Annotated in this window: 48 protein-coding genes, 1 rRNA gene and 5 pseudogenes (1 of these 54 running past the window's edge); 22 read left to right on the top strand and 32 right to left on the bottom strand. The window is 62.6% G+C overall.

Annotated elements, in window-relative coordinates:
• From wrbA to AC1DS6_RS31040, 3 genes and pseudogenes are all read right to left on the bottom strand, one after another.
• A protein-coding gene (gene wrbA, locus AC1DS6_RS31050; RefSeq protein ID WP_441629671.1) for an NAD(P)H:quinone oxidoreductase crosses the window boundary here: on the bottom strand, window positions 1-7 show its 5' portion. 620 nt of this gene lie to the left of the window's left edge; 7 of the gene's 627 nt are visible here — the first part of the coding sequence; the start codon lies at window positions 5-7; its stop codon lies beyond the left edge, outside the window.
• Between the two features lie 17 nt (window positions 8-24).
• Window positions 25-975, bottom strand: a complete 951-nt coding sequence (locus tag AC1DS6_RS31045) for a ring-cleaving dioxygenase (RefSeq protein ID WP_441629681.1) — start codon at window positions 973-975, stop codon at window positions 25-27.
• A 427-nt stretch (window positions 976-1,402) separates the two neighbouring features.
• Window positions 1,403-1,984: pseudogene (locus tag AC1DS6_RS31040) on the bottom strand (carboxyl transferase domain-containing protein); the annotation flags it as partial.
• Between the two features lie 332 nt (window positions 1,985-2,316).
• Here AC1DS6_RS31040 and AC1DS6_RS31035 point away from each other — a divergent pair.
• Together AC1DS6_RS31035 and AC1DS6_RS31030 are read left to right on the top strand one after the other, a co-directional pair.
• A pseudogene (locus AC1DS6_RS31035) lies at window positions 2,317-2,559 on the top strand (Tn3 family transposase); the annotation flags it as partial.
• Window positions 2,560-2,752: 193 nt separating this feature from the next.
• Window positions 2,753-3,145: a hypothetical protein gene (locus AC1DS6_RS31030; RefSeq protein ID WP_477103859.1), complete on the top strand. Its 393-nt coding sequence runs from the start codon at window positions 2,753-2,755 to the stop codon at window positions 3,143-3,145.
• Window positions 3,146-3,239: 94 nt separating this feature from the next.
• On the opposite strand, the gene AC1DS6_RS31025 is transcribed toward AC1DS6_RS31030, so the two are convergent.
• Complete coding sequence (locus AC1DS6_RS31025; RefSeq protein ID WP_477103858.1) at window positions 3,240-4,619, bottom strand: amidohydrolase; 1,380 nt, start codon at window positions 4,617-4,619, stop codon at window positions 3,240-3,242.
• Window positions 4,620-5,184: 565 nt separating this feature from the next.
• On the opposite strand from AC1DS6_RS31025, the gene AC1DS6_RS31020 reads away from it, so the two are divergent.
• The gene (locus tag AC1DS6_RS31020; protein WP_441629668.1) at window positions 5,185-5,736 is read left to right on the top strand and encodes a TetR/AcrR family transcriptional regulator; all 552 of its coding nucleotides are present in this window, start codon (window positions 5,185-5,187) and stop codon (window positions 5,734-5,736) included.
• Between the two features lie 124 nt (window positions 5,737-5,860).
• Window positions 5,861-6,589 carry a TetR/AcrR family transcriptional regulator gene (locus AC1DS6_RS31015; RefSeq protein WP_477103857.1) on the top strand — a complete coding sequence of 243 codons (729 nt, stop codon included), beginning with the start codon at window positions 5,861-5,863 and terminating at the stop codon, window positions 6,587-6,589.
• Window positions 6,590-6,610: 21 nt separating this feature from the next.
• Here AC1DS6_RS31015 and AC1DS6_RS31010 read toward each other — a convergent pair whose 3' ends face one another.
• The 4 genes from AC1DS6_RS31010 to AC1DS6_RS30995 form a co-directional block, all read right to left on the bottom strand.
• Window positions 6,611-7,471 (bottom strand): FAD binding domain-containing protein, encoded by an 861-nt coding sequence (locus AC1DS6_RS31010; RefSeq protein ID WP_477103856.1) that lies wholly within the window; start codon window positions 7,469-7,471, stop codon window positions 6,611-6,613.
• On the bottom strand, window positions 7,468-9,843 hold the full coding sequence (locus AC1DS6_RS31005) for a xanthine dehydrogenase family protein molybdopterin-binding subunit (protein WP_441629665.1): 2,376 nt from the start codon (window positions 9,841-9,843) through the stop codon (window positions 7,468-7,470). Before AC1DS6_RS31005 ends, AC1DS6_RS31010 begins: the two co-directional genes overlap by 4 nt.
• A 1-nt stretch (window position 9,844) precedes the next feature.
• Window positions 9,845-10,384, bottom strand: coding sequence for a 2Fe-2S iron-sulfur cluster-binding protein (locus AC1DS6_RS31000; protein ID WP_441629664.1), 540 nt, complete (start codon window positions 10,382-10,384; stop codon window positions 9,845-9,847).
• Window positions 10,385-10,446: 62 nt separating this feature from the next.
• A complete protein-coding gene (locus tag AC1DS6_RS30995; RefSeq protein ID WP_441629663.1) occupies window positions 10,447-10,926 on the bottom strand; it encodes an SRPBCC family protein in 480 nt (159 codons plus the stop codon).
• Between the two features lie 354 nt (window positions 10,927-11,280).
• On the opposite strand from AC1DS6_RS30995, the gene AC1DS6_RS30990 reads away from it, so the two are divergent.
• The 4 genes from AC1DS6_RS30990 (at window position 11,281) to AC1DS6_RS30975 (ending at window position 16,325) form a co-directional block, all read left to right on the top strand.
• Window positions 11,281-12,465, top strand: a complete 1,185-nt coding sequence (locus AC1DS6_RS30990) for an acetyl-CoA C-acyltransferase (RefSeq protein ID WP_441629662.1) — start codon at window positions 11,281-11,283, stop codon at window positions 12,463-12,465.
• 28 nt (window positions 12,466-12,493) lie between these two features.
• Complete coding sequence (locus AC1DS6_RS30985) at window positions 12,494-13,285, top strand: enoyl-CoA hydratase/isomerase family protein (RefSeq protein ID WP_441629661.1); 792 nt, start codon at window positions 12,494-12,496, stop codon at window positions 13,283-13,285.
• A 2-nt stretch (window positions 13,286-13,287) separates the two neighbouring features.
• Window positions 13,288-15,219 (top strand): acyl-CoA synthetase, encoded by a 1,932-nt coding sequence (locus AC1DS6_RS30980; protein WP_441629660.1) that lies wholly within the window; start codon window positions 13,288-13,290, stop codon window positions 15,217-15,219.
• Window positions 15,220-15,323: 104 nt separating this feature from the next.
• On the top strand, window positions 15,324-16,325 hold the full coding sequence (locus tag AC1DS6_RS30975) for a Bug family tripartite tricarboxylate transporter substrate binding protein (RefSeq protein WP_477103855.1): 1,002 nt from the start codon (window positions 15,324-15,326) through the stop codon (window positions 16,323-16,325).
• A gap of 82 nt (window positions 16,326-16,407) precedes the next feature.
• Here AC1DS6_RS30975 and AC1DS6_RS30970 read toward each other — a convergent pair whose 3' ends face one another.
• The 4 genes and pseudogenes from AC1DS6_RS30970 to AC1DS6_RS30955 all read right to left on the bottom strand — a co-directional run.
• Complete coding sequence (locus AC1DS6_RS30970; RefSeq protein ID WP_477103854.1) at window positions 16,408-17,217, bottom strand: oxepin-CoA hydrolase, alternative type; 810 nt, start codon at window positions 17,215-17,217, stop codon at window positions 16,408-16,410.
• 231 nt (window positions 17,218-17,448) lie between these two features.
• A pseudogene (locus AC1DS6_RS30965) lies at window positions 17,449-17,550 on the bottom strand (2-dehydropantoate 2-reductase N-terminal domain-containing protein); the annotation flags it as partial.
• Between the two features lie 11 nt (window positions 17,551-17,561).
• Complete coding sequence (locus AC1DS6_RS30960) at window positions 17,562-18,020, bottom strand: MaoC family dehydratase (protein ID WP_477103853.1); 459 nt, start codon at window positions 18,018-18,020, stop codon at window positions 17,562-17,564.
• A 181-nt stretch (window positions 18,021-18,201) separates the two neighbouring features.
• Window positions 18,202-18,383 (bottom strand): annotated as a pseudogene (locus AC1DS6_RS30955) (thiolase family protein); the annotation flags it as partial.
• Between the two features lie 294 nt (window positions 18,384-18,677).
• On the opposite strand from AC1DS6_RS30955, the gene AC1DS6_RS30950 reads away from it, so the two are divergent.
• Window positions 18,678-18,845, top strand: coding sequence for a hypothetical protein (locus tag AC1DS6_RS30950; RefSeq protein ID WP_441629656.1), 168 nt, complete (start codon window positions 18,678-18,680; stop codon window positions 18,843-18,845).
• Window positions 18,846-18,923: 78 nt separating this feature from the next.
• Here AC1DS6_RS30950 and AC1DS6_RS30945 read toward each other — a convergent pair whose 3' ends face one another.
• The 5 genes from AC1DS6_RS30945 to AC1DS6_RS30925 all read right to left on the bottom strand — a co-directional run bounded on the left by AC1DS6_RS30945 (window position 18,924) and on the right by AC1DS6_RS30925 (window position 23,314).
• Window positions 18,924-19,400: a hypothetical protein gene (locus AC1DS6_RS30945; protein ID WP_441629655.1), complete on the bottom strand. Its 477-nt coding sequence runs from the start codon at window positions 19,398-19,400 to the stop codon at window positions 18,924-18,926.
• Between the two features lie 64 nt (window positions 19,401-19,464).
• On the bottom strand, window positions 19,465-20,811 hold the full coding sequence (locus tag AC1DS6_RS30940) for an epoxide hydrolase family protein (protein WP_477103852.1): 1,347 nt from the start codon (window positions 20,809-20,811) through the stop codon (window positions 19,465-19,467).
• Window positions 20,812-21,029: 218 nt separating this feature from the next.
• On the bottom strand, window positions 21,030-21,431 hold the full coding sequence (locus AC1DS6_RS30935; RefSeq protein ID WP_441629653.1) for a tautomerase family protein: 402 nt from the start codon (window positions 21,429-21,431) through the stop codon (window positions 21,030-21,032).
• A 153-nt stretch (window positions 21,432-21,584) separates the two neighbouring features.
• Window positions 21,585-22,478 carry an alpha/beta hydrolase gene (locus AC1DS6_RS30930; RefSeq protein ID WP_477103851.1) on the bottom strand — a complete coding sequence of 298 codons (894 nt, stop codon included), beginning with the start codon at window positions 22,476-22,478 and terminating at the stop codon, window positions 21,585-21,587.
• A 17-nt stretch (window positions 22,479-22,495) separates the two neighbouring features.
• A complete protein-coding gene (locus AC1DS6_RS30925; protein ID WP_441629651.1) occupies window positions 22,496-23,314 on the bottom strand; it encodes an enoyl-CoA hydratase/isomerase family protein in 819 nt (272 codons plus the stop codon).
• Between the two features lie 174 nt (window positions 23,315-23,488).
• Between AC1DS6_RS30925 and AC1DS6_RS30920 the strand changes: the two genes are divergently transcribed.
• Window positions 23,489-24,442, top strand: a complete 954-nt coding sequence (locus AC1DS6_RS30920; RefSeq protein ID WP_441629650.1) for a LysR family transcriptional regulator — start codon at window positions 23,489-23,491, stop codon at window positions 24,440-24,442.
• A 642-nt stretch (window positions 24,443-25,084) separates the two neighbouring features.
• Window positions 25,085-28,498, top strand: coding sequence for an adenylate/guanylate cyclase domain-containing protein (locus AC1DS6_RS30915; RefSeq protein ID WP_477103850.1), 3,414 nt, complete (start codon window positions 25,085-25,087; stop codon window positions 28,496-28,498).
• A 66-nt stretch (window positions 28,499-28,564) separates the two neighbouring features.
• Here AC1DS6_RS30915 and AC1DS6_RS30910 read toward each other — a convergent pair.
• The 4 genes and pseudogenes from AC1DS6_RS30910 to AC1DS6_RS30895 all read right to left on the bottom strand — a co-directional run.
• Window positions 28,565-29,057, bottom strand: a pseudogene (locus AC1DS6_RS30910) (IS6 family transposase); the annotation flags it as partial.
• A gap of 925 nt (window positions 29,058-29,982) precedes the next feature.
• Complete coding sequence (locus AC1DS6_RS30905; RefSeq protein ID WP_441629648.1) at window positions 29,983-31,026, bottom strand: rod shape-determining protein; 1,044 nt, start codon at window positions 31,024-31,026, stop codon at window positions 29,983-29,985.
• A gap of 1,224 nt (window positions 31,027-32,250) precedes the next feature.
• A complete protein-coding gene (locus tag AC1DS6_RS30900) occupies window positions 32,251-33,354 on the bottom strand; it encodes a porin (protein ID WP_441629647.1) in 1,104 nt (367 codons plus the stop codon).
• A 188-nt stretch (window positions 33,355-33,542) separates the two neighbouring features.
• Window positions 33,543-34,337 (bottom strand): AraC family transcriptional regulator, encoded by a 795-nt coding sequence (locus AC1DS6_RS30895; RefSeq protein WP_441629646.1) that lies wholly within the window; start codon window positions 34,335-34,337, stop codon window positions 33,543-33,545.
• A gap of 129 nt (window positions 34,338-34,466) precedes the next feature.
• On the opposite strand from AC1DS6_RS30895, the gene AC1DS6_RS30890 reads away from it, so the two are divergent.
• Window positions 34,467-35,360 carry a DMT family transporter gene (locus AC1DS6_RS30890; protein ID WP_035866562.1) on the top strand — a complete coding sequence of 298 codons (894 nt, stop codon included), beginning with the start codon at window positions 34,467-34,469 and terminating at the stop codon, window positions 35,358-35,360.
• Window positions 35,361-35,375: 15 nt separating this feature from the next.
• Here AC1DS6_RS30890 and AC1DS6_RS30885 read toward each other — a convergent pair whose 3' ends face one another.
• Window positions 35,376-36,311 carry an NAD(P)H-dependent flavin oxidoreductase gene (locus tag AC1DS6_RS30885; RefSeq protein ID WP_441629680.1) on the bottom strand — a complete coding sequence of 312 codons (936 nt, stop codon included), beginning with the start codon at window positions 36,309-36,311 and terminating at the stop codon, window positions 35,376-35,378.
• Window positions 36,312-36,694: 383 nt separating this feature from the next.
• Between AC1DS6_RS30885 and AC1DS6_RS30880 the strand changes: the two genes are divergently transcribed.
• Window positions 36,695-37,774 carry an HAD family hydrolase gene (locus AC1DS6_RS30880; RefSeq protein WP_477103849.1) on the top strand — a complete coding sequence of 360 codons (1,080 nt, stop codon included), beginning with the start codon at window positions 36,695-36,697 and terminating at the stop codon, window positions 37,772-37,774.
• Between the two features lie 10 nt (window positions 37,775-37,784).
• On the opposite strand, the gene AC1DS6_RS30875 is transcribed toward AC1DS6_RS30880, so the two are convergent.
• On the bottom strand, window positions 37,785-38,501 hold the full coding sequence (locus tag AC1DS6_RS30875) for a glutathione S-transferase C-terminal domain-containing protein (protein WP_441629643.1): 717 nt from the start codon (window positions 38,499-38,501) through the stop codon (window positions 37,785-37,787).
• Window positions 38,502-38,620: 119 nt separating this feature from the next.
• Window positions 38,621-39,706: a ferritin-like domain-containing protein gene (locus AC1DS6_RS30870; protein WP_477103848.1), complete on the bottom strand. Its 1,086-nt coding sequence runs from the start codon at window positions 39,704-39,706 to the stop codon at window positions 38,621-38,623.
• A 168-nt stretch (window positions 39,707-39,874) separates the two neighbouring features.
• Here AC1DS6_RS30870 and AC1DS6_RS30865 point away from each other — a divergent pair, with 168 nt between their 5' ends.
• On the top strand, window positions 39,875-40,912 hold the full coding sequence (locus AC1DS6_RS30865; protein ID WP_441629641.1) for a 2Fe-2S iron-sulfur cluster-binding protein: 1,038 nt from the start codon (window positions 39,875-39,877) through the stop codon (window positions 40,910-40,912).
• Window positions 40,909-41,595 carry a TetR/AcrR family transcriptional regulator gene (locus tag AC1DS6_RS30860; RefSeq protein WP_441629640.1) on the top strand — a complete coding sequence of 229 codons (687 nt, stop codon included), beginning with the start codon at window positions 40,909-40,911 and terminating at the stop codon, window positions 41,593-41,595. The genes AC1DS6_RS30865 and AC1DS6_RS30860 overlap by 4 nt, the downstream gene beginning before the upstream one ends.
• Before the next feature lie 5 nt (window positions 41,596-41,600).
• On the opposite strand, the gene AC1DS6_RS30855 is transcribed toward AC1DS6_RS30860, so the two are convergent.
• The 3 genes from AC1DS6_RS30855 to AC1DS6_RS30845 form a co-directional block, all read right to left on the bottom strand.
• Window positions 41,601-42,344 (bottom strand): TetR/AcrR family transcriptional regulator, encoded by a 744-nt coding sequence (locus tag AC1DS6_RS30855; RefSeq protein ID WP_441629639.1) that lies wholly within the window; start codon window positions 42,342-42,344, stop codon window positions 41,601-41,603.
• Between the two features lie 113 nt (window positions 42,345-42,457).
• Window positions 42,458-43,312, bottom strand: coding sequence for a DUF2950 family protein (locus AC1DS6_RS30850; RefSeq protein WP_477103847.1), 855 nt, complete (start codon window positions 43,310-43,312; stop codon window positions 42,458-42,460).
• Window positions 43,313-43,314: 2 nt separating this feature from the next.
• Window positions 43,315-44,643, bottom strand: a complete 1,329-nt coding sequence (locus AC1DS6_RS30845; RefSeq protein ID WP_441629637.1) for a DUF3300 domain-containing protein — start codon at window positions 44,641-44,643, stop codon at window positions 43,315-43,317.
• Window positions 44,644-45,052: 409 nt separating this feature from the next.
• Between AC1DS6_RS30845 and AC1DS6_RS30840 the strand changes: the two genes are divergently transcribed.
• The 4 genes from AC1DS6_RS30840 to AC1DS6_RS30825 all read left to right on the top strand — a co-directional run bounded on the left by AC1DS6_RS30840 (window position 45,053) and on the right by AC1DS6_RS30825 (window position 47,858).
• Window positions 45,053-46,039: a hypothetical protein gene (locus AC1DS6_RS30840; protein WP_441629679.1), complete on the top strand. Its 987-nt coding sequence runs from the start codon at window positions 45,053-45,055 to the stop codon at window positions 46,037-46,039.
• Between the two features lie 210 nt (window positions 46,040-46,249).
• Window positions 46,250-46,600: a hypothetical protein gene (locus AC1DS6_RS30835; protein WP_441629636.1), complete on the top strand. Its 351-nt coding sequence runs from the start codon at window positions 46,250-46,252 to the stop codon at window positions 46,598-46,600.
• On the top strand, window positions 46,566-46,760 hold the full coding sequence (locus AC1DS6_RS30830; RefSeq protein ID WP_441629635.1) for a hypothetical protein: 195 nt from the start codon (window positions 46,566-46,568) through the stop codon (window positions 46,758-46,760). Before AC1DS6_RS30835 ends, AC1DS6_RS30830 begins: the two co-directional genes overlap by 35 nt.
• Before the next feature lie 12 nt (window positions 46,761-46,772).
• Window positions 46,773-47,858, top strand: coding sequence for a mechanosensitive ion channel family protein (locus tag AC1DS6_RS30825; RefSeq protein WP_441629634.1), 1,086 nt, complete (start codon window positions 46,773-46,775; stop codon window positions 47,856-47,858).
• Window positions 47,859-47,925: 67 nt separating this feature from the next.
• Here AC1DS6_RS30825 and AC1DS6_RS30820 read toward each other — a convergent pair whose 3' ends face one another.
• Window positions 47,926-48,834, bottom strand: coding sequence for a LysR family transcriptional regulator (locus AC1DS6_RS30820; RefSeq protein WP_441629633.1), 909 nt, complete (start codon window positions 48,832-48,834; stop codon window positions 47,926-47,928).
• Between the two features lie 142 nt (window positions 48,835-48,976).
• Here AC1DS6_RS30820 and AC1DS6_RS30815 point away from each other — a divergent pair, with 142 nt between their 5' ends.
• Window positions 48,977-49,885 (top strand): sterol desaturase family protein, encoded by a 909-nt coding sequence (locus AC1DS6_RS30815; RefSeq protein WP_441629632.1) that lies wholly within the window; start codon window positions 48,977-48,979, stop codon window positions 49,883-49,885.
• A complete protein-coding gene (locus AC1DS6_RS30810; RefSeq protein ID WP_441629631.1) occupies window positions 49,882-51,351 on the top strand; it encodes a coniferyl aldehyde dehydrogenase in 1,470 nt (489 codons plus the stop codon). The genes AC1DS6_RS30815 and AC1DS6_RS30810 overlap by 4 nt, the downstream gene beginning before the upstream one ends.
• Before the next feature lie 131 nt (window positions 51,352-51,482).
• Here the strand turns inward: AC1DS6_RS30810 and AC1DS6_RS30805 are convergent, their stop codons facing one another.
• Window positions 51,483-52,604, bottom strand: coding sequence for a patatin-like phospholipase family protein (locus AC1DS6_RS30805; protein WP_441629630.1), 1,122 nt, complete (start codon window positions 52,602-52,604; stop codon window positions 51,483-51,485).
• 31 nt (window positions 52,605-52,635) lie between these two features.
• Window positions 52,636-53,250 carry an HD domain-containing protein gene (locus tag AC1DS6_RS30800; RefSeq protein ID WP_441629629.1) on the bottom strand — a complete coding sequence of 205 codons (615 nt, stop codon included), beginning with the start codon at window positions 53,248-53,250 and terminating at the stop codon, window positions 52,636-52,638.
• A gap of 282 nt (window positions 53,251-53,532) precedes the next feature.
• Between AC1DS6_RS30800 and AC1DS6_RS30795 the strand changes: the two genes are divergently transcribed.
• Window positions 53,533-54,447, top strand: a complete 915-nt coding sequence (locus AC1DS6_RS30795) for an adenylate/guanylate cyclase domain-containing protein (RefSeq protein ID WP_477103846.1) — start codon at window positions 53,533-53,535, stop codon at window positions 54,445-54,447.
• A 59-nt stretch (window positions 54,448-54,506) separates the two neighbouring features.
• Here the strand turns inward: AC1DS6_RS30795 and AC1DS6_RS30790 are convergent, their stop codons facing one another.
• Both AC1DS6_RS30790 and rrf read right to left on the bottom strand, forming a co-directional pair.
• Window positions 54,507-55,859, bottom strand: coding sequence for an XAC2610-related protein (locus AC1DS6_RS30790; protein WP_441629627.1), 1,353 nt, complete (start codon window positions 55,857-55,859; stop codon window positions 54,507-54,509).
• Between the two features lie 122 nt (window positions 55,860-55,981).
• Window positions 55,982-56,069 (bottom strand): 5S ribosomal RNA (gene rrf / locus AC1DS6_RS30785); the annotation flags it as partial.

Raw genomic sequence — 56,069 nt, 5'->3', positions numbered from 1 at the left:
TTTGCATGGTGATCCCCGGCAACGTCATACAGAGATGGGCTCGAGCCGGCCCAGCAGCTCGTCCTTGCGATCCGCCAGCCAGGGCGGGAGCTGAAATTCCTCGCCAAAATGGCCTGGCTCTTCATCGATCGCGAAGCCGATGTCGGTGGTGGTCGCCTCGAACATCACGCCGCCGGGCATCTTGAAGTACATCGAGCGGAAGTAGTTGCGGTGCACCGATTCGGACGTATCGATGTAACCCAGGGCAAACATTCTCTCCTTCAGGATCGCCTGCTGCTCCACGTTGTCCACCGCGAAGGCCACATGGTGGACCGTGCCTTCGCCGTAGATCGACGAACCCTGGTGCCGGTCCGGCTCATGCAGGAACTCGACGATCATGCCCGGGCCGCCGTTGTACGTCTCGAAGCGGTAGTAGGATCCCGCCTGGCCTGCGTACCGGAAACCGATCGCTTCGCTCATGAAGCGGATCGATTCGGCGACTTCCCGCAGCGACAGCGTGATGCTGTGGACGCCGCGGATGGCATGGGCTTCGGGGATATCGCTGGCCACGCAAGCCGGACGCGAATCGAGATCCGTTTCGACGAGATCGAACTCGATGCCGCACGGATGTTGGAACCGCTGGCGGCGCTCTCCGAAGCGCTCGACGATCTCGCTGTCATACGGCACATCCATGGCATCGAAGCGGCGGCGCCAGAATTCGAGCGAGCCCTTGGGAACCGAGTAGTTGATGACCCGCACCTGGCCCGATCCCGGACGCGCCATGACGCCCCGCTGCCGGAACGGGAACGACGTCACAAGGGTCCCTGGATCGCCATTCGCGTTGCCATAGTAAAGGTGGTAGATGGGATCCTCGCCGTCGAGAAGCACGGTCTTCTTCACGAGGCTCTGCCCGAGCAGCTTGACGTAGAAGTCCACATCCTCCTGTGCGTGCCTCACGCCGAGGGTCAGATGATGAAATCCCTTGAGCATTAACATTGTCCTCTCCAGTTTGAAATAGGCATGTAGAAACAGCGCATAGCCGCTCCTGTGCAACAGCTTATGACGGCAGATACCGATTGGGCAGCCGTCACGGGTTGTACGCAGGGTTCTGCAAACTTGGACAATGCCGCCCTGTGAGGCGCGGTGCTCGAGGTGGCGCGGGATGCAATTCCCGACGCTGTCGGGACGCAGACGCGGCAGGGCACCAAGGTTTTCCCGGGTGTCGGTGTGCGCCAGCGTTGGAGTATGATCGGGCGTCACCCACTTACCCCCGCAAAAGTCGCCGGCACCGGAATGGCCGGCGAGTCCCCATGCCATGCTCGATCTGAAGGATCTAGTGAGCCCGTCAAGATCCCTCCTAGCTTGCTTGAGTAGCGTCGCGGTCGCACGGTTGCATGAAGCTGGTGGCCTTCTGCGCAGCCTAGCTGAACAGCACGCCATTGTTGGCGAGGATGCCAATCTTGTAGCCCCACAGATAAGCGTAGCCGCATACCAGCGTGGTGCCGTAGTCGGGCTTGTATTCATGGAACAAACTTCCGTCGACCAGGCGCGCGATCACCTCACGCATGTCGAACTGCTTCTTGATGTCGTCGGGAATGATCCCTTATAGCTCCTCTGATTTCGCGTGCCAGCGCGATGCGGTTTCTGAGTCAACGGCGTAGTCGGCCGTACCCGAGATGCGCGTGTGCACATCCGCGCCGCCCAGTTCGGCCGCGCTGATGTATTCGCCGGTGGCGGCCTTTACCAGCGGCGGGCCATCCAGTGCGATCTTGAGCGCGCGGATGGATTTTTTTGCGCCGAGCAGATAGACAGCACCACCCTTGATGGTGCTGTCGTTGGCCAGCACCATGACTTCGCGGCCGTTGACCACGCCGATGCCGGAGACCACGCCGGTGCCCTTGATGTGCGCGTCATACTTGGCATGATTGGCAGCGAGCGGTGACAACTCCAGGAACGGGGTGCCGGGATCCAGCAGCAAGTCCAAGCGCTCGCGCACCAGCAGCTTGCCCTGGTCGCGTAGGCGCTTGATGTCGCGCTCCGGCCGGTGATGGCGGACGTCCTGCATCATCCCCAGGAATTCCGCGCGCACGCGCAGGTTGTGCGCACGGTTGGCCTGGAAACTCTCTGAACGCGTGTTGATACGGGATTCGATGCGGCGCATGCTTACTCCTTCCCTGCTTCGAGCCGCACCAGCAACGCGTCCGGTCGAACAAGTCACCCTTTGCACAGGGAATTTCCGCGACCATGCCATCGCCGGCCGCTTCCAGCGGTGAGTTGCATTTTCATACTCTCGATCACGATCATGGTTTGCCCCGCGCTCACGCGCTCGCCGACGGCTTTGCGTTCCGGGAACTGGGCCGCGTCATCCGCACGCTGTTCTTGCTGAAGTACCTGAACGAGCCGGAGCTCCGGCGTACCATTCATGCCACGACGAACAAGAGTGAGCAGTTCAATGACTTCGCGCAGTGGTTGATGTTTGGTGGCGACGGGATCATCGCCGAAAATCTGCGGCACGAACAGCGCAAGGTGATCAAGTACAACCAACTGGTCGCCAACATGGTCATCCTCCACAACGTTCAGTGCCTCCATGCTCACCGCGGCCTACCATATGCTCCACGATGGCGTTGAGTACGCCGCCTTGGTTCCGTTACTTCGACCGCCATCATGTCGACAAGACCACCCGTCGCCTGCTCAAACGCCTCGCCGATCTCGGCTGTCAAGTGGATCCGATGCCTCATGCTGTTTAGCGCTTCTTACTAGTGAGATTCACTCGTTGAGCCAACCGCGCGCGGCGCTGCTGGCCTTCGGCGTGGCGGCGCTCGCGTATAACGTACTGAGCGTGATTGCGAGTGCGGTGAGAATCCGGCATGAACTGGATACCAGCGACATCGAGCTCTCACCGTATTACCTAGCCAGCGAAATCCGGGCAACTTTTGCTGGCATGATGATCGCGGTGCCGCCCGAGGTGTGGCAGGCGTATGACCTCCTCACCCCAGCTCAGGTCGGTCGCGAGTTGATCAAGATCGCGGCGCACGTTGATCCCCGCGCGATGCGCAAACATACGCGGGGACCGAAAGCGCCGAAGAAGAAAGGCTATGTGGCCGGATGCGTAGCACTGCGGCATGTTTCTACCGCCCGTGTCATCAAGACTGGACGTGTCGTTTAATCACCTTGAGAGGGGTGGCTCCAAGAGGGCGGCAACGCGGAAGAACCGCCGTTGTAGCCGCCACGACCGCCTTGCAGCGCACGGCCCCGGGCGCTCAGCGTTGCGCCATCAGCATGTAGTCTACCGTCAGGTTGGACAGCGCGCGCACGCCGTTGATCAGGGCCGGCTCATCCACATGGAACTCGGGTGAGTGGTTGGAGGCCGCCTTGCTCACATCCTGGCCCTTGGGCGTCACGCCGAGGTAGAAGAACAACCCCGGCACCTTCTCCTGGTAGAACGAGAAGTCCTCCGATTCGCTCCGCTTGGGCGCGATCATCCAATTGCCTTCGCCAGCCACCCGCTGCAAAGTGGCCGCCATCTTCTCGGTGAGGGCCGGCTGGTTGATGGTGGCGTTGTACAGCTCCACCACGCGGAAGTTGGCCTCGGCGCCAGCGCTGGTTGCCATGGCCTCGGTGGTGCGCTTCATGCGGGCATGGATGTCTTTCTTCATGCCTTCGTCATAGGTGCGGATGGTGCCCATCATCTCGACCTTCTCCGGCACGATATTCATGCGGTTGCCGCCGTGGATGGTACCCACGGTGATCACCGACGGCTCCAGCATGGCATCGACCTGGCGGCTCTGGATGGTCTGCAGGCCCATCACGATCTGCGACGCCACCACGATCGGGTCGATTCCGCCCCACGGACGCCCACCGTGCGCCTGACGGCCCTTGACGTCGATCCAGAACTGGTCGGCCGCCGCCATCGACGCACCGCTGCGCCAGCCGAGCTTGCCGGATTCCATGCCGCTGGTAACGTGCAGGCCGAAGATGGCATCGACCTTCGGGTTATCCAGCACGCCTTCGGACACCATTTGCTTGGCGCCCCACATATTGGAGCCGTTGGGTTCGAAGTCTGCCGGACTTTCCTCGGCCGGCTGGAAGATGAATTTGACCGTGCCCGGGAGCTGATCCTTCATGCCGGCGAGCACCTCGGCTGCCGCCATCAGTATCGCCACGTGGGTGTCATGGCCGCAGGCGTGCATCACGTCGACTTCCTTGCCCAAGTACAGACCCTTGGCCTTGGACGCGAACGACACATCGCCCCGTTCCTTGATCGGCAGTGCATCCATGTCGGCGCGCAGCGCCACCACCGGGCCAGGCTTGCCGCCCTTGAGCACGCCCACCACACCGGTCTTGGCTACGCCCGTCTCCACTTCCATGCCCAGCTTGCGCAGGTGGTCGGCGACAAGCTCCGCGGTGCGGGTCTCGTAGTTGCCGAGTTCCGGATGCTGGTGGATGTCGCGGCGCCAGGCGATGAGCTGGGTTTCGACGGCCTTGGCGCGCGTTTCGATCTGTACGTGCAGGGTGTCGGCGCTGGCAGGGGCCGGCGCGGTCTGCGCCAGCGCGGCGTTGCAGAGCAGGCCGGCGGCGAGTGCGACGCTGGCGAGAGCAATGAGGGTGGTGGAACGGGATGCGGTGTGACGGACAGCCATGCGGGATCTCCTTCGTTGTTGTTGGGTTGATGCAGGCAGTGTTGCGGGATGCAGGTGCAGTCTGCCGCGAGAAAAGCTGCTGGCTTTCTTCCCTCCTTGCTGCGTTTTCATGCGAATACCTCCATATCGTTATCTGAGCCTTTTCTGTCGTGTGCCGTCCATTCCTCCTCCTGTGCACTACCTTGGCCAATCCGAATCAGCGCCCTCGACAGGCCCGCGCCGGCGGGAAGTGGCACCCGGGTCCCGCAAAATGATGATCGTCATATCGCGAAGCGAAGAAACAGCGATATCGCAAGAAGATGCCGCCATGTCCATGCCGCAGTTCCATGACGATCCCTCTATCTCGACCACTAATGTATCCGTTGTCTACATGCTAGACAGGGTAACCGGCAGGGTCAAGGAAGATCACGCCACCCTCCCCTCGATGCTATCCTTAAGGGCAAGATTGGGAGTGCGGGATACGCGTCACTGCGCGTTGACATCCAGAAAGAATTGGATGCCATGATGATCGTAATGCTATATATTGCAGAGGCAAATAGGCTCTTGAACTCTTCCCACCCTGACCATGCGTTATTCACACGACCAAAAAGCCGAAACCCACAAGCACATCGTCAAGGCGGCTTCGACGCAATTCCGCAAGCACGGTGTCAATGGCATCGGCGTGGCGCAGTTGATGAAGAGCGCCGGTATGACGCACGGCGGCTTCTACGCTCACTTCGAGTCGAAGGACGCCTTGATTGCCGAGGCAATCGATGCCGCCTTCGACCAGACCATGGGGTTGCTCGATCAGGCAGCGCGAGCCGCGCCGCCCCCTGAGCGCAAGGGCGCCATCGTTCGCGCCTATGTAAACAAGAAGCACCGCGACAACCCTGGATCGGGTTGCGCGATCGCGGCGCTCGGCACGGATGTTTCCCGCCTTGACGCCAAGACGCGGCTGCGCTTCGAGGCGCGGGTCGCGTCGCTGATCGAACTGGTCGCGGGGGGGGATGATGAGGCTTCGCGCAAGGATGCGATCGTCACGCTCGCTTCGATGGTTGGCGGCCTCGTGCTGGCCCGCGCCGTCCGCTCGGAAGCGCTGTCCGCGGAGATCGTGGACGCTCTCCAGTCATCGCTGTAGCGCAGCGGCCTGCGGCCAAGCCAAGGCGAAATGCGTCGCGTCCGTTGCACGCGCCGCGGCGAGTCAGGGGACTGGGATGGGTTGGCGCTAATATGGAGGCCTGACGACACCGCGAACCGCACTGATGACCACTTCCACGACCCGCCCAACCCGCCCGGCTCGCCCGGCTCGCCAAAGCTATCACCATGGCAATCTGCGGGAAGAAATGATCCGCTGCGGCAGGGAGATCCTGGCCGACAAGGGCGTCCACGGACTGACGCTGCGCTCCGCGGCCAAGCTCGCGGGGGTTTCCCACGGCGCGCCGCGCAACCAGTTTGCCGACAAGGAGGGCCTGCTGGCCGCCATCGCCGCCGAAGGATTCCGTGAACTGGTTGCCGTGCGCCGGGCCCGGCTGTCGCCTGAGATGACTGCCGAGGCGCGGCTGCTCACCGTCATGGACGGCTACATCGAGTTCGCCGTCAGGAATCCGGCCCTCTTCTACCTGATGTTCGGGCCGCAGATCGAAGATAAGGAAAAGTATCCCGAGCTGCTCGAAGCAGGCAATGCGTCTTACCAGCTCTTGTCCGGCGCGGTCCAGGACTACTTCCGGGAGAACCACCTGGCTGAGCAGTTCGATGACATGATGGTGCGCTCCGCATGGTCGGCCATGCACGGCGTCAGCATGTTCTTCAGTGCCAAGCCGACCGGACCGAGCCCACGTCCGAAAGTCGCGCTCGCGCAATGGCGGCAGAGCGTCCAGCAGTTCGTGCTGACCGGTCTGCTGGCGGCAGGGAAGAAGAAGGCGGCGGCAGTCGCTTCGGATACGGCCGCAAGCAAGCCAAGGGCAAGGCCACGCAGCGCCGTGCAGTCGTAGCCCTCCCGGCGTTGCAACACTTCAGCCCCGTGGTTCGAGGGCTTCGAGAAGCGCCCGCTTCAGCATGACCCTGCCCAGCTGAAGCCGGTATGGGCCATCCGCAAAGTTGTCTTCCAGCGGGATCACGTTGGCGAATGCCGCCTCGACGATGGCGTCGGCCTTATCCCTAATGTCGGTGAAGTTGCCTTCCAGCAATGTCTCCGCCGCCGTTGCGCGGAATGCCGTGTCGGCGACGCCGGTGATACCGATCCGCCCCCAGGCGTAGCCATCGTTGACCACGCCGATCGCGACCGCTGCAGCGGCCACCGCGTAACCTGACGAAGGATGCCTGAACTTGCGGTATGCGACCCGCGTTGCGGCCGGCAATAACACATGGATACGCGTCAGGACTTCGTCTGGCTGCACGACCGAAGACATGAAGTCGACAAAGAACTCATGCGCGGGGATGCGCCTCGTGCCTTGTGCGCCCGCTATCTCCATCTCGGCTCCGGCCGCAAGCACTACAGCCGGCCAGTCGGCCGAAGGGTCGGCGTGCACGAGCGCTCCGCCGATCGTCCCGCGGTTCCTGACCGTCGGATCGGCAATCACGCTCGCGGCGAGCGGAAACAGCGGTGCCAGCTGCTTAAGTTCCGAGCTCGCTTCCAGTTCGGCGTGCGTCGTCGCGCTGCCGATCGAGATGCCATCCTGATGTACCGCGATGCCACGGAGTTCAGGCAGGCGGCCGATATCGACCAGTAAGGCCGGCCTGGCCAGTCTCAGTTTCATCATCGGCAGCAGCGTATGGCCGCCGGCAAGGATCTTGGCGTCGGGGTTCTGCGCCAGCACGGAGATCGCCTGTTGCACACTGCCCACCCTGAGGTACTCGACTTCGTAGGGAATCATGTCGCACTCCGGCTCGTCTCGTGAATCGCACGCCAGATCTTTGGCGGCGTTAGGGGCATATCGAGATGGGATATGCCGAATGGCTTCAATGCATCGCATACCGCCGCGACGATCGCGGGCGGCGCCCCTACGCAACCGGCCTCACCGATCCCCTTCGCGCCCAGCGGGTTGGACGGCGCCGGAGAAACGTGGAAACCGGTGCGCATGCGAGGTATCTGCTCGATGCGCGGGAATCCATAGTCGAGCAGCGAACCCGAAAGCAGTTGCCCGGCCTCGTCATATTTGGCCTCTTCGAACAAGGCCTGGCCGATGCCTTGCGCGATCCCGCCGTGCATCTGGCCGTGGCAGAGCATGGGATTGATCATGACGCCAACGTCATCCACCGCCACATAGTCGAGAATCGTCACCGTGCCGGTCTCCGCATCGACCTCCACGACAACTGCATGGCAACCGTTCGGCGCTCCCAGGGCGGCCGGCTCATAGAAAACGCGTTCATCCAGGCCGGCTTCAACGTCCCTCGGCAGCTTGTGCGCAAGATATGCCATTCTTGCGACCCGCGCAAAGGGAATAACGGTGGGGTTGGCTGCGCTTGTGAACTGGCCATCCGCATAGTGAACCTCCTCTTCAGGAACCTCCAGCATGAGACCGGCAATCCGGCGTGCTTTTGCCAGGATTTTGCTCGCCGCCATATAGGCAGCGCTTCCCCCTACGGGCATTGACCGCGAATTGAAGGTGCCATGGCCCGCCAGCACGCGGTCGGTGTCGCCCTGAACGACATCGATATCGTCCATCGGCAGTTGCAGGACCTCCGCGACGATCTGCGCAAAGCTCGTGGCGTGGCCGTGGCCTTGCGGCATCGATCCGCTGAAAAGCGTGACCTTGCCATCGGAATGCACGCGGACATGCGCGCTCTCCCAGCCGCCCCGGTCGAAGCCGACCTTCTCCAGCATCGGCGAAATGCCCATTCCTACGAGCTCGAGATAGCAGATCACCCCGATGCCGATGTATTTACCCTGCTTACGCAGCGTCGCTTGCTCTTCCCGCCAACGCTGGTAGCCGATCAGCTTGGTCGCCTTGGTCAGGCAGGCCTCGTAGTCGCCGGAGTCCCATTTGCCGCGCGCGCCGTCGTGTGGCTGGTAAGGGAACTGATCCGCCCGCACCAGGTTGCGGCGTCGCAGTTCGACCGGATCGATGTCGAGTTCCCCGGCCACCGCATCCATCAGCCGCTCGATGATATAGGCGGCTTCCGGCCGTCCGGCGCCCCGATAAGCGTCGACCGGCGTGGTGTTGGTCGTCACCAGATGGACCTCCGTGTCGACCGACGATATCTGGTAGTTTCCCGTGATGTAGTTGGCCGTGTTGATGGTAGGGATGCCGGTCGCCATATTGGAGAGATAGGCGCCGAGATTGGCGAACGATCGCAACCTGATTCCCAGCACCTTGCCGTCCCTGGTGACGGGTGCTTCCACGTATTCCGTATGCGCACGGCCGTGCGTGGTCGCAACATGGTTCTCGCTGCGCGTCTCGGTCCAGCTGACCGGAAGGCCGAAGTGCCGGGATGCGAACGCCACCAGCACCTCTTCCGCATAGAAGTGCATTTTCGCGCCGAAGCCGCCGCCGATATCCGGCGCCACCAGCCGGATCCGGTGTTCCGGCCACCTGAGCGTTTCCGCCAGCCAACGCCGCGACATATGCGGGACCTGCGTGGGGACGATAAACGTCAGGCGCTCTTCAATGGGATCGAAGTTCGCACAAAGGGCCCGAGGCTCAAGGGGACTGGGTATCAGCCGCTGGTTGACCAGCCGGATCGACACGACCCGGTCAGCTTGCTTCACCGCCTCCTCGTAGTTGCCACCCTTTTGCCGGAAGACGCCAATGCGATTGCCGGGGACGTTGTCGTGGAGCTGGGGCGCCGACGCAGTCAGCGCAGCTTCCGCGTCGACGACTGTCGGAAGCTCCTCGTAGTCGACCGTGACAAGCTCGGCGGCATCCGCCGCGATCTCGCGCGTCTGTGCCACCACCAACGCCACGGCCTCTCCGGCGTATCGCACGCGGTCGGCGGCAAGGGGAGGATGCGGCGGCACCTTCGAGTTGCCCACGACCCAGTTCGGCCGGATGTCGCCGACCTTGCCCCGGAGGTCGGCGTAGGTCAGTACGCCGATCACGCCAGGCAGTGCCCGCGCGTCCGCCGTATCGATGCCGCGTACGTTGGCGTGAGCAAAGGGCGACCTGACGAAGGCCGCGAAGACCATTCCCGGGAACTGATGGTCATCGGTGAACTTGCCCCGACCGCTCATCAACCGCTTGTCTTCACGGCGCCTGACGGACTTGCCGATGTACTTGGTCGCACTACCGTTCTGTGCTTCGCTCATCTCAATCCTCCTCACGGGAAGCGGACTGCAGCCTCGTCGCGGCGAGCAGCACTGCGTCGACAATGTTCTGGTACCCGGTGCAGCGGCACAGGTTGCCGTGCAGCGCTTCCCTGACTTCGTGTTCGGAAGGCGCTGCCTGATGTGCAAGGAGCGCGCGTGCCGCAAGCAGCATTCCCGGGGTACAGAATCCACACTGGAGACCATGCAGCTCGTTGAAGGCTTCCTTCAGGACGGTCGTCGTGTGATCGTTGTCCATCCCTTCGATAGTATGGAGCTCGCAGCCATCGGTCTGGGCAGCAAGTACGGTGCACGACTTCACGGTCGTTCCGTCGATCAGCACCGTGCAGGCGCCGCACTGCGAGGTGTCACAACCGATGTGGACGCCGGTCAGGCGTTTCTGGTCCCGCAGCAAATGCACCAGGAGCCGCCTCGGCTCGATCTCTGTTGTGCCGCTCACGCCATTGATAGTGTTCTCTATTTTCACTGTCGCCTCTGTGTCTCCGTTTGCCCCGCCGGCATCAGCGCCGGGCTTCACAGTCATAGTATTATGATTATCATACTATGGAAGAAAAAAAAGAGCTGATCTTCCCTGGCCGGCCGAGCCTAGTCAGGGGACGACGCAAGGGAGCTGCCCCCACCTTCCTCAAGACTCACCAGCTTTTCAAAGCGGGAAAAGAACTCCGCTAGGAACTTGTTCGCCACGGCGCCGACCAGGCGGGATCCGATCTGTGCCAGTTTCCCTCCCATCTGCGCTGCGGCAACGTAATGCAGGGCCGTGCCGCCTTCGACGACTTCCAGCCGGACGTCGGCGCCCAGCTTGCCGAAGCCCGCGATGCCACCACTGCCGCTGCCCTCGATGTGATAACCAATGCCCTCCCTGTGGTCGGAGAAGCGGGCCGTGCCCTTGAAACGCGCCTTGATCGGCCCGACAGCGGCGACGATTACCGCGTCATAGCCGCCGTCATCGCCCTGCAGGTATTGCTCGCATCCCGGCAAGCATTGCTGGAACGTAGCCGGATCATTCAACCGCTTCCAGACCTCTTCCCTGGACGCCTTGATGACTGTTTCACCAGTGAATTCCAATTTCTACCCCTCCGTTTTGTATCGCCCCTTTCGGCCCAACGTCAATATAGTCAGTGTCTATATCCTAGAGAGCGTGTTGGGGACCGTCAAGAGATGGGGAGGCAGGTAAACCCGAACAATGCTCACGAATTCTTGACGTTGCCAAGTTCGCCCGCCTACGATGTAGACAGTGGATACACTGAGCGGGCGCAAAGAGAATTTTGGACAAAGCGGCGCGGCAAGGTACCTGAAACGTTCATCGCTGCCGTCTGTTCGTTCGTTCCAATGAATGATGCACCGTTTAATGTATCCACCGTCTATATTTGACCTGGCAGACTGAGGGTGTCTGCATCCATCCACACCAAAGGAGAATCCATGTCTCGCGCAGTAATCGTTTCGTATGCCCGCACCCCGATCGGCAAAGCCAGCCGAGGCGCATTCAACATGACCCATGGGGCGACCATGGCAGGCCACGTCATCCACCATGCCGTCGAGCGCGCGGGAATCGACGGCGGGGAAGTCGAAGACATCATCTTTGGCTGCGGCCAACCCATCGCCGCCACCGGTGGCAACGTTGCCCGCGCAGGCGGCATCCGCGCTGGACTGCCCGTGTCCGTGAGCGGCACCACGCTGACTCGCTTCTGTGCGTCCGGCCTGCAGGCGGTCGCCTTTGCCGCGCAGCGCGTCTTGATCGACAAGGTGCCGGTGATGGTGGCGGGCGGCGTCGAGTCCATCAGCCTGTCGCAGCCGGTCACGCTCAAGGTCGCCCAGCAAGAGGCCTGGCTCGCACAGAATCGCCCCGATGTCTATCTACACATGATCGATACCGCGGAGATCCTAGCCAAGCGCTATGGCATGTCGCGAGAGCGCGCCGACGAGTTCTCGGTGCGTAGCCAGCAGTTGACCGTCGAAGCACAGAAGGCAGGCCGTTTCGCTGAAGAGATTGTTTCCCTCGCATCAATCAAGTCAGTGACAAACAAGGAGACCGGCGAGACCTCCATGGTGGATTTCCTGCTCGAGGCTGACGAAGGTGCCCGCGCCGACACCACGCTGGAAAAGCTGCGCGTGCTGCCCGCCGTGAAGGGTGAGGGTTACCAGGTCACGGCCGGAAATTCCAGCCAGTTGTCGGACGGCGCCGCGGCGCTGGTCGTGATGTCTGAGCGCGAAGCGGAACGGCGCGGCCTCGAACCCCTGGGGTATTTCGTGAGCCTGGCCACCGCGGGCGTCGAGCCGGACGAAATGGGTGTCGGCCCGGTCCGTGCGGTCCCGCGCCTGCTGGAGCGCAACGAGCTCTCCATCGACGACATCGACCTGTGGGAACTCAACGAGGCGTTCGGTTGCCAGGCGCTGTATTGCATCGACCAACTGGGCTTGCCGCTGGAGCGCGTCAACGTCAACGGCGGCGCCATCGCCATCGGTCATCCGTATGGCATGACTGGCGCACGCCAGGTCGGCCATATCCTGCTCGAAGGGCGTCGCCGCAAGGCCAAGTATGGCGTCGTGACCATGTGCGCAGCCGGCGGCATGGGCGCAGCCGGGCTCTTCGAGTTCATTCACTGAACGAACCCCAAAAAACAGGAGACACCAGATGAGCAATATCACCGAGTACGAAACCGTCTTCGTGGACCGGGACGGCCCCTGTGCCGTCGTCACCATGAATCGGCTGGAGAAGTACAACGCCCTCAACACAACACTTCGCACTGACCTATACGCGGCGCTGTCCTCGCTGATGGCCGACCGGACCGTTCGCGGCATCGTCCTCTGGGGCGGTACCAAGGCGTTCGTCGCCGGGGGCGACATTCCCGAGATGCTCGCACGCCGCCCGATCGAGGCCTTCGTCCCGACCAGCGGTGCGCCCGACCTGTGGGCGCTGATTCACCACAGCACCATCCCCGTGATCGCAGCCATTGCAGGACCGTGCTTTGGGGGCGGCCTGGAGCTGGCCATGGCGTGCGACCTGCGCGTGGCCGCGGACAATGCCCTGCTCGGCCAGACCGAAACGAACGTAGGCCTGATTCCGGGGCGTGGCGGCACCCAACGGCTGACCCGGCTGGTCGGGGCAACACGCGCCAAGGAAATGATCTTTACCGGCGAAATCATCAAGGCGGACGAGGCTTACCGCATCGGACTCGTCAACAAGGTGGTGCCCGCCAGCCAGGTGCTGGAGGAAGCGAAGACCTATGTGCAACGCATCGCCGAGAAATCGCCGCACTCCATTGCCATGGCCAAGCTGATGATCAACAACGGCCAGGACGCGAATCTCGAAACGGCGCTGATGCTGGAGCAGCTTGCCTTTGCCACGCTGTTCAGCACTGACGATATGCACGAAGGCGGCGAGGCGTTCCTGAACAAGCGCCGTCCAGTCTACCAGGGAACCTGACCATGACCCAGTTCAACACACGAATGCAGGCCAGCCCTGGTCAGGTCGATCCCTACCAGCCGCGTCTGCAAGTGACGTCGCTCGCCGATATCAGGCATTTCGAGCAGACGCCCCTTGCCGACCGTCAGCTGCCTCACAGCACCTACGAGTTGCTGCGCCTGGCGCGCGACCGTGCGCCGGAAGCTCCCGCCCTGCACTACTTCGCCTCCGGAGACGAGCTGGGCAAGGCAATCTCCATTACCCATGCGCAGCTGTTCGGGCGCATCACGCAGACCGCCAACCTGCTGCACTCGCTGGGCCTGGGCCCCGATGATGTCATCGGGGTGCTGATGCCGGTGACACCGGAGTCGCAGCACGCGCTCTGGGGCAGCGAGGCGACGGGCATTGCCTGCCCGGTCAACTGGATGCTGGAGCCGGAGATTATCGCGGCACTGCTGCGCAATGCTGGCGCTAAGGCGGTGATCGCCTATGGTCCCGACGCGGATATTGAGGCCTGGAACAAGGCCATGTTGGTGCGGCGCGATCTGCCCGACGTACGGCACTGGATCAAGGCCGGCGGGGGCACGGCGAGCGAGGAAGGGATTGTCGATCTCGACACCGAGATCTCCCGCTTCCAGGGCGATGCGCTCGACAGCAAGCGGGTCTTCTCGCCGCAGGATACCGCCTCGATGTTTCATACCGGTGGCACCACCGGCACGCCCAAGCTTGCGCTCCACACCCATGGCAACGAGGTGGCGATGGCCTGGGTAAGCGCGATGCAGATCGACGTCCAGCCAGACGACGTGCGCGTCTGCGGCGTGCCGATGTTCCATGTTACGGGCGTGCTCACCAATTGCCTGATGCCGCTCGCCCGTGGCGCATCGGTCGTGCTGCTGACGTCCAGCGGTTGGCGCGATCCTTCCGTCATCCGCAATCTCTGGCAGATCGTCGATCACTTCGGGGTCACCGCGCTGGGCATGGTGCCGAGCGTGGTGAACATGGCCCTGAACATTCCGATCGGCGACGCTGACATCAGCTCTCTCAAGGCGGCGAGCTGCGGTACGGCGCCGCTGTCGGTGGCCGTCGCCGAGGCGTTCGAGCAGAAGACCGGGGCGATGATCTTCGAAGGCTATGGTCTGACCGAAGGCACAGCGCTGAGCGCAACCAACCCGCGCTATGGCGAGCGGCGCATCGGCTCCATCGGCCTTCCCATGGCCTACCAGGAGATGAGGGTCGTCAAGGCTGCCGGTGGACGGATCCAGCGCGAGTGCGAACCGGGCGAGCCTGGCATTGTGGTGGTGCGCGGACCCAACATCTTCGCCGGCTACCTGAACCCGGAGCAGAACCAGAGCATCTGGTTCGAGGGCGGCTGGTTCAATACCGGTGACCTGGGCTATGTGGACGAGGATGGCTACTTCTGGCTGACCGGCCGGGCCAAGGACCTGATCATCCGCGGCGGCAACAATATCGATCCGCGCATGATCGAAGAAGCGTTGTATCGGCACCCCGAGGTATTCGATGCCGCCGCCGTCGGCCTGCCGGACGCGCATGCCGGCGAACTGCCGGTCGCGTATATCGCGCTCAAGCCGGGCAGCACCTTCCCGATCGGCCGCATCAAGCACTACGCCTATGAGGTGATCCCGGAGCGCGCCGCCGTGCCCAAGCAGTTCTACGTGGTCGATGCCGTCCCAAAGACTGCTGTCGGCAAGATCCAGAAGAACACACTGCGCACTGACGCGGTACTGCGAGCGCAGCGGCAGATGCTTGCCGAGGTCAAGGCGGACACACCAGTTCCGCTTGTCGATATCCGCATCGAGGATCGCGGGGACCAGGGCATCTTGTCCACGCTGGTGCTGCCCGCCACCCTGGGCCACGAAGAAAGGGAGGTCGCGGTAGCCACCATCGGCAAAGCGTTCACGACGCTGACGATCAAGTACGCGGTGGTGTACGAGTAGCCCATTCCTATAAAACAGGGCCTCGCCAGAGGCAGTGCGAGTGGCATGCCGGCAGCGCCTCGTGCCCGGCATGCCGGCTCGCCGAATCCATCAAGGAGACAACTATGACCATCCAGCTTTCGCGCCGGCGCCTGCTGCAGGCTGCATGCGGCGCCGCGCCGGCGCTGCTTGCCCCATCCTGGCTGCGAGCGCACGCGCCCTTTCCGAGCAAGCCGATTGTCGTCAAGGTCGCATTTCCCGCTGGAGGTCCGGCGGACGAATCGATTCGCGCAGCAGCCGTCGTGATGAAGCGGAGCCTGGGCCAGAGCGTCATTGCCGACAACCTTCCGGGCGCAAGCGGCTCGATCTGCGCGATGAACGTACTACGCAGCGCCAGCGATGGCTACACGTTGCTGGGCACGACCGGCATTGACTTCCTGGTCGCGCCGCTCACCATTGCATCGGCTAGGTATTCGCCGGAGAAGTTCAGGCTGGCGGGCTTAAGCGGGATCTCGGATTTCATCCTGGTCTCGAATCCCTCGTTGTCGTTCAAGAACGTCGACGAGGTCATTGTCTACGCGAAGAACCCGAAGAACCGTCCCCTGTCGCTGGCACACTGGGGCCCCGGCTCGGCGCCCCACCTGGTCGGCGCCGACTTCCAGGCCCGCACCGGCGTGCGCTTCCTGGAGGTGCCATACAAAGGCGCGGCGCCGGTCAGCAGCGACATCGCCGGTTCACAGGTAGACCTGACCTTCATTCCCATGGGGGGTCCGACTTACGGCATGATCAAGGCCGGCCGCTTCAAGCCGATCGGGGTCGCCAGCAAGGCCCGGCATCCGTCATTGCCCGATGTGCCCGCGCTGGCTGAAAACAAGGCCCTGGCCGATTTCGAATACAGCCAGTGGGCAGGCGTGCTGGCCGCGCCGGAGACAACAGACGCTGTGACGGCACGCGTGGTGGAGGCCATGAATGCTTGGGTGGCGAGCCCCGAGAACCGTACCCGCCGCACTGTCAACCTTCAGCGCGCGATTGAGCCAATGACCATGGCCCAGGCGCAAGCCTTCCTGAACAGCGAACACGCCAAACTGACCCGCATTGCCAAAAGCCTGAAGCTTGCGGGGCAATAAGGCCTAGTTGGGGCCTGGTTGGGGCCTGGTTGGGGCCTGGTGGAGGCCCCGGCAGCAATGCGGTCAGCCAGCGGTGGCACGGCTACGCCGCATCGCCGCGGCGCAGGCTGGCAAAATCGGCGGGCCGCTTCCCAAGAAATGCAGCAATGCCTTCGGCGGCTTCGGCGCCACCCTGGGCCACGGCCATCGCGATCCGTTCGGCTTCCAGCTGATCGTCGAGCGTGCGCTCATGGGCATGCCGGCACAGCGTCTTGATCGATGCCATGGCCTGCTGTGGCCCTTGCGCAAGCCTGTCCGCCAGCGCGATCGCCGCCGCGCCGGCCTGTCCCGCTTCAACCAGTTGGTTGACGACCCCGAAGTGCTGCAGTTGCTCCGCCGTGATGCGATCGCCGGTCAACGCCAGCTGCGTCAGCACCTGCCGCGACAGGCTTTGCGCCAGCAGGCCCGTAATGCCGCCATCCGGCGTCAGCCCCACCTTCACATAGGCAATCGAGAAGGCTGCGCTGGCGGATGCCACAAGCAGGTCGCAGGCCAATGCCAGCGAGAAGCCCGCACCCGCCGCGCCGCCTTCGACCGCTGCCACGATCGGCTTGGGAAAGTCGCGCAGCTTGCACACCACGTCGTGCAAGTGCCCCAGGCGCTCGATGCGCTCCTCATAGGTCAGTTCCCGCCGCTTGCTGATCAGTTCCAGGTCGCCGCCTGCACAGAAGTAGTTGTCGGCGCCAGTTAGTACGATCGCGCCAATCTCCGGATTGTCCGCAGCAGCGGCCAGCGCGGCGCGGATGTTGTCATAGAGATCGGCCGCGATGGCGTTGCGCTTGCCGGGATTGTTGATGGTGAGCACCAGCACGCGGCCTTCCGTGCGCTGCAGCAAAGAGGAAAATGTGGTCATGTCGTGAAGTCTGTCAGTGGAGAGAGGCCCGATCAGCCGGCAGTCTGTTGCGCAGCGCACTGACTCTCATAGACCTGCAGGTGGCAATAGGCGTGCGGCTCAACGGGAGTTCGCGCCCGCGATCGGCTGCACGAGCGATCAGATCGCCGACGATGGCCTCGGCTTTGATGCGTGCGGCGCCCTGGGCAATATCCCGCATCATCGAGGCCTCCCAGGTCGATGAACTGTCCAGCGGGCGGGTCGTACCAGAATGGTGACGTCCGCGCCCGCCTCGATCAGTCGCGCGCCGTAGTAGCCTCCCATGGCGCCGGCACCGAGTACCAATATCTTCATGGCGCCCCCGTCTACGCGTTACCGGCGGGACGGCACTGCACGACCAGATTGACGACGCCGGCCTGCACTGGTTCGTCATGCTGGTTGAAGGTTGTGATGCGCACCTTCACGATGCCTTGATCGGCACGCGACTTGGACGTCCGCACCTCCAGGATCTCGCTCTCGACATGCAACGCATCTCCAGGCCGCACCGGTTTGGGCCAACGCAGCTCCTCGAAGCTCGCCCCGATGATGCCGCCCGCGGGCCGGAGCTCGCCGTCGACCAGCAACCGCATGGTCAGCGCCGCCGTGTGCCAGCCACTCGCGGCCAAGCCGCGGAACAGCGTGTCGCGGGCGGCCGCTTCGTCAAGATGGAAAGGCTGCGGGTCGAACTCGGCAGCGAAGGATTTGATCCTGTCCAGCTCGACGGGCAGCCGCCCTGAACCGTATTTCTGGCCCGGCGCCAGATCCTCGATGTATTGGATGTTCATATTTGCTCCTCCAGATTTCTTTACTCTGCTTTCACGGACCAGCGCGCACCCGTTGCGAGGCGCCCAAAGGCGGATCGGGCCAGCGCCTCGAGCCCCAGCGCAATCCCTTGTCCGCCGCCGATGCACAGCGTGACGATGCCGCGCCGGATGTCATCCGCGCGCATGGCATGCAGCAGGCGCGTCGTCCCTTGGCCTGTGCCAGCGCGAGATTCCGCTGCAACGTTCGGCCCAGCGATCCTGCGCCTCGCGGCTGAGCGCATAGCGAGCGGCAAGATCCTCGGTATGCCAGCCCGAGTAATCGCCGGAGAATGCGTCGTGCAGTCCGTCGTACAGCATGCTGTCATGCAGCACTGAATCGCCCATGGGAGCCGTTGTAGGCGCCAACAGCGATCCGCACGGGCTGGCACAGCACGACATCTCTTGCATTCATCGCATTCTCCCTGGCAAAAACTTAGCATCCTGCGGGTCCCTCTTGCGCGGCCATCGCTGGCGGCCAGGCCGAGTTTGGTCATTTTCGCCGCCCGCGCGATTCGTTCTTGCGGACGCCGTCAAGTTACTTTCAACATGAAAGTATATACCGCCCAGACGCACTTGCAAGTTGCAATTTTCCCTTCTGTTCTTTCGTGTTCCTCTCGCGGGCAAGGCCCGCAACCTGCCATGCAACGTGGCTGCTTCGACGGCATGTTCCTGCTGCAGGCGGCCAAGGGCATCCGCCTGCCGTTCGCCGACGGCAAGACTCTGCGATCGCCGCCGCCGACGTGGGGGCTGCCGCCGCTGCTGTGCTGGCCAACCCAGAGCCGCATATCGGCAAGATCTACGAATTGACCGGCCCCCAGTCGCTGACGATGGCCGAGCTCGCGCAGGAGTTCCGCGTTGCTCTGGATCGCCGCCCGCGCTTGAGGACTAGCTGGCACACGACGCGCTTTCCTCTCTTGCCACGCCGTTCCGGGCTTCAATGGCTCTGATGCTGTTTGCAAAGGCTTTTCCCAAAACATGTCTGCCGATGCTTCCGAGCACGAGCCCCAGCACCCGTCCTTTGATGTTCTTGCCTTCCCGCACCACGACTGCGTCCAGCGCGGTCGTCCCGTCAGGCAGACGCGTGAACGTATAGGTATGGCCTGACCGGCCTCCCCATACGTTGGAGTCGATTGTCGTCATGACGACGCGATCGGGATTGGACCAGTTGTAATGCAGGCGTTCCCAGATGCCGCCCGAGCCCTCCGTGACGTCTGCCTCAGAGGGGCCTCGGTGATGCACCTTTAGGTATTCGTCGGTGCTGTTGCCAAAGAGCCTCGAGCGACCAGGCCCGAAGTCCGTAAGCCCGGCGACGAACCGCTCGGGCGTCGAAGTGGTCTTGTAGTGCAAGTGAATCGTCGGCATGGAAAGTTTCTTTGTTGGCTAGTGCTGGTCGTCCAAAGGAATACTTGGCGTGAAAACGGCCGCTTTACACCGAGATTCCCGCACGCAAGGGCCGGAAACCCGCGCGCAACTCCTCGGAGAAAGCCTTTGGCTGTTCCCATGCCGCGAAATGACCGCCCTTTTCGAGGCGGTTGTAGTGAATGAGCTTTGAATAGGCTCGCTCGGCCCAGCTTCGTGGCGCCGCATAGATTTCGTCTGGGAAGACGCTTACGGCGACCGGGATGGTGACGTGCTTGACATCGAAGAACGCCAGCTTGTTTTCCCAATAGAGTCGCGCTGAAGAGATGGCGGTTTTCGTCAGCCAGTACAGCGTAATGTTGTCGAGGATGTCGTCACGCGTGAGACCCTCAGCTTGACCATCGAACACCCGTGCAATGAGCGACAGACTGGCAGCATCGTGGTCAAGGATCCAGCCAGCCAGGCCGATTGGAGAGTCTTCGATGCCATAGAGCGTTTGCGGGCGGTTCGCCATCTCGATCGCGTACCCGAGGCCATGCTTGAAGAAGGTGTCCAACTGCCCGTATGCATGCTGCTCGTCCGCGGACAGGCCGGTGGGCGCGGGCTCACCATACTTGAGCGCCCTTGATACATCGGGGGGCACGGTCGCGGGCATATTGACGTGAATGCCGAGCAGCTCCGGCGGGGCGATCAGCGCCAACTGCTCCGACACGGCGTCGCCCCAGTCGCCGCCCTGCGCCACGAATTCCTTGTAGCCGAGGCGGCGCATCAGCACTGTCCATGCGTGTGCGATGCGCACCGGGTCCCAGCCGGTCGTCGTCGGCTTTCCGGAGAACCCGTAGCCGGGGATCGACGGAATCACGACGTCGAACGCATCGGCTGCCTGGCCGCCATGGGCGGTCGGATCCGTAAGCGGGCCGATTACCTTCAACTGCTCGATCACCGATCCGGGCCAACCGTGGGTGATGATGACGGGCAGCGCGTTGGCGTGTTTCGACCGTACGTGGATGAAGTGGATGTCTACGCCATCGATGGTGGTCATGAATTGCGGCAAGGCATTCAGCCGGGCTTCAACTTTGCGCCAGTCGTGCTGGGTCGCCCAGTAGCGGGCGAGTTGCTGCATGGTCGCCAATCTAACGCCCTGCGATTCATCCGTGACGGTTTCGCGCGTGGGCCAGCGTGTTGCGGCGATTCGTCGGCGCAGATCCACCAGCGCCTCTTGCGGAACGGATACGCGGTATGGGCGGATGGCATCTGTGGCACCGACCGTCCCAGCGGACGCCTGTGCGGCCGATGCCTCGCTGGCAAGCACGGCCAGGCCGATGCCATAGCCTGCTGCCGCGGCGGAGACGCCAAGAAAATCGCGACGGGTCAGCCGTTTCGCTTCCGGGACGGGGTTATCAAACGTTTTCATTCGGAATCCATCATCTCGTGTCAAATTTCCGTCGCTCCCGGGCGCCCCTATGCGGCAGAGCCGGGTTTTCAGCTAGGGACTGATTGCGCCGTTGACCCCTTCTGGCCTCGCGCTTGCCATGTCGTACATGACGTATATGGTCGTAATTCATGCCATGACGTGGAATGCGCAGAGCATGTCCTGGACGGGCAGCCAACACTCCTGTGTTTGCGTTGGCTTCACCACCGCGGCGCGATGCCTGCCAACTGGGCGACCCCTCGGCCAAAGGAGAAGTTTTCATTCGGCACCGGAATCAGTGCAATGAAGATGTCGTCCGGAGAGATCTCCGCGGCGTCACCGAGTTGGCGGCAGATTTCCGCCATCAGTGCAGCCTTGTCGCTAGCCGGCCGGTGCGCGCCGAGTTGGACCTCGATGATCATCGCGTCGGCCGAGCGCTCCATCTCCATAAAGGTTGGATCGATGAACAATTCGTCGTCGCCGTGCTCGCTGACCACAATGAACCGATCTCCAGCGGGAATGCCCAGCGCGACGACCAGCGAACGATTCAGTGCATTGCCAATTGCGATCTTCTGCTCGCGTGAAAACCGGCCTTTCGGGATGTGTGCGTGAAATACAGGCATGGGATATCTCCAGTGCTCAAGGGGATGATCGATGTATTGCGCCATCGTTCGGCCGGCAGCCCCGAGGCGAATCACGCACGTGCGCGATGGGCGTGCGCGATTCGCCTGGGCGACGCCAGGCGGGGCTGGTCGTCGACCGATCTGTGCGTGCCGTCAGAGGTTCATCCTGAACCAGTTGACGGCCTCGCGCGAGGCGCTCGGAAGCTCCGCAAGGTAGGGATCGAAGTGGCCGCCCTTGAGCATGACCATCCGCTTCGGTTCCGGTGCCAGTTCGTACGCCTTGAGCGCCAGGTCGGTGACGGCGATGTGGTCGCGTTCGGCGACCAGCATCAGCAGCGGGGTCGGGGATACGCGATCGATGAAGTCTCCTGGCGAATACATGCGTGCCCAGCGCGTTGAGCGCAGCGTGATCCTGTTTTCCCAGACATCGTCCGGCACCGGGCGAAGGTAGAAGCTCACGGCATCCGCTGCCCTGTAGGCGGCCGGCCTGGTGGAATCGTTGCTGACGATCTGCTGCATCGCCGGCGGTTCGCCATTGAGTTGTGCCCGCTCGTCGGCCGCGAACCTGGCCTCGAGATCGGCGACGGCCTCCGGCGGAATCCGCCGCAGACCCGCGGCATGGCCGTCGATGGTGGGCGCTTGGGCCACCACCACCTTCAGACGCCGGTCCGTCGCGCCCAGCACGATGGCATGCCCGCCGGCAAAGCTCGTGCCCCAGATGCCGATGCGGTTCTCGTCGACTTCCGGCCGCGCTTGCAGATAGGAGATTGCGCGGCGCCAATCAGCGATCTGTTGCCAGGGATTGATGTCTTGCCTTGGCGCGCCGCCACTGTCTCCAAAGTTGCGGTGATCGTGTAGCAGTACGACAAAGCCGGCCTTTGCGAAGGCCTCGGCAAACGACTCGATGCCATGGTATTTCGTACCCGCGAAGCCGTGCGCCATGGTGATGGCCGGCAGCGGCGCGGTGTGGTGCTCCGGCACAAACAGCCATGCCGACAGGTCGATACCACCCTCGACGGGGAAACGTACGTCTTGCTTCTGAAACATCAATGCGCTCCTGCTTGTCATTCGCCAAGTTCGCCCAGCATCCGGGCGAGGTCCAGTTCCGCCTCGCGGGTCTGGAAGCCGCGCGCCATGGCGGCTTCCATTCGGCGTTGCGCTGGCAGGGACCGCACGTTCTCCCCGAAGAGATCAGAATCGCGGCGAAAATCTTCGACGGAAGCCAGCGCGATGGCATTGACGCGCTCCTTGACCATCACGTGCCCGGCCGCCGGAAAACGTGCAATGCGCCGCGCCAGCGATGCGACGAAGTCGCCGAGCGACTCGGCGGGCAGCGCCCGGTTGATCCATCCATACCGTTCCGCGGTGTCCGCGTCGTAGTCCAACGCGCTCAGCATCACTTCGAGCGCCCGGCCGCGGCCCATCAGGCGGGTGAGGGATTGGGCCGCACCGCCGCCAGGAATCAATCCGAACGCGGCTTCCATCTGGCTGAACACCGCGGTTTCCCGCGCAGCAAAGCGCATGTCGCACGCCAGCACGAATTCGCTGCCCGCGCCGCGCACACGCCCTTCGATCTGTGCGATGGAGACAAGCCGACTGGAGCTGAGGTGGCGGAACAGCAACGCGATCGATGGCTCACCGGTCAGCTTTGCGGCTTCCTCGCGATACTCCTTAACCTTCGTCACATCGACGTGGGAGATGAAATAGCCGGGGTCGGCACTGCTGAATACGAGCACCTTGGTGCCGTCATCGGCTTCGGCGTCCCGGATCAGGGTGACCAGGTCGCGTACGAGCCCGGGTCCGAGCAGATTCATGGGCGGCGCGGATATTTCCACGAACAGAACCGCTCCGTCGCGGTTCACCTTCAGCGTATCGAACGTCATGGTTGGCTCCTGATGGGCAAGACCGGTAACAGTCCATGGAACATGTGGTCGCGCGCCCGATACGTTGACGCAAAGGATGCAAAGGCGCGGCCGGATAGACAGAGAATCTAGGCCTCTCCGGGTCCATTGAGTAGCCGGTAGAATTGGGAATTACCCTTTCATCGGTGGAAGGCCATGGATCGACTCGAGGCGATGGTCATTTTGTTGGCGGCGATAGACACCGGAAGCCTTTCCGCCGCAAGTCGAAAACTTCGCATTCCTTTGGCGACCGTGAGCCGACGCGTGTCGGAGTTGGAGGCACACCTGAATGTGCGGTTACTCGTGCGCGGTACCCGCAAGCTGACACCGACGGAAGCCGGGCGCGCCTATGTGACGTCATGCCGGCGCGTTCTGGAGGAGATCGCGGAAATCGAACGTACGGCTTCGGGCGAATATCATGCGCCGCAGGGCGAACTCGTGATCAGCGTGCCTCCGGTGATGGGCCGCATTCACGTCATGCCGATAATCGTTGACTTTCTGCGTGCGTTTCCGCAAGTCCGCATGCGGGTGCAATTGACGGACCGGATCGTCAATCTGCTGGACGAGCGGGTGGATCTGGTGCTGCGAATTGGAGAGCAACCGAGCAGCAGCTTGATCGGCACGCGTATCGGCCTGCTTCGGGAAGTGGTATGCGCTAGCCCCGCCTACCTGAAGCAGCGTGGGGCACCCGGAAGGCCTGAAGATCTTCTGTCGCACGACTGCGTGACATACGAAGGGTATGCGGTTGGCAGCAACTGGGAATTTCTCTCGAAAGGCCGGCCACTGAAGATCGAGGTGCCGTCCCGGCTTGTGGTGAACTCGGTGGAGGCTGCCGTCGTTGCCGCGGTGGAGGCCGCCGGCATTGCACGGGTAGCGTCGTACCAGATTGAAGAACTGGTGAAATCCGGCAGCCTCGAGATGCTGCTGGAAGCCTTCGAGCCGTTACCGGCGCCGGTCAATCTGATATACGCGGGCCAGGGCCAGATACCGCTCAAGCTTCGGGCATTCATCGATTTTGCGGTGCCGAGATTGAAGGAACGGCTTGGCCTGGCGCGGGCTGCGGGTCCACGGACGCCACAGCCGCGCCGCAGGCGTGCGTCGACGCCGTGAAGACCATCACACCTCCGCCCGGTCACTGTGACGTTCGAAGACGTGAGGACCATGACACGGGAACGGTATCGGGCGTCTCATCGCCGGCGTTCTCCAAAATCCGTCTGGCGTTTTCTGAGCGAACGGGTGACCGTGCGCCCATTGCATCCCTTCCCCTCAACGTGACAAAGCCCCTCAAGCCGATGCACGCGCACCAACATTGCTGGCAGCGCAAGCGCTTGCCAGAGCGCTTCTTGAGCGGGTTGTCGCCAAACGGATGTCCCTGAACTCGGCGATGGAGCCGATCTCCTTGCCTACCCAGTTGCGCAGTTCAGTAGCGAAGAATCATTTCATGCGCCGCCCCCACACGCTTAGCACGTCGTGGATACAGCCCATTGTGGTGAAGCCAACGGCACACTGATTGGCGGTGCGTACTGCGCCCGAAACCTGACTCGTCCGTCGCTGCCGCGTCCTACCTAGCGGCTTCGGTGCTGTCATCGCAACAACCGACTATGTGCGAGCGCTCGCCGAACTGAGCCGTGCTTATGTACCTCGTATCTTGGTGACGCACGACATTGACGAATTCGATGCCGCTCCGCTTTGCCAATCTTGCGACGAAAGGCAATGGGGCGTCTAATGCCCGAAGGAAGTCTGGGAGGCCCCATGGCGCGCTGCACAATTTGCGGGTTCGAGAATGCCGTTGGAGCCAATTTTTGCGAGCAGTGCGGCGCCCGGCTGACAAGCGTCTGCCGGCACTGTGGGCACACACTAAGTCCGACGGCACGCTTCTGCACCGCATGCGGAATGCCCGTCAGCGACGCAACACAAGCATCGTCTTCCGCCCCCGTTCATTACACACCGCTCCACCTGGCCGAGCGCATCCGAGCCGAACAAGCCGCTCTGGAAGCGCGCGGAGCGACTGCCGGTGAGCGCAAGACTATCACCGTTCTGTTTGCCGATATGGCCGGCTCGACCGCTTTGATCCACGACCGTGACCCGGAGGAGGCCCACCTCCTTATCACCCCCGTCATCGAGATGATGATGGAGGCCGTGCATTATTACGAGGGCTATGTGGCCAAGTCGCTGGGCGATGGGATCCTGGCACTATTCGGCGCGCCTATTGCCCATGAGGACCATCCCCAGCGGGCGTTGTACGCGGCGCTGCGCATGCAGGACACGATGAGGAAGCACAGCGACCGGCTTCGGCTGGAACAAGGCCTCTCGCTGCAGATCCGCGTAGGCATACACACGGGCGAAGTGGTCGTGCGTTCGATTCGCAAGGACGACCTGCACGCCGACTATGACCCGGTGGGGCACACGATCCACATCGCCTCCCGGATGGAGACGATGGCCGCGCCCTCATCTATTTTCGTCAGCGAATCTACCTACAAGCTCGCGGAGGGATACTTCGAGTTCAAGGCGCTCGGCGCCACCCAGGTCAAGGGCATCCCCGAGCCGCTGCAAGTCTACGAGGTGCTGGCTCTCGGTGCGCTACGCACGCGCTTGCAAGTAGCGGCGCACCGCGGATTGGCACGCTTCGTGGGCCGAGAGACCGAACTGGAGACGCTACGCCGGGCGCTGGAGCAGTCCACGGCTGGATATGGGCAGATCGTCGCCGTGGCGGGTGAGGCAGGGATCGGCAAGTCGCGGCTCTTCCACGAGTTCAAGGCACGGTCCCAGCATGGCCGCCTGGTGCTGGAGACTTTCTCGGTATCGCACGGCAAAGCCTTTGCCTATTTGCCGCTCATCGAACTCTTGAGGAACTATTTTCAGATCATCGACCAAGCCGACGAGCGGCGGTGCCGCGAAAAGGTAACGGGCAAGGTGCTCACGCTGGAGCGCAGCCTGGAAGAACTCCTGCCCTATCTGCTTCACTTGCTTGGTATCAGCGAACCCGGCTCGGTGCTGGCTGACATGGGCCCTAGCCTAAGGCGTGAGCGCACATTCGAGGCAATTTCACGTTTGTTGGTGCACGAAAGCCGCAATCAACCGGTCGACGTCCTGTTCGAAGATTTACAATGGCTGGATAGCGAGACTGAAGCGTTTCTCGCCTACCTCATCGAACGGACGGCGGACGTCCGGATCCTCGTTCTCTTGAACTACCGGCCCGAGTATCGGTTCGCTTGGGGGCACAAGGACAATTGCACTGAGGTGCGGCTCGCCCCCTTGGGCCTGTCCGACGCGCAAGGCTTGCTCAGCGTCCTGTTGGGCGATGACCCCGTACTCGGGTCACTCAAACAGCTAATTCTGGAAAAGACCGAGGGCAATCCCTTCTTCATAGAGGAGGTCGTCCAGACGCTGGCCGAGGAAAAAGCGCTGCTCGGCGAACCCGGCCATTACAGCATCGAAAAGACACCCGCCACGCTGCATATTCCGACCACGGTACAAGGCGTGCTCGCGGCGCGCATGGATCGGCTGCCGATCGCAGAAAAGGAACTGCTGCAAACGCTGGCAATCCTCGGCAAGGAGTTTCCTTTGAGCCTGGTCCGGCAAGTTTCGGGACAAAGGGAAGAGCGCCTGTATCCTTTGCTGGCCAGCTTGCAAGCGGGAGAGTTCATCTACGGGCGCCCAGCCTTTCCAGAGGTGGGGTATGCGTTCAAACACGCCCTCACCCAGGAAGTCGCAAGCAACTCCCTGCTTTCCGAAGAGCGCAGTGCGCTACATGAACGCACAGGTAGAGCCATCGAGGCCCTTTTCCATCAGCAATTGAAAGACCATTTCAGCGAGCTGGCACACCATTACAGCTTGGGCGGCAATGCTCCCAAGGCGGTGGAGTACTTGCACTGCGCCGGGCAACAGGCTGTCGAGCGTTCCGCTAATCTAGATGCCATCCGTCACATTGGTGCGGCTTTGGATCTGCTCCATAACCTGCCCGACACCGCAGAACGCGCGCGCCAGGAACTGACATTGCGCGTCACCTTTGGCCAAGCCTTGATTGCTGCCAGAGGTTATGCAGCAGCTGAGGTGGAGACAAACTATACTCGGGCGCTAGCTTTGTGTGAAAAATGCGGAGAAGCCCCGCAGCTCTTTCAGGTGAAGTTGGGATTGCGCATGTTCTTCTTGCTTCGCGCACAGCATCAGACGGCGTATGAACTGGGTGAGGGACTACTCAGCCTGGCTGAGAACACGCAAGAGCCGGTGTTACTCGGACAAGCGCATATCGCACTGGGAGGAGCCTCACTCTTTCTTGGCAAGTTTCCCATGGCCCGAGCTCACTTGGAGCAGGGGCTGGCGCACTATAAGACTGAACAGCATCCCACCCACGCCGGACTTTATGGACAGGATCCCGGCGTTCGTGGACTGAGCTTTTTGGCATGGACCCTTTGGTATCTGGGCTTTCCAGTTCAGGCCAGCGAACGAAGTCAGGAGGCGCTGGCGCTGGCCCGGAAGCTTTGTCATCCTTTTAGCCTGGCGCTCGGCCTCGTCTATGCAGCCGAGCTGCATCAGTACCGGCATGAGGTGCAACTGACGCGAGAGTGTGCTGAAGCCGCTATCGCCCTTTCGGCCGAACAGGGCTTTCCGTTCTGGCTCGCATGGGGAGCAGTCCTGCGGGGATGGGCGCTAGCCGAGCAAGGAAACAGTGACGAGGGCATCGCTCAGATGCGCCAAGGGCTGGCCGATTACCAAACGACGGGTGCCGAGTTCGGCCTGCCTTATATCCTTGCCTTGTTGGCTCAAACCTATGGGAAGGCGGGGAAATTCCAGACGGGGTTGGACGCGTTGGCCGCCGCGCTGGCCATGACGAGCAACACTGGGGAGCGCTATTATGAATCGGAGTTGCATCGGCTCAAGGGCGAACTGCTTCTCCAACGCTCGAACGCGCAGCCCCACGTGTTAACGGATCGTGAGGCAGCGGAGGCATGTTTTCATCACGCGATCGATATCGCTCGCCAGCAAAATGCGAAATCGCTTGAACTACGTGCCGCGCTAAGCCTCGCGCGGCTATGGCAACGCGAGGGGAAGATGGAACTTGCACGACAGACACTGGCCGGGCTGCATGAGTCCTTCACCGAAGGATTCGACACTGATGATTGGCCGCAGGTCAACGACCTGCTGAATGCCCTGTTCAGCGGTTGATTCGAAGACCCCCGCCCTCCATGTCGCGCACACAAATATCTGCTTCGTGCTGAAAGTGCTCCCAGCGATCCTGGACTTGATGTTGCGGTGATCCTGCTCGATCAAGTTGTTCAAGTACTTCGACGATCGCAACATCGCGTGCCCGGGGCAGCAACTCGTCCGTCTTCATTTCGCGCACCGCGCGGTGAGATGCCGCGTAGCCGTCCAGCGTGATTGTCTTCGGAGCGAGCCCTTGACTCTTGATCGCCTTCGCGAAGAAGGCCTTGGCTGCAGCGACATCGCGCTTGGCGCTGAGCCGGAAGTCGACCGTCTTTCCCGCTCGATCAACTGCACGGTAAAGATAGATACTATGGAAGGGCTGGCCCAAGTAAGCCCATTTGCCACGGCTTTTCACATACGTCTCGTCGACTCGCCATGAACGACCCGCGGATCTCCCAAACCGATCCCAGCGCTTCACGAACTCCGGCGTGAAGCGTTTGACCCAGCGCGTGATCGTCGTGTGCGAAAGCGACAGGCCGCGCTCGGTCATTATTCCAACGAGGTCTCGAAGGCTGAGCTTCTAACGCAGGTCAAAAACCCGAGCGTAACCCACCGGCCCCTCCGATTTGCACCGGAGCCGCATTTAGGAGACATTCGAAGTTCGGCCTCGCAGCATAGAACAAACATTCGCGGATGATATCCCGACCATGGTCCACCATGGCCCCGCCCAACCCGGTGAAATGCGGGTCTATATGTTATCGAAAAGGCCAATATGGTTGCGATCCGGCGCTTGGCGCGCTGCCTGACCAATGATCCCTGCCGGAAACCGGCGACGGGGCCTCATCGCGATCCTACGCGACGACCGCAGCAGTGTGACAACGTCGTCACAGCGCACTCAAGACAATGTTGCATTGCGGAAATTGTAATGATGTGCCATTGCCATCAGGAAACCTAGGGTTTATACTCACCCTCGTCTCCTCCTTGTCTCCTCGACATGGATTCAACCCGCCTCCTTTGGCGGGTTTTTTTCGCCCGCGTGTTTTTTAGTGATTTATGAACCACTTTCAAGGCAATCGCCGCTGTAACGGCAAACCCCCAGTACTTTCGTAAGTGGGGTTTCAAGGGAGAGCCTGACGATTACCTACTTGCACACGGGCCATCCGCTACAGACGTCTCCGGCTGTCTGCTGCGAACGAAGGAATACCCCAGCCTCCGCGAGAGTTTGTGGGGGACGCGCTCGGTGGCCGCCGTCCTACTTCGCCGGGAACTGCGGGGGGTACTCATCGAAATCATTCGCCTGTACGTCGAACAGCAACAGATGCCGCACTAACCGGCCAAAGGGAGGCTACGCCGCCCGCGCCCATCCTTCACCGGCCTAAAGGCAAAGGCTTGTCGCACGCCGGATCAACCCAAGAACACCCTCAGAGCCGGGGCGGCATCAAACCGCGCACAGTACCAAGGGTGGGCGGGGTTGGAAATGCCACAAGCCCCTCGTTGCTTAGTCGTTACTCGTAAGAGAAGAAGCTGCCCAGCTTGCCCATGCGTTCGAGCGCCAGGCCGGCACCCCGCGCCACGCAGGTCAGCGGGTCTTCAGCCACCACCACGGGCAGGCCCGTTTCCTCGGCCAGCAGGCGATCGAGGTTGCGCAACAGCGCGCCGCCGCCGGTCAGCATCATGCCGCGCTCGGCGATGTCGGCGCCGAGTTCCGGTGGGGTCTGTTCGAGCGCGATCTTGACTGCCGACACGATCTGATTCAGCGGATCAGTTAGCGCTTCCAGGATTTCATTGGACGATATCGTGAATGGACGCGGGATACCTTCGGACAGGTTGCGGCCTTTGACTTCCATCTCGCGGATCTCGGAGTCTGGGAAGGCCGAGCCGATTTCCTTCTTGATGGCCTCGGCGGTCTGCTCGCCGATCAGCATGCCGTAGTTGCGGCGGATGTAGTTGACGATGGCTTCGTCAAATCTGTCGCCGCCCACGCGTATCGAGCCCTTGTAGACCATGCCGCCCAGCGAGACGACGCCCACCTCGGTCGTACCGCCACCGACATCCACTACCATCGAGCCGGACGGCTCCGACACTGGAAGGCCGGCGCCGAGTGCGGCGGCCATCGGCTCTTCAATCAGGTAGACCTGGCTGGCGCCAGCGGCCTGCGCGGATTCTTGAATTGCGCGCCGCTCGACCTGGGTCGAGCCGCACGGCACGGAGATGATGATACGCGGCGACGGCCGAAGCAGTTTGGTGTCGTGCACCGTCTTGATGAACTGCTTGAGCATCTGCTCGGTGACGGTGAAGTCGGCGATCACGCCGTCTTTCATCGGGCGGATGGCCTCGATGTTACCCGGCACCTTGCCCAGCATCTGCTTGGCATCCTTGCCGACAGCCTGGATGGTTTTCTTGGGATTGATACCCCCCTGCTGGCGAATTGCGACTACGGAGGGTTCATCAAGGACGATGCCCCTGTCGCGCATGTAGATCAGGGTGTTGGCCGTGCCGAGGTCGATCGCGAGATCGTTGGAGAAGTAGCTGCGGAGAAATCCAAACATCAGGAATCTTTCTTCTGGTAGTTCGCAAGTATGCGAAACGGCGGGCGCAAGAAGTGGCGCCAACCATGATTTTCATAGCGACGCATGGTATGGAGGCTTCACGCGTCACGTGGTGCTGGCTTCGGTGTCATTGCCAGCGCGCTGTCAGTCGATAAGAGCGATCGAACTCAGGTGGCCCGCCAAGGGGTGTCTGGCTTGCTGGCGGAATCGGCCATCACACGAGTCGTCGAGTAGACCACTTATTGAACTGCGCAAAAGCAGCATCGGAATCACAAAAGCCTCACGAAGTCTGATCGGAGATACTGTGGCCCGACACCTGCGAGTGACGTGAACCACTCGCGTCGCGCTTGAGCAGCAGGCAGGAATATCAGCGGAAGCGAATGATACCGTATGACTCTCTCCGATTCCCGCGTCAAACCGCGCGGACTTCGGGAACGGCAATCCTTGCCAGAGGCGACGTGATCGAGCAACAGCCATTCAGACCGCATTTTCCTGGCTTGCCCGAACGCAGAGCGGCCGGATCTGGCGCTCCCCAAACCCAGGCGCTGCAGCGCGCCAGTGCTGGCGACCCGGCGGGTCAGGCTGTCAGTGCTGAAGCCAAGGGTGGTGTTGTCGTCCATTGCCAGCGAACCGGTATCCAGCGTCTGGTTGTGACCGAGGTTCAGCCGTCCCTGTTGCAGCGCCGTGCCGCCCGTGCAGGTGTTGGCACCGTATGGCTGCTCCTTGCCGTGTGGTGTCTGCCGGACTTAAGATGATTTCGTATGGGGTTGGCGGCATTGGAGGCGCCCTGGTAGTACTCGCGCTTTTTCAACTATATGAAGGGCACCAGGCGCGCAGGCCCCAACGCGGCCCGGTACCAGTATTCCTACAATCCGCAGGAGCGCTCATGCTTTCAGATCTTCTGATGCACTTGCCGAGATCCAAGGCGACCGTCGTGTTACTGGCGGTGGTATCGGCCGCGGCAGTTGCAGCACCGCAGACGAGCAGTCGGTCGCAGAGTCTTAGTACCCAACGCGGCATCAGCGACGGACAGAGCGGTGGCACCGAACTGCAAACCGGGCCGCTTTTGCATCAGCCCATTGTCGGGGCGCAGCCGATTGCGACACCCCAGGAACTGCCTCCCAATGGATCGACGCCATACCCGTACATTATTGCCCCGTATATCCAGGTCCCCGGCGCTATCCCCACTCCTCATCCGCAGCCACGTCCCCGACCGATGCCGCATTAGAATTTGTGACGAATACCGACGACCGCGCCAAACTGATTGTCCGAGCCACTTACCGTGCCGAAGCCGGTGCCTTGGATCGCGCCGGAACCGCCTGCGGTCAGGCCCAGGTTCGAACCATCCTTGTTCTTGGTGTAACCAAGGTTCAGGTAGGCATCGGTGCGCTTGGACAGGTTGTAGTCAACCGATGCCACGAAGCTCCACGGATCGGCCTTGGTGCCGCGGAAGTCCTGGTAGTAGGCTGCGCCGGTCAGCGATAGTGCAGGTAGTAACTGATAGCCCACGCCCAGCCAGTACAGGTTCGAGACATTGTTAGCGCCGAGGTTGCCCGGCAGCGTGGCACCGTCGAGCGCCATGGCCCAACGATAACCAGCGTACATTTTGGCCGGGCCGAAGGCATACGATCCAGCCACGCTGGCGCGGCGGATCTTGGCGCCCGTCAGGGCACCAGTCGCGGCCAGGCCGAGGTTGGTTTCGTCGTATATACCCCCGACGGCGAACGGACCGACAGCGTAGGTCAGGCCAGCGCTGTACTCCTGGCCAATCTTGGGGCTGCCCGGCACTTCACCAAAAGAGCCGCCACCGGTGTTCGAGCCAAAGCTATACAGGGCTCTGGCGGTCAGGCCACCGAAGGTGCCGGCGTACTTGACGGAGTTGTCAGCGCGGCTGGTGAACCCTGCGTCCTGGCCGATGATCGAGTAGTTCGTGGAGATCCCCATTGGGTCGAATTGCAGGCCGAAGTCATAGAGCGGGGTCTGTTGACGGCCCAGGGTCAGGGTGCCCCACTGGCTTTGCAGGCCGACGTAAGCGTTACGACCGAACAGGCGGCCGCTTTGGGCCGAGGTGCCTGTATCGAGGTTAAAGCCGCTTTCCAGTACGAAGATGCCCTTCAGGCCACCGCCGAGATCCTCCACACCACGCAGGCCCCAACGGCTGCCCGACAGGTTGCCCGAGGTCAGGCGGGTCACGCTGCTGCCGCCCCCGGGTTGGTTATTTTGATATTCGAGACCAATGTCAAGGATCCCGTACAGCGTCACACTCGACTGTGCATACGCACCACCAGCGGCCAATGCAGCGACGGTGGCAATCCATTTCATCTTCATAACTCTTTCCTTGTTAGCTGATGATTGGAAACTTTGGGCTACCCCGACTGCAGGCCAACGCAATCCGTTCACGTCGATTTTGTATTATGTACCAGCGTTCGGCTAACGAAACTTGCGAACCGTGGCTTAACGAACCTTCGAACAGTTCTTTGGCAAGCGCCGGTACGCATGCCAAAGTCCCTCCCGCATCACGCAATGCCACAGAACTCGCGTCGGTACTGTTCTGGCGTGGTGCCCGCCTCTCGCTGGAACATCGCGATAAAGGCCGAGGCGGTGCTGTAGCCGAGATCGAAGGCGATTTCCTGCACGCCGCGGCCCGTTTCCAAGGCATCGATGGCGCGCAGAAAGCGCAGGCGCTGACGCCAGTCGCCGAACGACATGCCGAGTTCGTGCTGGCACCGGCGGGCTAGCGTCCGTTCGGTCATGTGCACGCTGGCGGCCCAGTCGGCCAGCGTGCGGTGGTCGCCGGGATCCGCCTGCAACGCTTCAAGCACGGCAATCAAGGCAGGCGTGGCTGCCGCCGGCAGATAGCAACGCTGCACCGATGCCTGCGCGAGCTGATCGACCACCACGTGCGCGAGCCGCAGGTCGGCCGGCGTGCGCGGTACATGCATGTCGCGCGCGGCGAAGTCAGCCAGTACGCTCCTGATGATCGGGCTGATGCGCACGGTGCAGGCTTCGGCCGGCAGTTGCGCGCACAAGCCTGGTTCTATGTAGATCGAGCGGTAGACGATCGCGTGCCGCAAGGTGCAGCTATGCACCACCGCCGGCGGGATCCACACCGCATACTGCGGCGGCGAAAGCAGCCGCAGCCCGTCGGTTTCCATCTGCATCGTGCCGTGCGCCGCGTAGTTCAGGTGGCCCCAGCTATGGCTATGCGCCGCGGCCTGCGTGTCAGCTCCGAATTCGTCGTAGCGGAAATAGAAAGGACCGTCCATCCCTTCGACGTCCTGGATTGGCAAGTAGCGCCGTTTGTCGGGCATGGTTCGTCGGGTTCGTGTGGTTTGTGGCGAGAAGAGTCCGGAAACCCGGATTGGATGTCCTAATTCAGCTATATGCCTTAACGCGGACGCATGCATGATAGCCCTGCACTCGTACTAAGGAAAACCTTCATGTGGCAATACGCGTTTCCGCTACTGGCCGTCGTGATCTGGTCCGGTAATACCGTCGTCAGCAAGATGGCGGCCGGCACCATCGCACCGGCCGAAATCAGTTTCTACCGCTGGCTGCTGGCCGCCCTGCTTTTCACGCCGCTGGCGTTGCGCCCGGTGCTGCGCAACTGGCCGGCGATCCGGCCGCGATGCGGGCGGATCGCGGTACTGGGCCTGCTCGGCATGGTGGCCTATCAGTGCCTGGCTTATTACGCGGCCTACATGACCACGGCCACGCACATGGGCATCATCGGCTCGCTCACGCCGATGATGGTGCTGGCGTTGTCGATCCTGCTGCTGGGACAGCGCCTGACGGCCGGTGCCGTGGCGGGATCCCTGCTGTCGATCGCCGGCGTGCTGGTGGTGGTGTCATCCGGCGACCTCCGCGGCCTGATGGCCAGCGGCGCCAACCTGGGGGACGGACTGATGCTGCTGGCGATGCTGGCCTACGCGGTCTACGTCATCCTGCTTAAGCGCTGGAATATGAAGGACGTGCCAGCGTTGCAACTGCTCTACCTGCAAATCGTCGTAGCCGTTGTCGCCCTATTGCCGCTCTACCTGCTCACGCCCAGGATGGGCCTCTCGGCGGCCAACCTCCCGCTGGTTGGATTCGCCGGATTGATGGCGTCGATGGTCGCACCGCTGGTGTGGATGCACACGGTCGCCAGCATTGGCCCAAGCCGCGCGAGCATGTTCTTCAACCTGATCCCCTTGCTCACCGCGCTGATCGCGGCGGTGGTGATCGGGGAGTCGCTGGCGGCGTATCACGCGCTCGGCGGAGCGCTGACGGTTGCGGGCGTGCTGCTGGCCGAGTTGTGGAAGGCGCCGCCGCGGCTGCAAGCTGCGGCGCCGTGAGAAACCGCCGCACCCTCAGGCGCGCCCTGCTGCCCGCACCGAGCCGTAGCGCGCGGTCAGCCGGTCTACGGAGTGACGGAAATCGCGGATCGTTTCGTCGATGATCTGCTGAACCGGCACGACCGAATCGATTCGTCCGCATACTTGCCCCGTCAGCGGCACTGCCGCCTCCATGTCGCCGCCAAAGTAGAGCTGCTGAACGCCGGCGAATTCACTCTTGATGTTCTCCGGCAATTCCAGCTCGATCCGGGAGGTGCGCGCCGTGCGCAGCGCCCGGAGCGCCGGGCCCTTGCCGCCGCGATTGAGAAAGACGGTATCTGTCTCCTGCGCGCCGACGATGGCATTCTTCCAGTTGTCATGAACGGGCGACTCGGCCGATGTCAGCATGCGCGTGCCCATCTGTATGCCTTCCGCGCCCATCGCGAATGCCGCCGCCATCGTGGCGCCGTCGCAGAAGCCACCCGCGGCTACCACCGGGACATCGACCTTCGAGCAGACAAGCGGCAGCAACACCATGGAGGTCACGTCGCGCTGGTTCTTGAACCCACCGCCCTCGCTGCCCTCCACAATCAGGCCGTCCACGCCGGCCGCCACCGCCTTGAGGGCGCCGGCCAGGGTTGGCACCACATGAAAAACCGTGAGGCCGGCTTCCTTCAGCTCCGCGCAATAGCGTGTCGGGTCGCCAGCCGATGTTGTCACGAACCGGATCCCCTGGTCGACGACGAAACGTACGATATCGGGATCTCGCACATAAGTCAGCGCGATGTTGACCCCGAATGGCTTGTCGGTCAGTTCTCGCATCTTGCGAATCTCGCCGCGAATCGTATCCAGTTCTCCGGATGATGTCTCGATGATTCCCATCCCACCCGCGTTGGAGACCGCCGCCGCCAGTTGCGCCCTGGCGATCCACCCCATTGGGGCCTGGATTATCGGATGCTGGACGCCCAGCATCTCGGTCACGCGATTCGTTATCGTCATGGCTTTGTCTCCGCTCTACTCTGGTAATACTGCACGGACGCGCTGCGCCCTCTTCACGCCGGAAAAACTTGTGGCGCGATAGCGCGTTCCGCATTCGGGAATGAAACCTGGCCGTAGAGATTAGGGGCACGCCGATACACCGTCCAATGATTGTTTTGAATAGGTATTCATGCACTCCGGACATGGTGTCTCCATAATTCTCCGCCTGCGGCCAGCGCCGGCAATGCCCCGAGCCGTTGACCAGCCGCAAGATCATTCAGATCATGCACCGAAAATGTTCACATCAGCGGCCAGTGTTCCGTGGCAAGCTGGGCAGACCACACTGTTGCCACCTGCCCAGGCTTGAGGAGCCCTGAATGGAATCTATCGACCGCCAGTCTTCGTCGCAACGCTTCCTGACCCGTCTCGGCGCGGTATTGGTCGTGCTGGCCGTTGCCGCATGTGCCGGCCCCGGAACGCCCGCCGCCGGATCGGCAAGCCCTGCGCCGGCCGGCACAGCAAGCGCGACAAGCGCCGCGGACCCGCTGCCCTCCTGGCAGGACGGCGCGGCCAGGCAGACCATCCTTAAGTTCGTGGCCAGCGTCACCCGCGAAGGCTCGCCCACTTATGTGCCGCCGGCCGAACGGATCGCCACGTTTGACAACGACGGCACGCTATGGAGCGAGCAGCCGCTGTATTTCCAGTTCCTGTTCCTGATCGAACAAGTCAAGTTGGCGGCACCGAAGCATCCTGAGTGGAAGAACAACCCGGCCTTCAAGGCGCTGGTGGCGAACGACCAGGCAGCGCTGGCCAAGCACCAGAAAGAACTGCTGGCGCTGATCGCGGTCGCAAATAGCGGCATGACCGTGGAGGCCTACGACGAGACCATCCGCGCCTGGCTGGTCACGGCAAAGCATCCCAGGTTCCAGCGTCTCTTCACCGATCTTGTCTATCAGCCGCAGCTTGAGTTATTGGCCTACCTGCGCGCCAATGGCTTCAAGACATTCATCGTCTCCGGCGGCACGATCGAGTTCATGCGCCCCTGGTCCGAGAAGGTGTATGGAATCCCGCCCGAACAAGTGATCGGTTCCAGCCAGGTCGTGACGTACCAGCTGCAAAATGGCAAACCTGCCCTGGTGCGCCAGCCAAAGCTCGATTTCATCGACGACGGCCCCGGCAAGCCGGTGGGCATCTACCGGGGGATCGGCCGCCGGCCGATCCTGGCATTCGGCAACTCCGACGGCGACCTGCAGATGCTGCAGTACGTGGTGGCCGGCAGCGGCGCCCGCCTGGCGTTGCTCGTGCATCACGACGATGCCGAGCGGGAGTTCGCCTACGACCGCCAGTCGAAGGTCGGCAAGCTGGACAAGGCCTGGGACGAGGCCGTCGCCAAGGGCTGGACGGTCGTGAGCATGAAGCGGGACTGGAAGCAGGTGTATCCGGCGGCGCCGCGATAGGCTCTCCCAACTACAACGGCTGGCGTGAAACGGCGCGGTTGTCCATGGCCGCCCGTACAGCATGGCAATGGCGCACGAGATTCGGTTGCGATAAGACAAATAGCTTGAGAGGCGTATCTATGTCATAGAAGACGATGTTCGCCACAAAGCCGTAGACGCCAGCGTCGATACTGTTCGGATCAGGACCGAAAAGAAAACCCCGATCACCGGTCATGTTGGCCACCACCTGCAGGTCGGCGATGCCACGGGCGTAGACCTCCTTGGGGGAGAAGCGGCCGATTCCCTGATAGTGGTATCGATCGAAGTTGTATTTCCTTGCGGCCTCGAGGTCGTCCGCCGCGATCTCCGGATGCGTCCTGAGGAGCGCGTCCCGAAAGGCTGTCCAGAAGCGCGGATCGCGCCACCGCGAGTAAGACATGACCCAGTAGAGATCATCCAGCGCGCGCCGGACAAGAAGATCCAGGTCGCGCTGAAAGGGGGTCAGCGCATCGTCGATGGGCAAGCGATACTTGCGCTTTAAATGGGACACGATGGCATCGCTGTCGCCTATCGACTGCCCGCCATCGTCGACATACGGGAGCTGGCCGCGCGGCGCCGCTTTCGCATCCAGGGTGTGGCGATGCTCGAAAGGCAGGCCGCACAGTTTCAGGAATGCGAATACCTTCAGGCCGTATGGATTGTTGTCTTCAAGGCCAAACAGATCCGGATAGGAAAAAAGTGTGATCATGCCGGCCTCCCCTGCAGATGGCCCGGGCTCTCTACACCAGCCAGGCTCTGATGATTCCGCATGCCGCGCGGGGGACGCCGGGAAGCGGATTGCCCGCCTCCCAGGCTAGCCGCAGCGTTTCAATGCTCTGCTTCGGACTGGACCGCGCCGATGGAGGCCATGACAACGCGACGCGCGTCGAACTCCTCGGCAATCTTCTGATCCTGCGCGAACTGCGCTTCCACGTCGACATTGGCAAACTCGATAGCGCCCATGTCGGCAAATGCACTTTGCACGCGCGGGCTCCACAGGCCGATATCCTTGACTGTGGGGACGATGCGGCTGAACAGCCGCTGGCGGAATTGCCGCATGGTTTCGGACTCCCGCACTGCTTTGGCGCACTCCTCCTCCGGCAGCCCGAGGCGGCCCCAGACTTCCTTCTGGTCGAAGCGGTCGCGCATCATGTAGCAAGCCTCGATCACAAAGTCCTCGCGCTCCTTGCGCTCGGCCTCCGTCACCTGCGGATAGAAACCGCGCAGCGCAGTGCGGCCGAATGCAACGTGGCGCGCCTCGTCCTGCATCACGTAGGCGTTGATCGATGCGGCCAGCGGATTCTTGGAGAAGTCGCGAATGCGCTGGAACGCGGCCAGCGCAAGCCCCTCCACCAGCACCTGCATGCCCAGATAGCAGAAGTCCCAGCGCGAATCGGTCAGGATGCTCTCAAGCAAGGATTTGAGTCCCGGCGTGATGGGATAGAGGATGCCGACCTTCTCGTGCAGCAGGCGCGAATAGGCCTCCACGTGACGTGCTTCGTCCATGGTCTGCGTGGCGGCATAGAACTTGGCATCCATGTCCGGGACCATCTGCACGATCCGCGCCGAAACCATCAGGGCGCCCTGCTCGCCATGCAGGAACTGCGACAGCGAATGCGCCTGCTGGTGGCGGCGCACTTCGATGCGGTCGTGCTTGCCCATCTTTTCCCAGAGCGGCGTGCCGTAGATCGGGATCATCCGGTCATCGAGTTCCTGCGGGTTCTCGGGATCGAGTTCCTGCGACCAGTCGATCCGGTCGGTGGCGTTCCATTGCTGCTTCTTGCTGGTTTCATAGAGCTGCAGCAGTTTGGAATTCTCGTTGTCGTATTCCCAGTTGAACTCGGTGGCAACCTGGCTGCCGATCGACCAGCCCGTCTGTACCACCGGCAGCGTGTAACGTTGAACGGATGACATGCAATCTCCTTTGGCGCTCATGGGTTTCGACCGGTCTCCATGCCTGCTTAGCCGGAGTTGGGACCTGTCTTGAATTTGCGTTGGCTTCCGGCTATAAACAGAATCATAATTCTCTTTCTTGTTAATTCAAGGACCCGGCACAGGGTCCGGAGAAGCCGGGAGACATTGATGCAGTTCCACAATCTGACTGTCGCGCAGGTCACTCGGGAGACCGAAGATGCTTGCTCCTACACGCTTTCGATCCCCGACGCGCTGCAGCAATCTTTCGCCTACCGTGCCGGGCAGCACCTCACCTTCCGGGTAAACGTGGATGGGGAAATACTGCTGCGGAGCTACTCGCTTTCCAGCTCGCCTGAAGCGGGAGGCCTGCCGGTTGTCACGGTCAAGCGCATCCCCGATGGCCGCGTGTCGGGATGGTTTCATGGCCATGTCCGGGCCGGAACCCGGCTGGAGGTGAGCGCGCCGGCTGGCCGCTTCGTCTGCGAGAACATGGACGCCCCGCTCGTCTTCTGCGCGGCGGGCAGCGGCATTACGCCGGTCCTCTCGATGATCCGGTCGGCGCTGGCATCCACGCGCCGCAGGATGACGCTCTTCTACGCCAACCGAGATACGCGCAGCACGATCTTCGCGGCGGAGATTGCCGCCCTGGCGCGGGGCAATCCGGATCGCCTCGCTGTGCATATGCACTGCGACGATGCCGATGGCTTTCCCGAGCGCGGCAAGATTGCCGCCCTGCTCTCGTCCGTTGCGCAATGCCAGCTCTATCTGTGCGGGCCGGGGCCATTCATGCAGACCGTACTGGAAGCGGCCGAGGCGGCCGGGATGGCGCGCGGGCGCGTGCATCTGGAGCGATTCGACGCTCCCATGCCGGAGCCTGAGGCTGGCTCGGCGATCCGTGCGGCATTGCCGGCGGCAACCAGCGCGGTGGCTTGCGATGCCAAGGTAATCCTCGGCGGCGCACTGCATGTCGTGCGTGTCGCCAGCGGCCAGTCACTGCTGCAAGCCGCGCTCGCCTGCGGCGTGGATGCGCCCTATGCTTGCGAGGAGGGCTATTGCGGATCGTGCGCGGCCAAGTGCATCGATGGCGCGGTGGTTCATGAGCGCAACGATGTCTTCGGCGCCGACGAGCTTGCTGCCGGCTGGATCCTGACTTGCCAGGCGCGTCCGCGCCAGGAGCGGCCGGTCGCAATCACCTATGACGTATGACAGCAGAAACCACCATCCCGGCGGACACTGCGGCGACCACGTTGCGCGCCGGGCTGAAACAACCCCGTCAGGAACGCAGCGAAGCCACCCTCAAGGCCATGCTGGCGGCCGGCCGGACGCTGATCAACGAGGCCGGCAGCCTGACCGGGTTTTCCCTCGCCGATCTCGTGCGCGCCGCTTCCACCTCGATCGGGGCCTTCTATGCCCGGTTTCCGGACAAGGAGACCTTCTGCGCGCTGGTGCTGGAAGACACACTGGCTGAATTGCGAGCCGAGCTGGACTATTCGCTGGCCACGGACCCGACCTGGAACGCAGGGCCCGCTGCCGCGATCTGCGGCCGTATCGTTGGTTTCTATGTCGGCCTGTTCCGCAGGCATCGCGGCCTGTTTGCGGCCTACATGCGGCATAGCCCTGCGCAGAATCCCCTGTGGCAACCTATCCGCGAGGCCAACCGGCGGATCCTGGACGCCATGGTGCCGCGCCTGGCCAGCCAGGTTGCCGCCGGGCGCTTTACCGGACCCGACGGCGAGACCCGGATCGCGGTGCAACTCGTGATCAGCGCGCTGACCAGCATCGTGCTGCATGCGCCCAGCGGCCTGGCCCTGGACGATCCGCGGCTGGAGCAACGGCTCACGGCGATGCTGTATTGCTATCTATCCTCGCCTGCGGCCGGCGACGCATAGGCGCGCTAACCCTCCGGCAACAGCAGGTAGCGCCTCATCATCCTGACGAGATGGGTTTCCAGCTTGCGTCCTTCGAGATGCAACGGGCCCGGGTCGTTGAGCAATATATTGGCCAGCGTGCCCACCAGGAATTGAATGGCGACCCGTACCTCGAAGGTGGCATGGGCCGGCCGCGGCGAATCAAGCTGGCTGGCCAGCAACGGCACAAGCAAGTCCTGCACGCGCCGGTTGGCTTGCCGCATGGGATTGTCCCCGCTGCCTGTGGCCGAGTAATGGCGCAGGAATCCCTTGAAGAGGCCACGGTTCTGCCGGAACCGGCCGACGTAGATGCGCACGATGCGCTCGACGATGGCGGATGCCGGGCCAGTTTGCCAGACCGGATCCTCCGCGATCGATTGCCGGGTGATCGCTTCGGCTTCGGCCAGCGCGGCCTCGAGCATGAATGCGAGGAAAGCCTCCTTGTCCTTGAAGCGCGCGTAGAAGGCACCAATCGATGTGTTTGCCGCGCCGACCACGTCGTTCAGCGAAATCTCATCCAGATTGCCGCGCTGCTCGGCAAGCGCACGGCCGGCCTTGACCATCTTGTCGAGGTTTTGCTCGCTGCGCGACTGGCGCGGGGGGCGCATGGCGGGTGGCTGCTCCGTGCCTGCCGCGAGTGCCTTCGCCGAACGGCGCGCGGGCGCCCCCTTGCGAGCGGACGTGCTTGCCCGGCCTGGCGGCCGGGTCGCGGGCTTGCGGATCGTTGGCATGACGGCGGAACTCTCGTTGAGCGACAAAGAGCCGCATTATGCGACATGTGCCACCCGGCTCTTGAGAATCCCATGACGGGTGCCGTGATCCCGGCAAGGTCCCCGCGCGAGTCCTATTCCACTTTCGCCCAGCCGGCATCCGGTACGAATGTCCCCATCGCTTTGGCCCGCGACGCCGTGCCGGCGCCAAGGTCCCGCGCATAGACCGTACCGCTGCTGTCGAGCGCGAATGTGTGCGCGCCAGTCTTTCCATACGCCACCGGCCAGGCAAGGAACACATACTTTGCGTCGCTGCCCTTGCCCGGCGGGACGATACGGTAATGGTAGCCATGGAACGCTTCCGCGGCGGGCGTATCCGCCCCCATCACCAGGGCATCAGGCCCGAGCGGACTCTTGTCGCCCTCGGAGTCCGCTGGCCAATACAGCCCGTCGGTCTTACCGGCCCGGCTTACCAGGCGCTTGGCATAGGCGCCGTTACCGACCTCCGTGGCGTATTGCTGCTGGGCTTCGGCCAGTTGGCGAAGCATGGCAATGGTTTCCAGCTCGTTGCGGCCGAGACGCCGGGCGCGGAGTTCCTGCTGGCCGGCACGCAGGTCAAACTTCCAGCCATCGCCGGATTTGACCATGGGAATCGGAAACGACCAGCCACTCTCGCCCACGACGAGACTGGCCCGGTTGTCGCCGGTCTTCTCGATCTGGTGTTGCCTGGCCCAGGCGGCCAGGAAAGCATAGATGTCATCGCGATGCACGCCACCCTCCGGTATCAAGAATGGATATTGCGGGCCCAACACCTGCTTGAGCGCATCATTGTCACTACTCGAGATGGCATCGACCAAGGCATTCGCCGCCGCCTCCGGCGTGGGATATGCATGCTGGGCAAAGACCGGTGCGGCGATCGCGAGCGCTGCCGCGGCCACCAGGACGCGCAGCCCACGCGCGGTTCGGGCACCTACGAAGTTGCGTATCATGCTTATCTCCGACCATGGCCGCCAAATCCACCACCACCGCCAGGGTGGCCCCCTCCCCCTCCACCACCGCGCTGGGGTGCCGCCGCCCTGGGCTGGCCCGGATCGCGGGCCGCGGCCCTGGGTGCGGCCTGTTGCCGCGCGCCGCCGCTATCCCTGGCCGCGCGCTGCGATTGCTGCCTCACCTTGTCGCCATTGCCCGCATCGCGCAACGCGCTGTCTCGATTGGCATCGCGCGAGCGGCTGCGTGCATCGGCGTGGTCGGCCCGTTGCCGGTCGGCGCCGGCTGGGTTGCGTTGCTCGCCGGCCGCGCCGCGCGCTGCCGCGCGGTTTTCTCCCGCACCACCATGGCCGGGGATGGATTGCCCGGTACGGCTCTCCATCGACTGGGCTGCGCGGTCGCGGGCCGCATCCCGGGAGCCCGGCGCGGGTGCGGCTCTTTGCGCGCCCTGTTGCCGGCTGGAAAGCCCGGCCTGGCGCTGCTGGTCGTAGCGGCTGCTCACGTTCGGGTTGTTGTACGGGACATTGCCGCGGTGCGCCGGATTGTGTTGCCAGTTGGTATTGGCGCTATTGACGTTGAGCCGGTTGTTGACATTGACGTTGTTATAGCGATTGACGTTGATATTCACGTCATGGTTGTTCCAGTTGAATCCGCCCCACATCGAGTTTACCGCCGCAACGCCAAGACCAAACCCGATCCCGGCGACCATGGCCGAGGCAAACGTTGAGCCGGGAGGCGGGGGGTAATAGGCGGGTGGATAGGCCGGATAGGGCCATGCGCCATAAACCACGGTGGGGTTATAGGCAGGTACGTACACCACCTGCGGATTCGCCGGCTCAATCTGCACCACCGTGGTGCCGCCGGTGGTCTGCGTCACCACCTTCTGCTGCTCGGTCGTCTTCAGGCTGCCCGCCTTTTGCGCTTGCACACGCAAGCGCTGCACGGAATCCATCACGTCATTGGGCTGGTCGAGAAAGGCGTTGCCGATCGACTGCACCCACTGTGGCTGCCTGCCCATCAGGTCCAGCACCGAAGGGAATGCCGCCAGCGATTGCACGCTGGGATCCCAGGGCTCCCCGGCCACGGCTTTGGTGGCCGCATCCCCGGAGAGGCTGGGGTTTGATTTCGACCATGCCGCTGCCGCCGCCACGTCTTCCGGGTAGGTCGCCGCCATCAGCACCTGGGAAAGCAAGGCGTCAGGGTAAAGGGCAATCGGCGCCATGAGCTGGTCCAGTTGTCCGTGATCGAGCTTGGACTGCGCCAGCGAAGCGCCGGCCGGGATCAGCAGAAGCAGCCCAAGCCACCAGGTGGCCAACACTCTCAAGCGACGCATTTTTGCCTCTCCACGAAAAGACAGACATCGGCTCAATCCACACGCTGGCGCCCAGCGGCTTTCCTGGATGCCCGGCCAGTCTGCACAATATGCGACGGCTAACAGGCGTGGCAATTCAAAATCTCTTTGGTCCACCTTAAACAAAATAGGAAAACAGATGGACAGAAATGCAGAGCATTCCGCGGATGCAAGTGGCATCGAAACAATTCATGTAGGCGCAAAAGGAAATTGAACGTACCTGAGCCGTTATACCGTCATCATTGACGTCTACGTTATATCTTGGGGGGGAACGAGCCCAGGCTCCCCATGGCCATCGGCGTTGGCCGTGCCGTCTCGATCCGGGCCATTGCGCAAGAGTTGGAACGAAGGTGTTGAGATGAAGCACTATCCGCTCGAATCGCGTTTCGCCATGCAACGGCGTAGCCGATCCTGGCCCCTCGGCGCGGCTTTCCGCAGCCGGATCGCCATTGGCGCGTTGATGCTTGCGCCTGCGCTGGCTGGCGCCCAGGGCGCCCCCGACTTTAGTTTCCTGAACGCCAGCGTGCAGAAGCGCGCCAACGGCGTGCTGTCGCTAATGTCTTATTCCGTGGTGCCGGACCTGACTTCCAGTTCGTTGTCGATCAACAACGCCAGCTCCGGCAACCCCGGCATCGTGATGTCGCAGCTAGGCGGCGGCGCGACCATGAGCAAGTCATTTCCAATCTACCTCGAGGGCGCTATCGCCTATAGCCGGTACGATCCCCAGTTCGTTGCGTCCAATGGAACAGAATCGAGATCCGTGCCGGCCAAGTGGAACACGGTCTCCGCCACCGGCGGGATTGGTTGGGATTTCCCCCTGACGGAGAACAAGGAACTGGTGTTCCGGCCCATCTTCAACTTCTCCCTGGGTTATGTAGCCAGCGATCTCTCGGTGGCCAAGTTTGTCACGGAGCGCATCACCGACCGGCAGATCAACTTCCTGGACCACGGCACCCTGAACGCCTACGGGCTAGGCGGCTCGGTCATGCTGGACTGGGAGCACTACCGGGAAACCCACGAGATCGACCTCGAGTTGCGATACACCAATATCCATCTCCAGAGCTTCGGCGGCAGTTCGGAAGCCGTGCAGGGATCGGCCTCTGCCCAGACCGCCAACCTGTACGCGCGCTGGCGCGCGCCCACGGGGCTGCGCGCCCTGGACCGGCCCGTGCGCTATGTACTGGAACTTTCGCACTCGCGCTATCTTGGCAGCCAGTCCGAAATCCTCGGATTCACCAACCTGACGACCCTGGGCACGGGCCTGGAACTCGATACCAGCGCGCATGAAGTGTTCGTGACGCGCATACGCGCCGTGGTGCGCTACGTATTCGGCAACAACGTATCGGGCGTCTCGCTGGGGCTGGCCGCCAGCTTCTAGCGCCGCGGCAGTCAGGCGACGACCGGGACTCTCCCGCGTTGAAGTCCTAATATCGCGCGTCGAAAAATGTGAATTCCGCTTGGCTGGCCGCGGACTTACGCTAACTGGAAATGATCAGGATCAGGACCGCGCCTGCGCGCTGGAATGAGATCTGGACCTGCTGCGATCCATTGAGGGCCTGCCGTGGCAATGCGCGATTGGTTTAAGTTGTTGAACAGCCTGATCTGGGTGATCCTCGCCGCGGCCTGCGGGACGCTCCATGCGCAAAGCGCCCCGCAGGATTCCGGCGCCATTGAACGACCGGCGGTACCTACGGTAACCCTGCTGGACCGCCCCATCGCCTCGTTCCGCGCAACCCTGGCCGGCGTGCCGCCCGAGGCCCGGCGCGAGCGTGCCGAGGCCAACCTCGCCAGCCTGACACGTGCCGAACTCGCCCTGCCTGTCCAATGGGTATCCAACAGACTGGACGGCGAAGACGGCGTGGCCTTTCGCATCGGCAACCGGCTTGTGTTTTCGTACGTCGAACATGACCGCGAGCCGCGGCGATACCACGGCCTTTGATGCCGACGTACGCCAGATCGCCGAGCGCCTGCAACAGGCCATGACCGCGCGGCGCGACCAGATGCGCTGGCCGGTGCTGATACGGGGCGTAGCGCTGACATTGCTGGCCAGCGCGCTTCTTGGGCTGCTGAGCTGGGCGATTGCGCGCCTGCGCGCCTAGGCCTATGCCTCCATGCAGCGGATCATAGAGGCACACCTGCTCAGCCGCACCTCCCGTGGCTTCGACTGGACGGGATCGGCTTATCAGCTGGCACGGCAACTGGTTCAGCTGATCGCACTCTTCCTTTTCATGCTGCTGCTCTACCTGTGGCTGATCTTCGTGCTGGAGCAGTTCCCTGCGTCGCAGCCGATGGGAGCCCGACTGGGTGCGATGCTGTTTGGCTTGCTCACCCGCATTGCGCTGAGCGGCATCCAGGCGTTGCCGGGCATCATCACCGCGATTGTGATCCTGCTGATCACGCGCGCCGTGCATGCCATGGTGAACAACATCTTCGAAGCTGCGCAGCGGGGCAGGCTGGAGCTAACCGGCATGCATCGCGAAACCGCGGGCGCCACGCGCCGTGTCGTGGTGCTGCTGGTGTGGGCACTGGGCTTCGTCTTCGCGTACCCTTACCTGCCTGGCTCGCAGAGCGACGTCTTCAAGGGCCTGAGCGTGCTGTTCGGCTTCATGATCACGCTGGGATCGGCGGGCATCGTCAATCAACTGATGAGCGGCATGGTGGTGGTCTACTCGCGCGCGCTCAAGCGCGGCGACTTCGTCACGCTGGGGGAAAACACCGGCACGGTGATGTCGCTCGATACGCTATCGGTCAAGCTGGTCAACGTGCGCAATGAAGAGATCACCATTCCCAATGCCGTCGTGGTGGCCTCTCCCATCGTCAACTATTCGCGCCATGCCACGGACCGTGGCGCCCTGGTTGCAACCACCGTCACCATCGGCTATGACACGCCATGGCGGCAGGTCCACGCCATGCTGCTGGCGGCGGCATCGCGCATGCGGCATGTCGCCATGGTGCCCACGCCGTTCGTGCTCCAGCGGGCGCTGTCCGACTATTACGTGGAGTACGAGCTGATGGTGGCCATCGACGATCCCGCTTTACGCCCGCAGGCGCTGTCGTCCCTGCACGCCGAGATCCAGGACGAATTCAACCGCAACGGGGTGCAGATCATGTCGCTGCACTTCATGGCCCAGCCAGCGGAGCCGGTAGTGGTCAAACCCGGGCAATGGCGAGGCCAGGATCAAGGCGGCCCGGCGTAGTCGCGGCACCCTTTTCGGCACGCTCGGACAGAGCCCCTGGTGCGTGCCACCGCCCTCGCCTCGCTGGCTATATGTTGACCTCACTGGCGACCCGGCTGATGCACGCGATGGCATGTTGCGCCATGGGCGACGGCGTGCGGTTGCGAAGGCTCACGACACCCATCTCGGAGTACAGCGCCGGCAGTCCCAGGATATGCAACGGGAGCAGCGCGCCGGCATCGATATCGGCCTGCACCGACGTCAGCGTCGCGGCCAGGACGGTGTCAGTGGACAAGGCCACGGACCGGAGGATGGTGAAGTCGTCGCACTCAAGCGCAAGCGGGGCTTCCTGGCCCGCCGGCAATCCAAGCACCCTTGCCAGTTCGGCCTTCACGATGCGCGGTACTTTCGTGGCCGCGACACCGTAGTGCCAGGCCTCGGTCAATGTGCACTGACGCGAGGCCAGCGGATGCGATGCACGAACGTAGAAGCCGCCGCGCTGGGCGCCCACCGGCCGGATCTCCAGAGCCGCATCTTCCGGCAAATCCCGCACGTCCGCGACAAAGAACTCGATATCCTCCGCGCGCAAGCGTTCCAGCAACTGCTTCCAGTTGCTCTCCTCGACGCGCAAGGCAACCCTGGGATAGAGGCGGCGCAATTCGGACAACGCCCGTGGCATGAGGGTGGCGGCCGGGAATGGTCCGGCCCCGAAGGCGGTATCGCCCACCCGGCTGTCGCGATAAAGATCGACATCGCGCTGCAGGCAGCGCGCATCGAACAGCAGCCTGCGCGCCCGTTCGATCACGAACTCGCCCGCCGGAGTCGGCCTGACCTCGCCCACGTCACGGTCGAACAGGCGGATGCCGAGATCGCTTTCGATGGCCTGGATGCTGCGGCTGAAGGCCGGCTGGCTGAGGTGGACCCGCTCGGCCGCCCGCGCGAAATGCAGTGCATCGGCGAGCGCCAGGACATGGCTGAGACGGCGAAGGTCCATCATGTTGCGTTGCTCCTGACGCATTGGAACGTTGCATAGTATGCATTGGACGCATTACCCCGGCAAGCCTAAAGTCGTTCGGACCTGATGGCGCCAGAAGGCCTGGACCGTTCAGACCATAGAGCAAGATCGGAGACACCCCCCAATGAGTATGCAACTACAGAACATGCTGATCGCGGTCGTCATGCTCGGCTTTGCCGGCATGGAGTTTGTTACGCGCCGCTACCAGACGAGCGTCAACGCCACCCAGGACGACACCAGGCTGGAACTGGCCATGTTCCTGAGCCTGATCGCCATCACGCAGCCCCTGGTCCTGCTCGTCACGGGCGAGCTTTGCGCCTGGCTCATGCCGGAGCAGCGAGGGGCGTGGGCGAACCTGCCGTGGTGGGCCATGGCCGCGATCCTGCTGGTTTGCGACGACATGACCCAGTACTGGTGGCACCGCATATCGCATTCGCCGCTGCTGTGGCCCTTGCACCGCGCGCACCATACCGCGCAGTACATGAGCATCCGCGTGACGTACCGCAACAACTTCTTCTACTACCTGATGATGCCGGGGCTGTGGATTGCCGGTGTCCTGCTCTACCTGGGCTTTGCCAAGGTCTATGGTGCGTACCTTGTCATCAAGCTGACGGTGATCCTTGGGGCGCACAGCGCATGGCGCTGGGACGAGCCCTTGTACCGGATCCGCGCATTGCGCCCGCTGATGTGGATCCTGGAGCGGACCATCTCGACGCCTGCCACGCACTGGGCGCACCACGCGATCACCAACGACGATGGGATCGGGCATTACAAGGGCAACTTCGGCAATCTCCTGTTTTTCTGGGACATCCTCTTCGGCTCGGCGCACATCACGCGCAAATACCCAGCGGGGATTGGCTTGCAGGACGACCGGCTGTTCGGGCAGGAGCGCTGGTACATCCAGATGTTCTACCCACTGGTCCAGTCGCGTCGAGAGCATTCGGCGCTGCGCTTCGGGGGGCGCGCTTATGTGGAACCGGAAGCGGACGCCGATGCGGCCCCGCAAGGCACGGAACAGCGGAGGTCGGCATGAACGACCGCACGCTGACAGAGCAACTGGCTGAGCAAGCCATCGTTAGCGCCCGCATGGAGTCGGTGTTCGAGGCACAACGCCACGCCTTCCTGCAAAACCCCTGCCCCGATGCCGGGCAGCGGCGCCAGCACCTGCGCGCGCTCAAGAGGCAACTCCTGCGATACCAGGACGTGCTCGCCGAGGCGATCGACCGGGATTTCGGCGAGCGTTCCCTCGCGGAAACAAAGATGCTGGAAGTGCTGCCGACCACGCTGGAGATCAATCACGCGATCTCGCATGTGCGCCGCTGGATGCGTGCAAGCCGCCGCCGGCCGGAACTGCTTTTTGCCAGCAACAGCCTGCGCGTGACTTACCAGCCCAAGGGCGTCGTCGGCGTGATTGCCACCTGGAATTTCCCGGTCTACCTGTCGCTGGGGCCGCTGGTGGCGGCGCTGGCAGCGGGCAACCGCGTCATGATCAAGATGCCGGAGACCACGCCGGCAACCAACGCCACGCTCAGGCAGATGTTGGGCGAGGTCTTCGCCGAAGACCACGTGGCGCTGGTCGGCGGCGAACTCGCGGACCCAGGCGCCTTCACCGCCCTGCCATTCAACCATATCGTCTTCACCGGTTCGCCGGCGGTGGGCCGTATCGTCATGGGCCAGGCAGCGCGCAATCTCACACCGGTCACGCTGGAGCTGGGCGGCAAGTCGCCCGCGATCGTCCTGCGCGACTATCCGGTGCGCGAGGCCGCCCGGCGCATCGCGCATGGCAAGGGCATCAACTGCGGACAGGTCTGCGTGGCTCCCGACTACGCGCTGGTGCCACGCGAGCGCGTGGACGAATTCGTCAAGGCGGTGGTCCACAGCTTCGGCGAACTCTACGGCAAGCGTACCGCGCGGAACGCGGATTACACGGCGCTGGCCAGCGACCGCCACGCTGCGCGCATCAAGGACATGCTGGAGGATGCGCGCGCCAAGGGCGCGACGGTGATCCCCTGCGGCGAGATCGGCCCCGGACGCCGCTTGCCGCTGCATGTGGTGACGAACTGCACACCGGATATGACGCTGATGCGCGAAGAGATCTTCGGGCCCGTCCTTCCGGTGGTGCCCTACGACACGCACGAGCAGGCCATCGAAATGGTGCAGCGGCAAGCGCGCCCGCTGGCTTTGTATTGCTTCAGCCATGACGCGTCCGAGCGCGGCAAGCTGCTCGCGCGCACGCATTCGGGCGGTGTCACGATCAATGACTGGGCGTGGCATGTGGTCAACCACGACGCCCCCTTCGGGGGCGTGGGCCAGTCAGGCATGGGCAATTATCACGGTGAAGAGGGCTTTCGCGAGTTGTCGCATGCGCGCACGGTATTCAAGCGGCATCGCTTCTTTCCCATCGCGCTGTTTTATCCGCCCTACGGGAACCTGGCGCAGCGCCTGACATTGAAGCTGTTTGCGGGCCACGGCGATCCGGCGGTGAAGAAGCCGTTCTGAGCGACCCAGTGAGAAACCGGAGCGGCGGCCACGCGCAAGCGATTTGGCCGCCGCGTAACGCGAGGTCGCCGGCGTCCCTGCGAACCGCCTCCCAGACGGGTCTCCGGACGCCTGCAGGCACGCCATCTTCCTCACAGGAAAGTCTCAAGAATATCCGTCGACGACCGCGCTCCCAGCGCGCTGAAGTTGGCTTTCAGCCAGCTATCGGCGCGCTCGCGCCCCAGCGTGTAGAGCTCGCGCAAGAAGTGCCAGTCAGCGTTGAATTTGCTCGATACCCCAAGCCGGGCCATCTCGGTCTCGGCATCGATGTTATGGATGAACATGCGCCGGTATTGCGCCGGATCCAGCGCGCCTTCGTCGATCAGCCGGGAGACGAACTCAATCGCGCGCATTTCCCGCATCAGCGACGAGTTGAAACTCAGCGTATTGACGCGGTCGAGGATTTCGCGTGCCGTAGTCGGCACATCGGGAATGCGGATCGGATTAATGCGGATGATCAGTACATCGCGGCTGTCGGTCTCGTAGATCAGCGGGTAGATGGGCGGGTTGCCCATGTAGCCGCCGTCCCAGTAATACTCCCCTTCGATCTCCACAGCCTGGAACAAGCTGGGCAGGCAACTCGACGCCAGCACCGCCTGGATGCCGATCTCGTGATTGGTGAACACCCGCATGCGGCCGCTCAATACATTGGTGGCGCACAGGAAGAGCCTGGGGCTGCGGCAGTTGCGCAAGATATCGAAATCGATCATCTTGACCAGCATGTCGCGCAGCGGGTTCAGATTGGACGGATTGAGCTGGTAGGGAGAAAAAAAACGGGTGATATGGTCAAACAGCAGCCACCCGGGCGACAGGTTCAACCGGTCGAGCCCCAGCATCCGGTCGAACCAGGTGGGTTGCAGAGGACTCATTCGCGCGCATTCGGCGACGCCGCGCCACAACGCTTCAAGCATTTGGCGCGCCCCCTCGCGCCCGCCGCTGACAATGCCGTAGGCAAGCACGGTGGCATTGACCGCGCCGGCGCTGGTACCGCTGATGCCGTCGACCTCGATGCGGCCGTCTTCCAGCAGGCGGTCGAGCACGCCCCAACTGAACGCCCCGTGGCTGCCGCCGCCCTGCAGCGCAATATTGATGCGGCGAACCGGGGAGGATGGCGTCTGGTTGCCGCTGCCCTCCTCCGTTGCCCGGCGGCCTGGCGCCGTTCGCGGGGTCGAACGCCGGGCTCCGCTCACTGTTGCTCTGGCACGCTGGGACATGGAGGTCTCCTCGATCGATGGCGTCTGCGGCTCAATGCGGCGCCGGCCGGCCAAGCCGCCACGTCAGGTTGCGACGGGCGCGGGCTTCGCAGCGGGCCTGGAATAATTCCGTGTAATAGATGCGGGGACGGGCCAGCAGCGCATCCAGCACAGCCCGTTCGCGGGCGTCATAGACCAGATCGTCGAGATCGGGACGCTCGGCCCGCAGGCGCGCCCCGTCCTGACGAAAGCGCGTGCGTCCGCCCCCGAGAACCGCGAGGTCGATATCGACGGCAAAGGCGCAATCCGGGTCGGCCGGCACTGCGGTGTGCGTGGTCGCCAGGATCATGTCGGCAATGCGCCCCGCCGCCGGGATGCCATCCCCCGCCCAGCGCAGGAACCACTCGGCGCTGCGCTGCTCGTTGTCCCTGGCGCCGGGAATGAAGATCACGTCATGGCACCACAGCGCCAGTTCCACGGCGTCGGGATCGGGGACCGCGCCACGCGCCCAATCGAGATCGCGCAGGCAGCGGCGGATGTGCCGCAGGGTGTGATAGTGGCGCGCCGGTTCGGCGTAATGCAGCACCAGGTCGGCATGGACGGCTTCGGCGTGGATGCCGCCACTGCGCGACCACAGCGCCAGGAAACGCGCTTGCATCTCGTCCATTTCACCTCCCTGACACCAAGGAGCCACCAACCGGGTCGCATCCGGGTCGCATCCGGGTCACGTGCCGGAACCCTCCGGCCAGCCCGAGTATGCGCTCCGTTAAGGCCGATTAGGCGGTGGCGGGCCGGCACCAGCGTACGCGGCCGCACTATTGCGAGAAATCCCGTCTATGCAGGTTGGGCAAGCCCGGTGACGGTGCCTAGAATGCCAAAGGTGGAAGCTCGCGATTTGCGGACAAACGCTTTGACGGCCAGCTGATCGACCGAACGGATTGAGATGCATATGGACCGAGAACCGAAACCTGAGGCGTCCGATGGCTCGGTGATGTTCGCGGACGTCAGTGGCAGCACAAGGCTATATGAATTGGCCGGCGATACGGTTGCCTTCGGTGCCATCGGCCGCTGTATCTCTGTCATGAAGTCCTGCTCCGGCGCATCCCAGGGCCGGGTCGTCAAGACGATCGGAGACGAGGTCATGGTGCTGTTTCCCTCGGCCGAACAGGCGATGCAGGCGGCACTCGACATGCAAGTGGCTGTTTCTCAACTTCCTCCCATCGCCAGTGTTCCCATGTCGGTCCATATCGGCTTTCACCATGGACCGGTCTTGTCAGACGAATCGGGCGACGTATTTGGTGACACCGTGAATCTCGCGGCTCGCCTGACGAAGCTCGCGTCACGCGGCCAGATCATCACCAGCAAGGATGCGGTGGAACACCTGTCTGCAAGGCTGCGCCAGATGACGCGCTACCTGTATCCGATCCAGGTGCGCGGCAAGGAACCGCCAGTCGAGTTGTTCGAAGCAATATGGGAGCAGAACGCCGACATGACCGTCATGGCCAACGCAAGTCCGCGCTCGCTGCGCTCCGCGCTGCTCACGCTAAGGTACCGGGAGACGCTGCTCGAAATGAACGCCGCATCCCTGCCGGTGACCATCGGCCGTGATAGTGGCATGAGCATTGTCGTTTCGGACCGGCAAGCGTCGAGATTCCAGGCCACGGTCGAGTCTCGCGCGGGCAGATATGTGCTGATCGACAGCAGCTCGAATGGCACGCACGTCACCATCGATGGCGAAGATGAGTTCGTTCTGCGCCGCGACGAAGTCACGCTCAGGGGCCATGGCTGGATTACGTTTGGCCAGTCGATGGAATATGCGGGTGAGCGGGTCGAGTTCTTTTTGTACGTCGAAGGGCGTGGATGAGAATGCAAGGCCAACGGCATGCATCCTGTCGGTGATGCCGCTTTGGGGGCAGATCAGCTCTACTGCGCCTTCTTTCGTTTGGTCCGGTAGCGCATCTTGCCGTTCTCCAGGTCTCCGGACGTCGTCACCAGCCATTTCCCGTCTGCCGACAAGCTCTCGTCCCATTCGGCAACCAGTGTCAGCTTCCCGTCGATATAGCGAAAAGTCTGAGCGGAGTGACTGCAGCAACTACCACGCTGTGCCGACATCACCGCATGGCGACTGGCGTCAATGGATATCTGCGGCAAATTGGACAACTCCTCGTTATGGACGAATTGCCGCGCAACCGGATCGAACAGAAAGAAGTGCGTGGTGTTGTTTGGACCTGCGCCACCCGACATGCCGAAGATGCTTATGTCCGGGTGGCCATCGAAATTGGCGTCGACGACTTGCAGGAATTCCTTGTCGGCGGTTTGTCCCTCTGAATCGAAGTCGCGAAGGACCTGCAGGCGCCGACCGGTTCTTCGGTCCAGCACCTCGATGGCCACCGGCACTGCAGCCTCTGGCGCGTCATTATCAGGACGAAAGGCGACGCGAAAGCGAAAGTCCTTTGTGCTGGCCTTCTGCTCAACCCACTTCAGTTCGAACAAATCATCCCGGTCGATCCAGCCATGGAAAGCCGATCCGTCCCGATGGACATGCTCGACTTCGTACCAATCCCGTCTGCTGGCAAGAACGGCGACAAAGCTCCCGGCGTCCAGGCTGGCGACTGGCGACGCACGATCTGCCTGCGCGAAGACTGGCACCGCCTTTTCGAGGTAGAGGATGTCGCCATAGGTGCGCGGCGTCACCAGTTTGAAGCGATCGGCATAGTATGTCGTTTCATAGTGGTGGATTGCCCGGCCGTAAGCCGCCGGTTCGCAGACGCCGAGCGCGCAAGCACCGACTTCGTCTGGGGTGGGTCGACGATTGGGCGGAACTGCCTCGCTGCGCTTGAATGCTCTCCTGGGCTGCCAGGCGACCGTAAATGCTGAATCGCTCCCCCTTAGCATGGCTTCGCCGGTGCCGATATTGGTTCGGCAAAATGGCTGGGACTTTGAGTAGTCGTTCCAAGCCGGAAACGCATAGGCGACGCAAAGCCTGTTGGCACCATTGATGTCGGTGCGGTAATTCTGATCGACAAGGAAGATCAGCTTGTTTCGATGGGAATCGGACTCATACGAAACCACGGCATATGTCGCATCCGCTGCTGCGGGAATGGCATGTTCGAAGTGCTCGACATCCTCTTCGCCGGGCCTTCCTTGCAACCTTTGTGCCGCACTCAGGTTGGAACCGGCTTCGAGTCGATAGATACCTGGCACCAGGAAATCGGAGGCAAAGACGGGACTCATCTTTGCCGCGGCCAGGACGAAGACGAGGCAGGCGATTCTCATAGCAAGCGTCAAGCAGGTTGGATTGGGGACTGGTCGCAACGTCCAGGCCAGCGGTTCATCATAATCGCCGCCGCAAAAGCAAAACCCCCCAGTACTTTCGTACTGGGGGGTTTCAAGGGAGAGCCTGGCGATTACCTACTTTCACACGGGTATCCGCACTATCATCGGCGTGGAGTCGTTTCACGGTCCTGTTCGGGATGGGAAGGGGTG

The sequence above is a fragment of the Cupriavidus sp. 05L310 genome, assembly GCF_056398185.1.
Note: the sequence above shows the minus strand (reverse complement) of the source record. Positions and strands in the feature narration are given on the sequence as shown.

What these genes read in the sequence shown, in the direction of transcription:
- AC1DS6_RS31045 (WP_441629681.1), bottom strand. Translation starts at nt 975, where the DNA reads ATGTTAATGCTCAAGGGATTTCATCATCTGACCCTCGGCGTGAGGCAC.
- AC1DS6_RS31025 (WP_477103858.1), bottom strand. Translation starts at nt 4,619, where the DNA reads ATGGCTGTCCGTCACACCGCATCCCGTTCCACCACCCTCATTGCTCTC.
- AC1DS6_RS31020 (WP_441629668.1), top strand. Translation starts at nt 5,185, where the DNA reads ATGCGTTATTCACACGACCAAAAAGCCGAAACCCACAAGCACATCGTC.
- AC1DS6_RS31015 (WP_477103857.1), top strand. Translation starts at nt 5,861, where the DNA reads ATGACCACTTCCACGACCCGCCCAACCCGCCCGGCTCGCCCGGCTCGC.
- AC1DS6_RS31010 (WP_477103856.1), bottom strand. Translation starts at nt 7,471, where the DNA reads ATGATTCCCTACGAAGTCGAGTACCTCAGGGTGGGCAGTGTGCAACAG.
- AC1DS6_RS31005 (WP_441629665.1), bottom strand. Translation starts at nt 9,843, where the DNA reads ATGAGCGAAGCACAGAACGGTAGTGCGACCAAGTACATCGGCAAGTCC.
- AC1DS6_RS31000 (WP_441629664.1), bottom strand. Translation starts at nt 10,384, where the DNA reads ATGACTGTGAAGCCCGGCGCTGATGCCGGCGGGGCAAACGGAGACACA.
- AC1DS6_RS30990 (WP_441629662.1), top strand. Translation starts at nt 11,281, where the DNA reads ATGTCTCGCGCAGTAATCGTTTCGTATGCCCGCACCCCGATCGGCAAA.
- AC1DS6_RS30985 (WP_441629661.1), top strand. Translation starts at nt 12,494, where the DNA reads ATGAGCAATATCACCGAGTACGAAACCGTCTTCGTGGACCGGGACGGC.
- AC1DS6_RS30980 (WP_441629660.1), top strand. Translation starts at nt 13,288, where the DNA reads ATGACCCAGTTCAACACACGAATGCAGGCCAGCCCTGGTCAGGTCGAT.
- AC1DS6_RS30975 (WP_477103855.1), top strand. Translation starts at nt 15,324, where the DNA reads ATGACCATCCAGCTTTCGCGCCGGCGCCTGCTGCAGGCTGCATGCGGC.
- AC1DS6_RS30970 (WP_477103854.1), bottom strand. Translation starts at nt 17,217, where the DNA reads ATGACCACATTTTCCTCTTTGCTGCAGCGCACGGAAGGCCGCGTGCTG.
- AC1DS6_RS30960 (WP_477103853.1), bottom strand. Translation starts at nt 18,020, where the DNA reads ATGAACATCCAATACATCGAGGATCTGGCGCCGGGCCAGAAATACGGT.
- AC1DS6_RS30950 (WP_441629656.1), top strand. Translation starts at nt 18,678, where the DNA reads ATGCAACGTGGCTGCTTCGACGGCATGTTCCTGCTGCAGGCGGCCAAG.
- AC1DS6_RS30945 (WP_441629655.1), bottom strand. Translation starts at nt 19,400, where the DNA reads ATGCCGACGATTCACTTGCACTACAAGACCACTTCGACGCCCGAGCGG.
- AC1DS6_RS30940 (WP_477103852.1), bottom strand. Translation starts at nt 20,811, where the DNA reads ATGAAAACGTTTGATAACCCCGTCCCGGAAGCGAAACGGCTGACCCGT.
- AC1DS6_RS30935 (WP_441629653.1), bottom strand. Translation starts at nt 21,431, where the DNA reads ATGCCTGTATTTCACGCACACATCCCGAAAGGCCGGTTTTCACGCGAG.
- AC1DS6_RS30930 (WP_477103851.1), bottom strand. Translation starts at nt 22,478, where the DNA reads ATGTTTCAGAAGCAAGACGTACGTTTCCCCGTCGAGGGTGGTATCGAC.
- AC1DS6_RS30925 (WP_441629651.1), bottom strand. Translation starts at nt 23,314, where the DNA reads ATGACGTTCGATACGCTGAAGGTGAACCGCGACGGAGCGGTTCTGTTC.
- AC1DS6_RS30920 (WP_441629650.1), top strand. Translation starts at nt 23,489, where the DNA reads ATGGATCGACTCGAGGCGATGGTCATTTTGTTGGCGGCGATAGACACC.
- AC1DS6_RS30915 (WP_477103850.1), top strand. Translation starts at nt 25,085, where the DNA reads ATGGCGCGCTGCACAATTTGCGGGTTCGAGAATGCCGTTGGAGCCAAT.
- AC1DS6_RS30905 (WP_441629648.1), bottom strand. Translation starts at nt 31,026, where the DNA reads ATGTTTGGATTTCTCCGCAGCTACTTCTCCAACGATCTCGCGATCGAC.
- AC1DS6_RS30900 (WP_441629647.1), bottom strand. Translation starts at nt 33,354, where the DNA reads ATGAAGATGAAATGGATTGCCACCGTCGCTGCATTGGCCGCTGGTGGT.
- AC1DS6_RS30895 (WP_441629646.1), bottom strand. Translation starts at nt 34,337, where the DNA reads ATGCCCGACAAACGGCGCTACTTGCCAATCCAGGACGTCGAAGGGATG.
- AC1DS6_RS30890 (WP_035866562.1), top strand. Translation starts at nt 34,467, where the DNA reads ATGTGGCAATACGCGTTTCCGCTACTGGCCGTCGTGATCTGGTCCGGT.
- AC1DS6_RS30885 (WP_441629680.1), bottom strand. Translation starts at nt 36,311, where the DNA reads ATGCTGGGCGTCCAGCATCCGATAATCCAGGCCCCAATGGGGTGGATC.
- AC1DS6_RS30880 (WP_477103849.1), top strand. Translation starts at nt 36,695, where the DNA reads ATGGAATCTATCGACCGCCAGTCTTCGTCGCAACGCTTCCTGACCCGT.
- AC1DS6_RS30875 (WP_441629643.1), bottom strand. Translation starts at nt 38,501, where the DNA reads ATGATCACACTTTTTTCCTATCCGGATCTGTTTGGCCTTGAAGACAAC.
- AC1DS6_RS30870 (WP_477103848.1), bottom strand. Translation starts at nt 39,706, where the DNA reads ATGTCATCCGTTCAACGTTACACGCTGCCGGTGGTACAGACGGGCTGG.
- AC1DS6_RS30865 (WP_441629641.1), top strand. Translation starts at nt 39,875, where the DNA reads ATGCAGTTCCACAATCTGACTGTCGCGCAGGTCACTCGGGAGACCGAA.
- AC1DS6_RS30860 (WP_441629640.1), top strand. Translation starts at nt 40,909, where the DNA reads ATGACAGCAGAAACCACCATCCCGGCGGACACTGCGGCGACCACGTTG.
- AC1DS6_RS30855 (WP_441629639.1), bottom strand. Translation starts at nt 42,344, where the DNA reads ATGCCAACGATCCGCAAGCCCGCGACCCGGCCGCCAGGCCGGGCAAGC.
- AC1DS6_RS30850 (WP_477103847.1), bottom strand. Translation starts at nt 43,312, where the DNA reads ATGATACGCAACTTCGTAGGTGCCCGAACCGCGCGTGGGCTGCGCGTC.
- AC1DS6_RS30845 (WP_441629637.1), bottom strand. Translation starts at nt 44,643, where the DNA reads ATGCGTCGCTTGAGAGTGTTGGCCACCTGGTGGCTTGGGCTGCTTCTG.
- AC1DS6_RS30840 (WP_441629679.1), top strand. Translation starts at nt 45,053, where the DNA reads ATGCAACGGCGTAGCCGATCCTGGCCCCTCGGCGCGGCTTTCCGCAGC.
- AC1DS6_RS30830 (WP_441629635.1), top strand. Translation starts at nt 46,566, where the DNA reads ATGACCGCGAGCCGCGGCGATACCACGGCCTTTGATGCCGACGTACGC.
- AC1DS6_RS30825 (WP_441629634.1), top strand. Translation starts at nt 46,773, where the DNA reads ATGCAGCGGATCATAGAGGCACACCTGCTCAGCCGCACCTCCCGTGGC.
- AC1DS6_RS30820 (WP_441629633.1), bottom strand. Translation starts at nt 48,834, where the DNA reads ATGATGGACCTTCGCCGTCTCAGCCATGTCCTGGCGCTCGCCGATGCA.
- AC1DS6_RS30815 (WP_441629632.1), top strand. Translation starts at nt 48,977, where the DNA reads ATGAGTATGCAACTACAGAACATGCTGATCGCGGTCGTCATGCTCGGC.
- AC1DS6_RS30810 (WP_441629631.1), top strand. Translation starts at nt 49,882, where the DNA reads ATGAACGACCGCACGCTGACAGAGCAACTGGCTGAGCAAGCCATCGTT.
- AC1DS6_RS30805 (WP_441629630.1), bottom strand. Translation starts at nt 52,604, where the DNA reads ATGTCCCAGCGTGCCAGAGCAACAGTGAGCGGAGCCCGGCGTTCGACC.
- AC1DS6_RS30800 (WP_441629629.1), bottom strand. Translation starts at nt 53,250, where the DNA reads ATGGACGAGATGCAAGCGCGTTTCCTGGCGCTGTGGTCGCGCAGTGGC.
- AC1DS6_RS30795 (WP_477103846.1), top strand. Translation starts at nt 53,533, where the DNA reads ATGGACCGAGAACCGAAACCTGAGGCGTCCGATGGCTCGGTGATGTTC.
- AC1DS6_RS30790 (WP_441629627.1), bottom strand. Translation starts at nt 55,859, where the DNA reads ATGAGAATCGCCTGCCTCGTCTTCGTCCTGGCCGCGGCAAAGATGAGT.